Annotated in this window: 50 protein-coding genes (1 of these 50 cut by a window edge); 23 read left to right on the forward strand and 27 right to left on the reverse strand. The window is 60.1% G+C overall.

The annotated features are described in order from the left end of the window. The 3 genes in view from P3T20_RS33240 to P3T20_RS33250 are tightly spaced (at most 54 nt apart) and all read left to right on the forward strand, a layout consistent with a single transcriptional unit that may run on beyond the window. A protein-coding gene (locus P3T20_RS33240) for a carboxymuconolactone decarboxylase family protein (RefSeq protein WP_429289073.1) crosses the window boundary here: on the forward strand, window positions 1-307 show its 3' portion. It extends 236 nt beyond the left edge of the window; only the last 307 of its 543 coding nucleotides appear in the window; its start codon lies off the left edge, out of view; its stop codon occupies window positions 305-307. A gap of 54 nt (window positions 308-361) precedes the next feature. Continuing rightward, window positions 362-1,186, forward strand: a complete 825-nt coding sequence (locus tag P3T20_RS33245; RefSeq protein ID WP_429289074.1) for an isocitrate lyase/PEP mutase family protein — start codon at window positions 362-364, stop codon at window positions 1,184-1,186. A 39-nt stretch (window positions 1,187-1,225) separates the two neighbouring features. Further along, window positions 1,226-1,618 (forward strand): RidA family protein, encoded by a 393-nt coding sequence (locus tag P3T20_RS33250; protein WP_429289075.1) that lies wholly within the window; start codon window positions 1,226-1,228, stop codon window positions 1,616-1,618. A gap of 69 nt (window positions 1,619-1,687) precedes the next feature. Here the strand turns inward: P3T20_RS33250 and P3T20_RS33255 are convergent, their stop codons facing one another. Then, complete coding sequence (locus tag P3T20_RS33255) at window positions 1,688-2,617, reverse strand: intradiol ring-cleavage dioxygenase (protein ID WP_429289076.1); 930 nt, start codon at window positions 2,615-2,617, stop codon at window positions 1,688-1,690. A 314-nt stretch (window positions 2,618-2,931) separates the two neighbouring features. Then, window positions 2,932-3,861 carry a LysR family transcriptional regulator gene (locus P3T20_RS33260; RefSeq protein ID WP_429289077.1) on the reverse strand — a complete coding sequence of 310 codons (930 nt, stop codon included), beginning with the start codon at window positions 3,859-3,861 and terminating at the stop codon, window positions 2,932-2,934. A gap of 134 nt (window positions 3,862-3,995) precedes the next feature. On the opposite strand from P3T20_RS33260, the gene P3T20_RS33265 reads away from it, so the two are divergent. Both P3T20_RS33265 and P3T20_RS33270 read left to right on the forward strand, forming a co-directional pair. Beyond that, entirely contained in the window at window positions 3,996-4,736 is a 741-nt protein-coding gene (locus P3T20_RS33265; RefSeq protein ID WP_429289078.1) for an SDR family oxidoreductase, read from the forward strand. A 228-nt stretch (window positions 4,737-4,964) separates the two neighbouring features. Beyond that, the gene (locus tag P3T20_RS33270) at window positions 4,965-5,177 is read left to right on the forward strand and encodes a tautomerase family protein (RefSeq protein WP_074268588.1); all 213 of its coding nucleotides are present in this window, start codon (window positions 4,965-4,967) and stop codon (window positions 5,175-5,177) included. A 196-nt stretch (window positions 5,178-5,373) separates the two neighbouring features. On the opposite strand, the gene P3T20_RS33275 is transcribed toward P3T20_RS33270, so the two are convergent. Continuing rightward, a complete protein-coding gene (locus P3T20_RS33275) occupies window positions 5,374-5,820 on the reverse strand; it encodes a lipocalin-like domain-containing protein (RefSeq protein ID WP_429289079.1) in 447 nt (148 codons plus the stop codon). Between the two features lie 619 nt (window positions 5,821-6,439). Between P3T20_RS33275 and P3T20_RS33280 the strand changes: the two genes are divergently transcribed. Together P3T20_RS33280 and P3T20_RS33285 are read left to right on the forward strand one after the other, a co-directional pair. Further along, a complete protein-coding gene (locus P3T20_RS33280) occupies window positions 6,440-7,192 on the forward strand; it encodes an SDR family NAD(P)-dependent oxidoreductase (RefSeq protein ID WP_074268590.1) in 753 nt (250 codons plus the stop codon). Window positions 7,193-7,359: 167 nt separating this feature from the next. After that, window positions 7,360-7,992, forward strand: a complete 633-nt coding sequence (locus tag P3T20_RS33285) for a class I SAM-dependent methyltransferase (protein ID WP_429289080.1) — start codon at window positions 7,360-7,362, stop codon at window positions 7,990-7,992. Window positions 7,993-8,089: 97 nt separating this feature from the next. Here the strand turns inward: P3T20_RS33285 and P3T20_RS33290 are convergent, their stop codons facing one another. Both P3T20_RS33290 and P3T20_RS33295 read right to left on the reverse strand, forming a co-directional pair. Beyond that, window positions 8,090-9,001, reverse strand: a complete 912-nt coding sequence (locus tag P3T20_RS33290) for a LysR family transcriptional regulator (RefSeq protein WP_429289081.1) — start codon at window positions 8,999-9,001, stop codon at window positions 8,090-8,092. Between the two features lie 552 nt (window positions 9,002-9,553). Beyond that, window positions 9,554-11,023, reverse strand: coding sequence for an MFS transporter (locus P3T20_RS33295; RefSeq protein ID WP_429289082.1), 1,470 nt, complete (start codon window positions 11,021-11,023; stop codon window positions 9,554-9,556). A gap of 141 nt (window positions 11,024-11,164) precedes the next feature. On the opposite strand from P3T20_RS33295, the gene P3T20_RS33300 reads away from it, so the two are divergent. The 6 genes from P3T20_RS33300 to P3T20_RS33325 all read left to right on the forward strand — a co-directional run bounded on the left by P3T20_RS33300 (window position 11,165) and on the right by P3T20_RS33325 (window position 16,843). Then, complete coding sequence (locus P3T20_RS33300; RefSeq protein WP_429289083.1) at window positions 11,165-12,022, forward strand: LysR family transcriptional regulator; 858 nt, start codon at window positions 11,165-11,167, stop codon at window positions 12,020-12,022. A 291-nt stretch (window positions 12,023-12,313) separates the two neighbouring features. Continuing rightward, window positions 12,314-12,877, forward strand: coding sequence for a GNAT family N-acetyltransferase (locus tag P3T20_RS33305; protein WP_429289084.1), 564 nt, complete (start codon window positions 12,314-12,316; stop codon window positions 12,875-12,877). Between the two features lie 603 nt (window positions 12,878-13,480). Next, a complete protein-coding gene (gene pyrE, locus P3T20_RS33310) occupies window positions 13,481-14,128 on the forward strand; it encodes an orotate phosphoribosyltransferase (RefSeq protein WP_429289085.1) in 648 nt (215 codons plus the stop codon). 452 nt (window positions 14,129-14,580) lie between these two features. Beyond that, a complete protein-coding gene (locus P3T20_RS33315) occupies window positions 14,581-15,090 on the forward strand; it encodes a lipocalin-like domain-containing protein (RefSeq protein ID WP_429289086.1) in 510 nt (169 codons plus the stop codon). 122 nt (window positions 15,091-15,212) lie between these two features. Beyond that, a complete protein-coding gene (locus P3T20_RS33320) occupies window positions 15,213-15,683 on the forward strand; it encodes an ASCH domain-containing protein (protein WP_429289087.1) in 471 nt (156 codons plus the stop codon). Window positions 15,684-16,189: 506 nt separating this feature from the next. Further along, window positions 16,190-16,843 (forward strand): hypothetical protein, encoded by a 654-nt coding sequence (locus P3T20_RS33325; protein ID WP_429289088.1) that lies wholly within the window; start codon window positions 16,190-16,192, stop codon window positions 16,841-16,843. 263 nt (window positions 16,844-17,106) lie between these two features. Here the strand turns inward: P3T20_RS33325 and P3T20_RS33330 are convergent, their stop codons facing one another. The 3 genes from P3T20_RS33330 to glmS all read right to left on the reverse strand — a co-directional run bounded on the left by P3T20_RS33330 (window position 17,107) and on the right by glmS (window position 21,009). Beyond that, window positions 17,107-17,934, reverse strand: a complete 828-nt coding sequence (locus tag P3T20_RS33330; RefSeq protein ID WP_429289089.1) for an alpha/beta fold hydrolase — start codon at window positions 17,932-17,934, stop codon at window positions 17,107-17,109. A gap of 91 nt (window positions 17,935-18,025) precedes the next feature. After that, entirely contained in the window at window positions 18,026-18,898 is an 873-nt protein-coding gene (gene accD, locus P3T20_RS33335) for an acetyl-CoA carboxylase, carboxyltransferase subunit beta (protein WP_429289090.1), read from the reverse strand. Window positions 18,899-19,179: 281 nt separating this feature from the next. Next, the gene (gene glmS, locus P3T20_RS33340) at window positions 19,180-21,009 is read right to left on the reverse strand and encodes a glutamine--fructose-6-phosphate transaminase (isomerizing) (RefSeq protein ID WP_429289091.1); all 1,830 of its coding nucleotides are present in this window, start codon (window positions 21,007-21,009) and stop codon (window positions 19,180-19,182) included. Between the two features lie 160 nt (window positions 21,010-21,169). Here glmS and P3T20_RS33345 point away from each other — a divergent pair, with 160 nt between their 5' ends. Further along, the gene (locus P3T20_RS33345) at window positions 21,170-21,661 is read left to right on the forward strand and encodes an Lrp/AsnC family transcriptional regulator (protein ID WP_429289092.1); all 492 of its coding nucleotides are present in this window, start codon (window positions 21,170-21,172) and stop codon (window positions 21,659-21,661) included. A 216-nt stretch (window positions 21,662-21,877) separates the two neighbouring features. Here P3T20_RS33345 and P3T20_RS33350 read toward each other — a convergent pair whose 3' ends face one another. Beyond that, window positions 21,878-23,428: a hypothetical protein gene (locus P3T20_RS33350; protein ID WP_429289093.1), complete on the reverse strand. Its 1,551-nt coding sequence runs from the start codon at window positions 23,426-23,428 to the stop codon at window positions 21,878-21,880. 1,439 nt (window positions 23,429-24,867) lie between these two features. On the opposite strand from P3T20_RS33350, the gene P3T20_RS33355 reads away from it, so the two are divergent. Then, on the forward strand, window positions 24,868-25,158 hold the full coding sequence (locus tag P3T20_RS33355; RefSeq protein ID WP_429289094.1) for a hypothetical protein: 291 nt from the start codon (window positions 24,868-24,870) through the stop codon (window positions 25,156-25,158). Continuing rightward, window positions 25,155-25,916, forward strand: coding sequence for a hypothetical protein (locus P3T20_RS33360; protein ID WP_429289095.1), 762 nt, complete (start codon window positions 25,155-25,157; stop codon window positions 25,914-25,916). The genes P3T20_RS33355 and P3T20_RS33360 overlap by 4 nt, the downstream gene beginning before the upstream one ends. 79 nt (window positions 25,917-25,995) lie before the next feature. Here the strand turns inward: P3T20_RS33360 and P3T20_RS33365 are convergent, their stop codons facing one another. From P3T20_RS33365 to glnT, 9 genes are all read right to left on the reverse strand, one after another. After that, on the reverse strand, window positions 25,996-27,264 hold the full coding sequence (locus tag P3T20_RS33365; RefSeq protein ID WP_429289096.1) for an RNA polymerase sigma factor: 1,269 nt from the start codon (window positions 27,262-27,264) through the stop codon (window positions 25,996-25,998). Further along, window positions 27,261-27,632, reverse strand: a complete 372-nt coding sequence (locus tag P3T20_RS33370; RefSeq protein WP_429289097.1) for a YciI family protein — start codon at window positions 27,630-27,632, stop codon at window positions 27,261-27,263. Before P3T20_RS33370 ends, P3T20_RS33365 begins: the two co-directional genes overlap by 4 nt. 121 nt (window positions 27,633-27,753) lie before the next feature. Then, on the reverse strand, window positions 27,754-28,119 hold the full coding sequence (locus tag P3T20_RS33375; RefSeq protein ID WP_074268608.1) for a VOC family protein: 366 nt from the start codon (window positions 28,117-28,119) through the stop codon (window positions 27,754-27,756). Between the two features lie 156 nt (window positions 28,120-28,275). Beyond that, complete coding sequence (locus P3T20_RS33380; protein ID WP_429289098.1) at window positions 28,276-30,093, reverse strand: bifunctional protein-serine/threonine kinase/phosphatase; 1,818 nt, start codon at window positions 30,091-30,093, stop codon at window positions 28,276-28,278. After that, window positions 30,094-31,530, reverse strand: a complete 1,437-nt coding sequence (locus P3T20_RS33385) for an APC family permease (RefSeq protein ID WP_074268609.1) — start codon at window positions 31,528-31,530, stop codon at window positions 30,094-30,096. Window positions 31,531-31,611: 81 nt separating this feature from the next. Next, on the reverse strand, window positions 31,612-32,973 hold the full coding sequence (locus tag P3T20_RS33390; protein WP_429289099.1) for an FMN-binding glutamate synthase family protein: 1,362 nt from the start codon (window positions 32,971-32,973) through the stop codon (window positions 31,612-31,614). A gap of 25 nt (window positions 32,974-32,998) precedes the next feature. Continuing rightward, window positions 32,999-33,688, reverse strand: a complete 690-nt coding sequence (locus P3T20_RS33395; protein WP_429289100.1) for a protein glxC — start codon at window positions 33,686-33,688, stop codon at window positions 32,999-33,001. Further along, complete coding sequence (locus P3T20_RS33400) at window positions 33,676-34,584, reverse strand: class II glutamine amidotransferase (protein WP_429289101.1); 909 nt, start codon at window positions 34,582-34,584, stop codon at window positions 33,676-33,678. The genes P3T20_RS33395 and P3T20_RS33400 overlap by 13 nt, the downstream gene beginning before the upstream one ends. Before the next feature lie 11 nt (window positions 34,585-34,595). Further along, entirely contained in the window at window positions 34,596-35,984 is a 1,389-nt protein-coding gene (gene glnT / locus P3T20_RS33405; RefSeq protein ID WP_429289102.1) for a type III glutamate--ammonia ligase, read from the reverse strand. 224 nt (window positions 35,985-36,208) lie between these two features. Here glnT and P3T20_RS33410 point away from each other — a divergent pair, with 224 nt between their 5' ends. Continuing rightward, entirely contained in the window at window positions 36,209-36,811 is a 603-nt protein-coding gene (locus P3T20_RS33410) for a helix-turn-helix domain-containing protein (protein WP_074268613.1), read from the forward strand. A 276-nt stretch (window positions 36,812-37,087) separates the two neighbouring features. Here P3T20_RS33410 and P3T20_RS33415 read toward each other — a convergent pair whose 3' ends face one another. Next, complete coding sequence (locus P3T20_RS33415; RefSeq protein ID WP_429289103.1) at window positions 37,088-38,053, reverse strand: LysR family transcriptional regulator; 966 nt, start codon at window positions 38,051-38,053, stop codon at window positions 37,088-37,090. Window positions 38,054-38,242: 189 nt separating this feature from the next. Here P3T20_RS33415 and P3T20_RS33420 point away from each other — a divergent pair, with 189 nt between their 5' ends. The 3 genes from P3T20_RS33420 to P3T20_RS33430 all read left to right on the forward strand — a co-directional run bounded on the left by P3T20_RS33420 (window position 38,243) and on the right by P3T20_RS33430 (window position 42,490). After that, on the forward strand, window positions 38,243-39,430 hold the full coding sequence (locus tag P3T20_RS33420; protein WP_074268615.1) for an NAD(P)/FAD-dependent oxidoreductase: 1,188 nt from the start codon (window positions 38,243-38,245) through the stop codon (window positions 39,428-39,430). Window positions 39,431-39,679: 249 nt separating this feature from the next. Continuing rightward, window positions 39,680-41,281, forward strand: coding sequence for a class I adenylate-forming enzyme family protein (locus tag P3T20_RS33425; RefSeq protein ID WP_429289104.1), 1,602 nt, complete (start codon window positions 39,680-39,682; stop codon window positions 41,279-41,281). An 18-nt stretch (window positions 41,282-41,299) separates the two neighbouring features. Continuing rightward, window positions 41,300-42,490, forward strand: coding sequence for an FUSC family protein (locus P3T20_RS33430; RefSeq protein ID WP_429289105.1), 1,191 nt, complete (start codon window positions 41,300-41,302; stop codon window positions 42,488-42,490). Here P3T20_RS33430 and P3T20_RS33435 read toward each other — a convergent pair. From P3T20_RS33435 to P3T20_RS33445, 3 genes are all read right to left on the reverse strand, one after another. After that, window positions 42,453-42,779, reverse strand: a complete 327-nt coding sequence (locus tag P3T20_RS33435) for an HdeA/HdeB family chaperone (protein WP_074268618.1) — start codon at window positions 42,777-42,779, stop codon at window positions 42,453-42,455. The two genes, P3T20_RS33430 and P3T20_RS33435, sit on opposite strands and share 38 nt — an antisense overlap. 132 nt (window positions 42,780-42,911) lie before the next feature. Next, entirely contained in the window at window positions 42,912-43,568 is a 657-nt protein-coding gene (locus P3T20_RS33440) for a response regulator transcription factor (RefSeq protein WP_074268619.1), read from the reverse strand. Between the two features lie 318 nt (window positions 43,569-43,886). Continuing rightward, window positions 43,887-45,155, reverse strand: coding sequence for a phthiocerol/phthiodiolone dimycocerosyl transferase family protein (locus tag P3T20_RS33445; RefSeq protein ID WP_429289106.1), 1,269 nt, complete (start codon window positions 45,153-45,155; stop codon window positions 43,887-43,889). 308 nt (window positions 45,156-45,463) lie between these two features. On the opposite strand from P3T20_RS33445, the gene P3T20_RS33450 reads away from it, so the two are divergent. Further along, window positions 45,464-45,961, forward strand: coding sequence for a DUF2165 family protein (locus P3T20_RS33450; protein WP_429289107.1), 498 nt, complete (start codon window positions 45,464-45,466; stop codon window positions 45,959-45,961). Between the two features lie 25 nt (window positions 45,962-45,986). Here P3T20_RS33450 and P3T20_RS33455 read toward each other — a convergent pair whose 3' ends face one another. Together P3T20_RS33455 and P3T20_RS33460 are read right to left on the reverse strand one after the other, a co-directional pair. Next, window positions 45,987-47,525 (reverse strand): DUF4387 family protein, encoded by a 1,539-nt coding sequence (locus P3T20_RS33455; protein ID WP_429289108.1) that lies wholly within the window; start codon window positions 47,523-47,525, stop codon window positions 45,987-45,989. 137 nt (window positions 47,526-47,662) lie between these two features. After that, complete coding sequence (locus P3T20_RS33460; RefSeq protein ID WP_429289109.1) at window positions 47,663-48,583, reverse strand: LysR substrate-binding domain-containing protein; 921 nt, start codon at window positions 48,581-48,583, stop codon at window positions 47,663-47,665. A gap of 209 nt (window positions 48,584-48,792) precedes the next feature. On the opposite strand from P3T20_RS33460, the gene P3T20_RS33465 reads away from it, so the two are divergent. Both P3T20_RS33465 and P3T20_RS33470 read left to right on the forward strand, forming a co-directional pair. Further along, complete coding sequence (locus tag P3T20_RS33465) at window positions 48,793-49,857, forward strand: alpha/beta hydrolase family protein (protein ID WP_429289110.1); 1,065 nt, start codon at window positions 48,793-48,795, stop codon at window positions 49,855-49,857. A gap of 97 nt (window positions 49,858-49,954) precedes the next feature. Beyond that, complete coding sequence (locus P3T20_RS33470) at window positions 49,955-50,527, forward strand: hypothetical protein (protein ID WP_429289111.1); 573 nt, start codon at window positions 49,955-49,957, stop codon at window positions 50,525-50,527. A 5-nt stretch (window positions 50,528-50,532) separates the two neighbouring features. Here P3T20_RS33470 and P3T20_RS33475 read toward each other — a convergent pair whose 3' ends face one another. From P3T20_RS33475 to ptsP, 3 genes are all read right to left on the reverse strand, one after another. Beyond that, window positions 50,533-50,790 (reverse strand): Type 1 glutamine amidotransferase-like domain-containing protein, encoded by a 258-nt coding sequence (locus P3T20_RS33475; protein ID WP_429289112.1) that lies wholly within the window; start codon window positions 50,788-50,790, stop codon window positions 50,533-50,535. Window positions 50,791-50,882: 92 nt separating this feature from the next. Further along, a complete protein-coding gene (locus P3T20_RS33480) occupies window positions 50,883-51,311 on the reverse strand; it encodes a YybH family protein (protein ID WP_074268625.1) in 429 nt (142 codons plus the stop codon). Window positions 51,312-51,554: 243 nt separating this feature from the next. Continuing rightward, a partial coding sequence (gene ptsP, locus P3T20_RS33485) for a phosphoenolpyruvate--protein phosphotransferase (RefSeq protein ID WP_429289113.1) occupies window positions 51,555-53,293 on the reverse strand: 1,739 nt, incomplete at its 5' end.

A 53,293-nucleotide genomic window follows, 5' to 3' on the forward strand; every position in this document is an offset into this window, starting at 1 on the left:
TCTGTCGGCGCACTCCCACGTGGCGAGTACCCTGGCGAACATCGACGACGACGAAATCCGGCTCAATCGCGCCGGCCAATCAGGCACGCCGAAGACCGCGGCGGCCGTGACGTTCGCGAAGAAGCTGATGGAAACGCACGGCAAAGTCAGCGAAGATGATCTGCAGGCGGTACGCGCGGCGGGCTTCACCGATGCCAATATCGTCGAAATCATCGCACTCAGCGCACAGTTCCTGTTGACGAACTTCGTCAACAACGCGTTCGACACCGAAATCGATTTTCCGGTCGTCGAAACGGAAATTGGCTAAAGCCGAGAGCGTTCGGGAGCCCACACGGGTTCCCTTCCTTGTCAGGAGTCCGTTATGTCACGCACCATCACCGAAAAGCGCGCCGCGTTCCGCACGCTGCATGAATCAGGCTGCTTCATGCTGCCGAATCCCTGGGATGTAGGGAGTGCCCGCTACCTCGCAAGCCTGGGTTTCCAGGCCATCGCGACCACCAGCTCCGGCTTCGCGTGGTCAACCGGTCGCGCGGACAATCACGTAACACGCGAGATCATCCTCGCGCATCTGCGCGAGATGGTCGCAGCAACCGACCTGCCCGTGAATGCCGACTTCGAAAACGGCTTCGGTGCAGATCCAGCCGACGTCGCTGAAAGTGTCAAGCTGGCGGTTGAAACAGGGGTCGCGGGTCTGTCGATCGAAGACTCCACCGGCGATGCCGCAAGCCCGCTGTTTCCGGTCGATATCGCAGTTGCGCGGCTCAAAGCGGCACGCCAGGCAATCGACGAGAACGGCGGCGACACGTTGCTGATCGGCCGCGCGGAAAATTTCTTCGTCGGTGTGCCGGATATGGACGATACGCTGACACGGCTCAAGGCCTACGCGGCAGCCGGCGCTGATTGTCTGTACGCGCCCGGCATCCAGACGCGCGAACAGATCGAAGCTGTCGTTGCCGCGGTGGCGCCCAAGCCCGTGAATGTGCTGATCGGCTCGCAATCCGCATTTACGCTGCAGGAGCTGGGCGCGCTTGGCGTGCGGCGTGTCAGTGTCGGCGGCGCGCTGGCGCGGGCTGCGTGGGGCGGCTTCATGCGCGCCGCGCAGTCGCTCGCGAACGGACGCTTCGACGGATTCGCCGATGCCGCGTCAGGCGCGCAGCTCAACGCGCAGTTTCGCGACGGTGCTTGAGATTCGCTCAACATCAATCCATTTTTCAAGGAGAACATCATGGCCCGCGAAATCATCCGCGTGGAACCGCTGTCCAGTTGGCTCGAACGCTGGAAGGCGCCGACCTCCGCCGTTACGCGGCACGGTGACACGATCTACGTGTCCGGTTTCCCGCCGTTCGATCCGCAGACCGGCGAAGTACTGGATGCTCCGATCGAGCAGCAGACCCGGCGCGTGCTGGAGCAACTGAAGCTGTGCGTAGAGACGTCGGGATCGTCGCTCGATCAGGTGCTGAAGTGCAACGTCTACTGCACTTCCGTGGCGATGTTTCCGGTCGTCAACGAAATCTATGCGCAGTTCTTCGGCGCGCAGCCGCCGGCACGGATTTTCGTTAACGTGCCGGCGTGGCCCGGACATTTCGACATCGAAATTGATTGCGTTGCGGCGCTGTGAATATGGCGGCGTGCTAGCGGGCACGGAAAAGCGTGCGCCTCAACTCGGCATCGTTTGGTCCACGTTCGATCACTCGCGGATCGACCCGGCAGGCACCGTCTTGAAGTCGACTTTGTTGTCGACGGGCACGGGCGTGGCATCAGGATCGACCGCTGCGACGATCCGTGCGCGCAGTCCCTTCGCGGGGTCATTGCCATATAGCGGCGCGACGCGCGCAATCGACGTCAGGCCCTGCTGCCTCGAGAACACGGGATCGTCGTTCTGCGTCGTGCGGAGAGTACGGTGATCGCGGTACGGTGCAAGATCCATTAGTTGTACCATCAACTTCTCGGGAAAGAAGATTTGCCCAACGTGCGACACGTGGCTGGCCGCATGTGTCGAGCCCGTGCCGCGAACCTTGAAATGAATGTGGTTCGTGCGCCCTTCGTATACACCGGGCACGATCGTCTGGAACGTCACAAGGCCATCGCGACTGGTGCGCTGGATGCCGCGCAGGAAGGTCAGATGGTCGCTCGGCTCCATTTTCGGCGGCGGCCCCGGCGGATGGCCCCGTCCTCTGGGCGGCTGGTCCGGCGGTTGGCCGCCCGGCGGCGGTCCGTCGGGCCTCTGCCCACCGGGACCGCCGGGCCCTCCCGGGCCGCCCTGCCATGTGCCCGGCGGCGGTTCCGGCGGAGGGGCGCTCTTCGTGAAACCCGAATAGACGCCCAACGCGTCGCATTGCCAAACGTCGATGATCGCGTCCACCAGCGGCACGCAGCGGCGCGCGTCCATCACCTCGATATCAAGAATCAGCGGGACACCGGGCCGGCCTTCCGTGATGTCGCTACGCAGGAGCTCGTCGTCGAGATAGTACGGACCGACCTCCTGTTCGGGACTCAGCTTGCATAGCGCGGGATCGGTTTGCGCGCCCCATGCTGCCTTCTGCAACGGCAACGCGGTGCCGACGACGAGCGTCGCCGACAGGAACCGGCGACGCGTAAATGGTGCTTCGAAAGCCATGAAGGACTCTGGAAATAGACGGTCGTCCAATGTATGGCAAAACCATGGATTCACGTTTACTCGGCCCTTTCACCGCCTTAACGCAGGTATGTCTTGACTGCATGTGGAGTGTTCTGGGATTCGTGAAATTTCCACCGGATTTGCCACTCAGTTGCTAAGTCGAAAGTGGAATCTCTAGCAGCGTTTCTTACGCTGTCCGCAGTAGCATTAGATTCCGTAAGGGGTTTGCGGGGACGCTTGGCCGCAAGTTTCGCGGCAGTCATGCCGGTCGATGGCTCCTCGGCCTTCCGCCATTCACACACTTTCGTGAAGGTCTATAGCACTCTTGCATCCAACCCGCTCTCACCGCCGAATTTCGCCGCGTACACCTGACTCGCCCAATCCACGAAAGCACGGACCCTCGGAGCGAGCTGCCGGTGCTGGGGATAGAGAATATTGATGGGTAGGCCCGGACTCTCCCACTCCGTCAGGACCTCGACGAGGCGGCCATCGGCAAGCTCGTCCTCCACGTGGAAGCGGGGCAACTGAATCAGACCCGCTCCGCGCAACGCACAGACAACATAATTCTCAGCGTCGCACACCGAGATCCAATTACGCAGCTTGAATTCAGTGATCTTCCGCTCGATGCGCAGTTCGATCGCATAGGAGGACTCACTCGTCGGGGAAAAGAAGCCAACAGCTTCGTGCGAGGCCAGGTCGGCCGGCGTCGAGGGCACGCCCAATCGCGCCAGATAGGCGGGGTTCGCGCAAATGATCTGCGGTACGACGGCCACAGGCCGCGCGATCAGCGACGAGTCGCGCGGGCGCCCCCCACGGACCACGCAATCGACACCTTCGCGCACGAGATCGACGAGGCGATCGCCGCTACTCACCACCAGTTCGATACCCGGATAGCGCGCACGAAACTCGTCGATGCGCGGCAACACGATGCGTGTGGCGTGCGTGCCATGCAGGTCCAGCCTCAACACGCCACGCGGGTTGCTGGTCTGATGCGAGAACGACGACTCCGCATCGTCGACCTCGCTCAGGATGCGCACGCAGCGCTCGTAAAAAGCCTGGCCGTCGAGTGTCGGCCGCACGTGCCGCGTCGTTCGTTCGAGTAACCGCGTCCCGAGTCGCGCCTCGAGTGCCTTGATGGCATACGTCGCGGTCGCGCGCGGGATGTCCACCATGCTCGCGCCTTTAGTGAAACTGCCCTGCTCGACAATCCGGACGAACAACTGCAGCGTGTCAAAGCGATCCATATCCGCCGATCTCGATTAGTTATTCCCATTGAATAGTCATGGCAATTTACCACCATTTATCCAGGCACTCTGTGCGGGAATAATCGCTCTCAAGGCAGTCGACCACCTGAGAGTCACTCTGCAAAGGAGCAAAAATGGAAACTGGTTCTTCACGCGTGGCCATCGTGACCGGCGGGTCACGCGGTATCGGGCGCGCGATCGCCTTGCGCCTTGCACAGGATGGCCTGGCCGTCGTCGTCAATTACGCCGGCAATGAAGCCGCCGCACTGGACGCGGTGGAGACCATCCGCGCTGCCGGCGGCACGGCCATCGCGTCGCGCGGGGACGTCGGCACCCCGCAGGACGTCGAGCGAATCTTTGCCGACGCCCGACACGCGTTCGGGCGCATCGACGTGGTGGTTAACAGTGCCGGTGTGATGTCGCTCGGCACGATCGCGGATGGCAACCTGCTCGCCTTCGACGCCATGATCGCCGTGAATCTGCGCGGCACGTTCCTGATGATGTCCCAGGCCGCGCAAGTGCTTCCCGATGGCGCCCGCTTCGTCGCGCTGTCGTCGAGTGTCATTGCGAAGAATTTTCCCGGCTACGGCCCGTATATCGCCAGCAAGGCCGCCGTCGAGGGCCTCGTGCGCGTCTTCGCCAACGAGTTGCGCGGACGCGGCATCACCGTGAATGCTGTCGCGCCCGGCCCGGTTGCCACCGAGCTCTTCCTTGCCGGCAAGTCGGAAGCGTTGATCGCCCAGATCGCCAATCAGGCGCCGCTCGAACGCCTCGGACAGCCCGAAGACATCGCATACGCCGTGTCGTATCTCGTCGGCTCCGAGGGCGGCTGGATCAACGGTCAGGTCCTGCGCGCCAATGGCGGATTCGCCTGAGCCCCGCGCGAAGGCCGTCCCACCACCTTTTCCTGATGTAGCGTCGCATGTCGTCAGTTATCCTCATCACCGGCGCCTCAAGCGGATTCGGCGCGGCGACGAGCCGCTGCTCTAGAGCCGGGCGCCCCTGCGTCGCGCCCGGTAACACCAGTTTTGCGAATCGCCTTCGCAATGTCCAGGTGCCGAAAGCCGGCACCTCGTTTTCAGTCCTCAATAAAGGAGTCTTTCATGCCATTTGCCAATTACAAGTTTCCCGAGGGCACGCTCGATGCCGCGAAAAAAGAAGAAATCATCCACCGCACGACGGCCATGTTCGTCGAATACTTCGGTGAGGGCGTCCGTCCTTACTCGATGGTTCTCGTGGACGAGGTCGCCGACGGTGGTTGGGGACGCGCCGACGAAACCCTGACGATGGAGAAGATGGGTATTCCGCACAACTGATGTCCATACGGGCGCGAGGATTTCCGCCTTGCGCCCGTCCAATCGCAAGTCCGATACACCGGCGTCTGCTATTCGTGTACGCCTGCTCATCCTCCTGATGGGTATCGAACATTTCGGCAGGCGAACAGTGAAGCAGATTCGGAGTTGCCCTCGTCTGTGTTGAGTGTGCGTTTAGAACGCACGCCGCAGATCAACTCTAGTCGACCTTGACCCATACCAACACGGAAATGCTTCCCTTGCCAGTTACTGGATTCCTGGCGGGCAGCGTTTTGATGTACAAGTACTTGCCTTCGATGCTGAACTGACGCACCTGGGTCGTCCCTGTCCAGAACTGATTCCATGATGCATCAACATGATGACTAATCCTGTCGCCCTCTATGCTGTAGGTCCCCGCGTATGAGCTAAACCCGCCGTAGAGATCGACGCGCTCGGCGTCGGTCGGAACCAAATCGGCTGGCGCCTTTCGCCCTTCCTTGACCAGAATTGCGTACATCCGGCCGTCGGGACCATAGCTGAGATAACCGCTTGGGTGAGCGCCGAACAAATCGGTCTTCTCGCCTGTGTCCAGGTCTTCAGTCGTGAAGGATTGTAGCTTCCACGTTCCTAGCTGCGGACCGGTGCAGTTCTGTCGCTCTTGTGTCATAGCGCCCACCCTTCCAACACAAATACGCCGCGTGGCCTGAAACTGAGTCGAGCGCCTAGATGACGCTCATTCCCGCATTCCGGCTCTGGCTTTGCGTTCTCCGATTCTATCGACACTACTCGCAATCTTTAACCAGATCAATCGATCTCATATGAATGGAATCGCCCGCTTATAAGCCATTTCCGAGGCCGTTGCAAAGTTCCGTCTCTGGCCGGCTACTGCCTGACTGCGATCGGCAGCCCGCGGACCAAACCGGTCAATTGGACGTCCTTGAAGCAGACGGCCATGGGACTATTCCCAACAAACTATCCTTGCCGTCGACAACGCGAGAGAGATCACTTGCAGTTCGTTGCGGTCTCGTCCGCAGAGCCGCCGTCACAGTCAGCGCATGAAGTTTATCGGGCCCGTAAGTGACGTCCATCTACGGAAGAGATGGATTGCATCTCGATTTGTCGTCTTCTCAGGAGGCCGGTGCGCTCCTACCATTCGTGTTCGACCAGCGGGCCGATCTGCAAGCTCTCGCGCTTCTAGCGGGGAGCTTGGGTCGTCGTCCCGTTGCTGGACTTCGGCTGCGCCAATCGCGGCGCCCCGCTTTTCAATTACGAAAGGATGAAAGATCATGAAAAACCTGGAAGGCAAGATTGCAGTCGTCACGGGCGGAAGCAGTGGGATTGGCTTGGCCACAGCCAAGCGCTTCGTGGATGAAGGTGCGCATGTCGTAATCACTGGGCGTCGAGAGAAAGAGCTGAAAGAGGCCGCCACGCTCATTAAGAAAAACGTTACGACGGTCGTGGGCGATGTGTCGCGCCTGGAAGATCTGGATCGCCTCTTTGCTGTCGTGAAAGAGAAGCATGGTCACATCGACATTCTCTTTGCGAACGCGGGCGCGGGGACAATCGCACCGCTCGCGGTAGCGAGTGAGGCCCATTTTGACCAGACCTTCGACGTGAACGTGAAGGGAATGTTCTTTACGGTGCAGAAGGCCCTTCCCCTCTTCAAAGACGGCGGTTCGATTATCCTGAACTCTTCGGTCTCGAACGTACTCGGGCTTCCAGGATTTACTGCTTACGCCGCGAGTAAGGCGGCTGTGCGCAACTTCGCGCGCGGCTGGGCCCTGGAATTGAAAGACCGCAAGATCCGCGTGAATTGTATGAGCCCCGGAGCAATCGACACCCCGGCCCTGGCGACTACGACGGGCCTTACCGCTGAACAGGCCGAGCAAGCAGTCGCACAGTTCACCACGCAGATCCCAATGGGCCGCAGGGGCATGCCCGAGGAAATCGCTGCAGCAGTCACGTTCCTCGCCTCTGATGAAAGTTCTTACATCACCGGTATCGATCTTCCCGTCGATGGGGGCATGGCGCAGGGATGACCCGACGCGGTCCTGTGGCTGGACTGCGCCGGGAAGAACCTCCCGGAGTACATTGACGCGCAGGCGCCGGCCTTAGCGGCATTCTTCGCGGTCTATGGCGAATGAGCCGTGGACCGATGCCTTGCACGTCATACGCTCGTCGAATTCTCTACCGTGAAGGAGATCCCATGTACGACCAATCCAAGCTGGCGGAGTTGATCCGTTTCTCACGCGTCGATGCGGGCGCCACCGTCATCGACGTTTACCCGGGCGACGGCGACTGGACCCGTCTCTTTTCAGACGTCGTGGGACCCGAAGGACGGGTCTACAGCTTCGTGCCGGCCGAAGTTGCCCACTTCAAGAACGATCCGGTCGGCCTCATGCGGACGCTTGCGAAAGAGCCGGACCGAGAGAACGTCGAGGTCGTTTCGACGGACCTCGTGGCGATGCCGCAGGCCACTCGACCGGCTGATGTCCTGTGGCTGCACCTGTTCTACCACGACCTCCACACTGCACTTATGCAGGCCAAAGGCGCGACGGCGGCGGAGTTCAACCGAGCCGTCTACGAGCGACTGAAGTCCGGTGGGTACTATGTCATCGTCGATCACGCCACCGCCGCCGGGGCGGGCACGAGCAACGCCCAGTCGCTGCATCGGATCGACCCTGCGTCCGTGCGCGAGGAGGTGGAAGCGGCAGGCTTCGTACTGGACGCGGAAAGCACCGTTCTCGCCAACAAGGACGATCCGCACTCGAGCAAGGCGTTCGACCCCGCGATCAAGGGTGAGACCGATCGCTTCGCCTATCGGTTTGTGAAGCCCTAACGAGTCCCCGCAGGACGGGCTTTGTGGTCTACCGTCTGGCTCGCCAGGTCGAATGACTTTCGGTTAAGGCCGCTGCCTGGCGCTAGAGTTTTGCGGGTTAAGGCGACTCTTTTCCGCTCGACCAGTCTTTCAGATGCTCAACGAGCCAGCGCCCGGCGGGACCAGGAGGCGCTGCGGCTGGGTAGACGGCAGAAATGGTCAGCATGGCTCCAGCGCGCGGGACACCATCGACGTCAAGGGCGACCAGGTCACCGGAGGCAATGTCTTTCTCCACCATGTGAAGAGGCATCCCTCCCCAGCCGACACAGTCCTTGAGCAATGCATATTTCGTGGACAGATCGGCCAGGCGCCAGGTCGTAGACGATAGGACCCCGTAGTCGCGGCCAGCGAGCAGCTGTGAACGATCGGTCAAGACCAGTTGCACGTGCCTGGAGAGTTCCTTCCTGGGGATATGGCCCTCGAAGTTTGCAAGCGGGTGGCCACGCGCAGCAACCATCACCAACGGGACGGTGCCGAGGCGGTCGACAACCAGCGACGGGAAGTCCATTGGGAGTGAGGCGAGGATTCCCAACGTGCAGCGCCCCTCCAGTACCGGCTGATACCCAGCACCCAAACCCTCCACGAAGATCCGTAACGGCGTCAACGGGAAGCGCCTGGCGAACGCTCTGGCTGCCTCGCTGATGACGGCAGTGGGAAAGAAGACATCGAACACCACGGAGAGCTCGGCCTCGACCCCCGAGGCCATGAGCTTTGCCCGAGCTTTGAGGGTGTCAACACCCGACACGATGGCCCGCGCATCCGCAAGAAGGAGCACGCCTTCAGGCGTTAGTTTTGGGAAACGCCCTGACCTGTCGAACAGCGTGATGCCGATCTGCTCCTCCAAAGCACTCACCCAGCCGCTGACTGCGGACTGCACGCGGTTCAGGCGTCGAGCCGCCGCGGAGAAGCTTCCTTCGTCCACCGCGGCGATGAATGTTCTGAGCTGGTCGAGGGATACGCCGTCGAGCATATAAGCCTTTATCTATCTCTGAGAGGGATGTCTCGCATCGCAATATACCGGCTTCTCAGAGTGGGTGGCGGTCCCCATCTTCTCCACAAACACATTCACGGCTTCGTGCGTCATCGTGGCTGCGCTACTTCTGGGCCGAGCGGCGACGCCTGTAATCGACCCTCAGGAAACCTTAGCATTGTACGAAAGGAGACATTCGCCACATGCGTCAAATGAGAAGATACGGACGAGAACTCATCTATGCGCCACAGATTTTGCCTGATGAGGTCACCTTCATTCCCAAGGTGAGACAACATGTTGAACAACCGATACAAACTGGCATCGCGTTGTCAACCGTAATGGCCGTTCACGGTGTTTTTAGGGGTTCCCGATCATGGTATTCAGAAGCGTGAATTGGCGGTTCGCCAGCACATGACCCTGAGCGGCCGTTTAATCGAGCTCGGCAACAAGACCTCTTTCAAAATACAGCGGTCGTTCATCTTTGTTCGGAATTGGTAGGTATGTGGAAAACGTGGTGAGGGTTCGTAGCCGATAAAACCAAAACGGCCGAACTTAGCCGCGGCTTGCTCCGGTAGAAGTCGTTTTTGCGAGCGCGTGCCGCTGATCGGGCAGGAATAACGAAAGCAATCCGCCGACTGCCAGCAACACCACGTTGCAGCCGAGCGCGACGGCAAATGCGTGACCGAACGCAGCTGCTCCGCGGCCAGCACCCAGTTGGGCATAAAACACGCCGCCCATGACCGCGACACCAAGCGCCGAGGCGATCTGAAATGTCGAGATGACAATTCCAGAAGCAAGGCCTGCATGCGTCGGCGCGACTCCGCCGATCACCGCCTTGATGACCGACGGCATGACGGTGCCAAACCCCAGCCCGGCAATCGCGAGACCGATATCAAGGCCGCCCGCCAGTGTTCCCGCCACCGCAAGGAGCGCGACACTGAAGCCGATCACCTGCAGGGCGAAACCGACCGTCAGTGCGAACTTGCCGAGCCGCGCCATGACCTGAGCGGAGGCCAGGGACGCGAGGAAATAGGCAACGGCGTACGGCAACGTCGCCAACCCTGCTTGCAGCGGCGAGAGATGCAGCCCTCCTTGCAGGTACACGGAGAAGGTCAGGTAGAACGACGAGAGCGTATACAACGCAAATGCCATGGCGACGCCGACCGCGAAGCCCGCTTCGCGGAAGAGCGCGAATTCGACAAGGGGCGAACCGCCCTTCGCAGCCAGGCGCGTTTCGAAGCGTACGAAAAACGCGAAAGCAAACGGCGCTGCGACGAGCATTGCGATGATCCACATCGGCCAGCCGGTTTCCCGTCCTTCTACGAGCGGGTAGACCAGCAGACCCAGGGCAACCGAGAGCAGCACTACGCCGCCAATGTCGAGACGTTGCGCGTGCTCCGCCCGCGAGTCACGCAGAAATGCCAGACCGCCTACAAACGCCACGAGACCGATAGGCACGTTGATCAGGAAGATCGCCTGCCAGGTGAATCCCAAGGGGTGCAACGATACGAGCGCGCCGCCCAGCACCTGGCCGCAGATGTTCCCGAGGCCGAACGTGGCGCCATAGAGTGCGAGCGCGCGCCCCTGTTCCGCGGGGGGAAACAATACGCGGATGGAGGCGAGCACCTGAGGCGCCATGACGGTCGCGGTCAGGCCCTGCAGGATGCGCGCCGCAACGAGTGCGGCAGCGGACGGCGCGAGTCCGCACAATGCCGACGCGAGTGTGAAGCCGGCAACGCCAGTCACGAACATGCGCTTGCGGCCAAACAGATCTCCGAGCCGCCCGCCGGTGATGAGGAAAACTGCGTAGGTTGCCGCATACGCCGAGATGATGAATTCGATCTCGCCAGACGTGGCGCCGAGACTCTGCCTGATTGAAGGAAGTGCCAGGTTGACAACGTTGAAGTCAAGGATCGGCAGGAACGCCCCCGTTAACAGAACAGGCAGCGCGAGCCAGCGCCGTGGGTCAACTGTGTTCATGTCGTGCGACGAATGCGCGCGCGCTTTGTCGAGTGTGCTCATGGGTGTCACCGTTCGTCGAATGGAGATCGGGCGCGAGGATTGACCTGGTCCGCGGTCGGTGAAGAGCACTATGCGACACCACTGGACATAACTCAACGAGATGAGTGAATATATCAGTGATAACTTTTAGAGATGATAAACATGACAACACTCGATGTCGACGCGGTGCGTGCCTTCACGCTCGTCGCGGACTTCCAGAGCTTCACGCGCGCAGCAGAGGCAATGGACACGACACAGGCCGCGATCAGCATGAAGCTGAAGCGGCTGGAGGACCGGCTCGGGCACAAGCTCATCGAACGTACGCCGCGGCTGGTGCGGCTGTCGGCGCGCGGAGCCTCGTTTCTGGATGCTGCGCGCGAGTTCGTCGCGGCCCATGAGCGCGCACTCGCGGAACTATCCGGTACCACGCGGCGCCTTGCGCTCGGTATTAGCGACCATATTGCGGGTCCTGACCTGCCGGTCCTGCTCACGCGGCTACACGCCTACGATCCCGCCTTGCTGATCGAAGTACGGATCGAATCGTCCCGCGAACTGCTCGACGCGTTCGAACTCGGCAAGCTCGACGCTGCGATCCTGCGTCGCGAGGACGACCGCCGCAACGGGGAAATGCTCGCGCTGGAGCCGCTGGGCTGGTTTGCATCGCCCGGCTTCGTGCATCGCGAAGGGGGGCCGCTGCGGCTCGCGTCGCTCTCAGCAACATGTGGAATACGTAACGTGGCGACGCGCAGGTTGGACGCAGCGGGGATTGCCTGGGCCGATGTGTTCATCGGTGGGGGTACAACAGCGGTTACTGCTGCCGTATCGGCCGGCCTGGCCGTTGGAGCGTTCGCGCATCGGGTCGCGCCGCTCGGTCTCATCGAAATCGGCGCGCTACTGGGCCTGCCTGCGCTTCCTCCGTCGGAAATTGTGCTGCATTCCAGTCTCTCGGATACGAAGTCGCGCGAGGCCTTGCGTACGCTTGCAGCCGCATTTCGGGAGCATCGACCGGCGATCCGATAAACGGCTCGCCCGAGAGTCGAATGATGTGCTTTATGAAGCTATGGAGCGGCGGGGCGCCGCATCGGTTGTCAAAATAAGCGTGCTGCTTCCAGGCAAGAAGAGGCGTCAGAATGACGAAGCCGTTGGTCAGCGCGATGACCGTTGTTGGCCGAACCCGGGCCGACAGCGACCGCACCATATCGACCCACGAGGGACGGTCGCTTTTCTCTAAAGCGGACTCTCGCAGTCAGGTCGAGGCACACTCGACATTTGGATCGATAAAATAGCAAAGTCGCAAACACGCTCCCAAACATGATTTCGATTCTCGATCACAACACGGCCTATATCTCTGCATCGCTGGAAACCGACCGCTTATTTCTGGCCGTGCCAACCCTTGATGACTTCGAGGAAATGCATGCGATGTGGTCGGATGTGAATGTGGTTGGCCCAATCATCGGCCGTCCACTTACGGAAGAGGAAGTTTGGGCCCGCTTACACCGAATAGTCGGACACTGGGCACTCATGGGGTTCGGACATTGGATCGTTCGAGAAAAGCACGGCGGGAAATTTTCGGGCGAGCTCGGGTTTTTCAAATTCAAACGCAAACTCGGCCCCGAGTTTGACGATGCACAAGAGATTGGCTGGATGTTTACCCCGGACTCGCAGGGAAAAGGGTATGCAACCGAAGCCGCGAAAGCTGGCTTGGCTTGGCTGGAACGGGACGGCCAATGTAGAGAAACCGTGTGCCTCATCCCGCCTGAGAACGTTGCATCACTCGCTCTGGCAAACAAGCTCTCGTACGTCATCACCGACGAAATTACTTACCGAGACAAGGCAATGCTCCTCCTGCGTCGAGGAGCTAGACAAAGTACATAGCAACTTCCGCAGCCGACCCTGAGCGGATCCATTGATCCGCTCGATAGCGGCCGTTACGGCCGCTCAGAATTTCCCCCTATTAACGTCCTTGTCGCAGCGACCGGCGGCGCATCATGCAAAACCCCATGTAGCCAAGACAAATCACAGCGACTCCTGCTATCAGTGCGTATTCGATCAGCGTCCGGGTGTGACTGAATGCGAAGTGCTGCGGGTCGGTAGCGCGGTATATCCGGGTCACCTTCCCCCACTGCGATACACCCGTTGCCGCCTCGTTAATCCACATCCAGTACAGGTAGCCCGCCAGCGCTGCAAAAATCACCGCCGCTTTCGCGGATACTCGAATTGGTTGGTCATAATCGCTTGCCCTTTTCCCCAAACTCGCCCCCTCTTCTGTTTGTCGACGTTGGAGTCGGAATCGGAATCGTAGCAGGACTCGATCTGAACGGCGCTGTTGTTGACGATTCACGCGCAGTTGTCAAAGGTCCGCAACTGGCCGGGCACTGCCTCATGCAAATCGCATAACCGCTTTGGGCTTGGACGGCGGTGGTCGACAGCACGCGACCCGGAACGGACCTACAAAATCGCCGCGAGCGGCCGTTCGACATGGTCAAGTCCATGCAGGCGACCGCTTCCCTAAGGGATCTGAATTCAGTAACTATGGCGTTCAACAACCTTCAGTGTTGTATTCTTGCCGACACCTATTCTTGTCATTTGAAAACCGGATCTTGCCTTATGACTGTCCCCGCCCGTATTCGCGCCGTCTCCAAACTGAGTGGCGACTTTCTGCTGCGTTCGGGTAAGCGCAGCAACACCTATTTCGACAAATATCGCTTCGAGTCGGATCCAGCGTTGCTCAAAGCGATTGCCGACGCTATGGCACCGCTGCTTCCGCCTGACACGGAGGTGTTGGGTGGACTTGAAATGGGTGGCATTCCCATCGCAACCATGCTCAGCCAGGTAACTGGTTTGCCAGCTGCTTTCATCCGCAAGGAGCCGAAAGAATATGGCACCTGTCAGTATGCGGAGGGTCCTGAATTGATTGGGCGAAAACTCGTGCTAATCGAAGACGTCGTATCCAGCGGCGGAGCCATTTCAGATGCCGCGGCGAAGCTTCGCGCCGACGGTATTCCGGTCGCGGTGGCGCTGTGCGTGATCGATCGCGAAACCGGCGGCAAAGAAGCGCTTGCTATGATTGGAATTGAACTGAGAGGTCTTTACAGCTTCTCCCAGATTGAGCAAGCCATGATCTGACACCCTCCTGCAACTAGGCGGCCTTTGTTCTTTGGAGGCGTTATCGGTAACACTCGGCATCAGTAATCCGGCGACGCCATTGAATAGTCCCGAAATCCTATCCTTCATCGACCTGCACGTCCCCAGCGGTGGCGGTTGCCCCGGATCTGAGCGACGTTGTCGAACGGCTGTAACTGGCCGTTCGTCGCCTCCGACGCGACGACTGATATCCCGGTTCCATTCACATCATGTGATTCCTGCTTCTGCAGGCCGGTCGTGCATATGCCGAACGGTATATTGCGTGGAGTACCGTCGCGTCTAGACTCAAAGTGCTCCCACAACGTGGTCCCGACCTTTCCCTTTCCGCATTTTCACGTGTCGGGATTCCGCGGGCATAGTTGCTCGACTTGACGAATCAATAGCCCCATCGTTTGTGATTCCGCTGATCGGTGCTGTCCGTGATGGAGGTTCTCATGCAACGTCATCTAACTACTTTGCTCTCTGCCGCTGCGTTTTGGGCTGTGACACTGCTCTCGTTTCAGAGCGCCTTCGCACAAACAGCGGCGAGCCTGGTTGACACCTGGAAGTTGATCTCTCTGACCGTCTTGAAAAGCGGTAGCCCAGTGGAGATCCTGGGCCTTCATCCAGAAGGTCAGCTCGTTTTTGGCGACGATGGGCGCTATACGCTGATCGCGGTCCGCTCCAACTTGCCGAAGCTCGCATCAGGCGATCGTCTTTCAGCGACGGCGGACGAAAACAAACAGATTGTGCAGGGAAGCGTCGCACATTTCGGAACATACGTAGTGGACCCGACTACGCACACGATCGAATTGCACATTCGGAAGGGAACGTTCCCGAACTGGGATGGCGAAATACAGGCGAGACCATTCGTCATTGAAGGGGACCGCCTCACGTATATCACGCCGGGCAGCTTTGGATACGGCGCATCGACCGCTGTCTGGCAGCGGGATAAAGGCAGGTGAGCCCGGCTCTTAAGGTCCCGGTACCGCACGTCGCCTTACAATTCGATGCCGGACGTCCAGTGCACACCTCGTCATGCAATAGAATTCGATTCCTGACCCCGTACCGTGGCTCGCCCTAGTCTATGTCCAATACCCCGACGCTGCCCGACTTGATTACAGCGCTAAGCAAACGAGGAATCGATCTCGCCGGGGCCAATGTTCGATTTGGCAGCTATGGCGACTCGGAGCAATCTTCTGCAATGCTCATTTCCTTGATAGCGGCCAACATAAAGCGCGCCACATGTAGCTTGCTGTGGTCATGGAAATTTGACGACGAACGCCTGCCGCAGGAAGGGGACATCGAAATTGTTCTGGATTTTTTCGATAACCCCGTTCTGCTGCTTCGGACGACGAGAGTCGAGATAGTTTCTTTTGAGAATATTTCTAGCGAGTTTGCGGCCGCCGAAGGAGAAGGTGACCTTTCACTCGAATTCTGGCGCGCGGAGCACTGGAAGTTCTTTGACAGAGAGTGCCAGCGGATAGGGCGACAGCCCGTAGCGTCAATGCCGCTCGTTTGCGAGACGTTCGATTTGATAGCTGATTTGGGTTGGTAATCTCAATTCGACTGCTGTCTGGCTGCAAGCAATCGTTCCTTGAGCGACTCCCGAAGACCGCTCATGGCCGGACGTGAACCTTCGCGTTCTCATGTCCGGCAGCCCGCTGGAACCGCCGGTCGGCGGCCGCATATCGCCGAAAACCCGTGGCATCGGATGCCGCACTGACCAGTTACGGCAACCATCGATCGCGGCGATCACGGCTTGCGTCCCTAGCGATATCGGGCTAAGACCGGTGTCGTTGTGCCGGTACCACCGTATGCGTGATACCGCACATCGCGCGAGCGCTTTCAGGTTAAATATTTCTGGAGGAATTCCACATCGCAACTGGCCAGAAAGATTTCGGTAGTTTCTCTATCGCTTACGATGGCCAGCGCGAGCCAGAGGCTCTCCAGTTCTCGCAAAGAGCGACCAACACGATGAAAGGATCTCTTTTCGACAAATGCTGCGTGATTCGTGGCCACCGAAAGGCAGCGAGAATTGCACTATTTGTGGTCCTGTCACCCTTGTTTGGGACTATCGCGGCTGGCGAGCAATCGACGATTCAGCCGGTTTCGCAGGCCGATACGCCTGTCTTTCGGGTGGGCGATACATGGGCCATCGGGCCAACCCGGGGGGACCCGAGCTCGCAGCATCCGCCGCGTCAGACAGTAATCGAGGTGACGCCTGAGCAGACCCGGATAGCGGTGCAAACGACCAGCGGAAACCCATACGAAATCGACCTGAATAGCGCGGGCGCCGTGACTGTATCCGGTCCGACGCAGTATCGCCCTGGGCGCGGCTATGTGCACTTCCCGCTCTCAGTAGGGGCAAGCTGGGACGAGAACTATACCGCCACGGCAACCGGGCGGGAGACAAGCTGGGTTGCGCATCACGTTACAGTGGATGGGGCGGAGATTGTGCACGTGGTTGCCGGCGACTTTTTTGCTTTCAGACTCGTGGCACGCGGCGAGGTTGATCGCGTCGTAAAAGGTGCATACCACCGCGGGAGCACATTCACGGAAACCTACTGGTATGCGCCATCCGTAAAACGCGTCATCAAGCACGAGAGCACGAATTATTACTACGGCGCGAGCGCGGATGACCTTAACTGGGAACTCTACAACTACAGTCTTGTGGATCCGCTTAAACCCGCGGCGACGTCGGCAACGGCTCCATAACTGCGCCAACGCTGATCGCCGGGACTTTTGGACCGCTGTAGCAGGTGAGACGCGCGTGGCGTGTGTTCCCGCTGTTTGTCGACGCTTTGCGCACCTGTCCCGACCGACCGCATATGGCCGACCCCGGTCCGACGCGGACCGCCGCAATGCCCCGTCGTCGATCAGGCCGCATTCGGCCCAAGTCGACCCATTGGGGTCCCCACAAGCACCGAAAACGGACGTTCAAGAAGGGCGTCCCGAGCAAATGCGCCAGGAATATCGGCTCAACTAGTTGCGAGAAATTGGGCAATTTCGGCGGCTAATGCAGCGGGCTCCTCCAGCATCATCATATGGCTGCTTTCCCGTACAGATAGCGTGAGCCGACCCGATTGCACTAACTCTTCGGTTTGGTGCTGAACACCGAGAAAGTATGCCTGAAGCATCTCCTTGTGCCACTCGGGCAGTCCGGGCGGGAGGGTTAGCCGATTTGCACGAAAAATCAGGCTTGGCGCGTCAATCGTGCGGACCAAATCGAAGAAGCTGTGGTCACTGAGGAAAGCTGCGTACAGGGCTCGAATTCCTAATGTCGTTGCCGCGTCCGCACGAAACGAATATCGATCGTCGTTCAGCGGATTCAGCCGGCGCCTCACAATCTCCGAGCTATCGGCCGGGCAAAGGCCATAGATCTCGGCAACACGTCGTTCGAGGTTAGCTACCGCTTTGCCGGTCAGGGTTGGCTGCGGTCGCACCCACTCGGCTCGCGCTCGCTCTTGAGATGCAACTGCTTCTGCGGGCGAAAGGCCGACATACTCACTGGCGCGCAGGGCAAATCCGTCGAGGTCGATGACATGGCTAACGCCGCCATACCTCGATGCGTAAAGGAATGCCAGGACTCCCCCGAGCGAATGGCCAACCAGCGAAATGTCGGATGTCGAATAGCTCTCGAGAACGGTCTGGATGTCTCTTAAAACAAGATCGACATTCCATTCCCCCGACTCAGACAGTCCGTGGCCGCGCAGGTCCAATGCGATTACACGCCGATGCGATACCAACAGACGCGCCATTGGCAACCAATCGGCCGCGGATCTCCCGGCTCCATGCAGCAAGAGCATAACCGGTCCTGTTCCACCGTGATTCTGCAAAGCAAGTCTTATGGAACCGGACTGAATCAGTCCTTCAGGCTTGCTTGCATTCATCTTGTGGCTAAACAACTGCTTCGGCCGACTGCAGCGTAAGCAGCGCCAACAGCCTGGCAACTTCCTCCCGCATCTGCCGCCGATCCACAATCATATCGATTGCACCTCGCGTTATCAAAAACTCTGGGCGTTGATAGCCCTCAGGTAACTTCTCATGTACCAACTGTTCGATTACGCGGGCACCGGTGAACGCAATCAATGCCTTTGGTTCTGCGATCACCACGTCGCCCAGGAACGCAAAGCTTGCCGACACGCCGCCGGTTGTCGGATCGGTGAGTATGGATACGAAAGGAAGCCCGGCCTCGGCCAATCGCGTCAAGATGGCCGTCGTCTTGGCCATCTGCATCAACGAATACACGCTTTCCTGCATCCGTGCGCCGCCAGAGGCGGCAATGCAAATAAAAGGCGTGCGCTGCTCAAGCGCATTTCTTACGCCGCGAACAAAACGCTCGCCGACGGCCGAGCCCATTGAACCGGCCATAAATGCGAAATCGAAGCATGCCACCACGACGGGAACGGAGTGGACGGTGCCGCCCATAACCACCAGGGCATCTGTCTCGCCGGTTTCTTCCATTGCATTGCTCAAGCGATCGGGGTACGTGCGGCTGTCCCTGAACTTCAGCGGGTCGATCGGCAGTATTTCTCGGCCAATCTCATAGCGCCCTTCCACGTCGAGAAAGTGGTCAAGGCGTTTGCGAGCGCCGATGGGCATGTGATGAGCGCATTTCGGACAGACATGAAGATTTGCTTCGAAATCACTGCGATAGAGCACTGCTTCGCATGCCGGGCACTTAAGCCACAGGCCTTCCGGAATAGCCTTGCGGCGCTTCGGGACGGACTGTTTGATCTGTGGTGGCAATAGCTTGTCGAGCCAGTTCATACTTTCTCCGGTAATCGCATGTCCGTTGCGTAAGTGATCGGGAAAATGAGGCTGTATTTGCTCTCGTCAGGGCGCTTACGCGCCAATTGAGCTATCCAAACCAGCATACTACGGCGTGTGATTTCATAGCTCATCAGCGATTGGGATCGCCGGATTGTTGTCGATTTGGGAGGGCATGGCGAACGTCAGATATTGGCCGGTCGCTGCCTTATGGTTATCGGCGGCCCGCATTCCCTAAACGCCACTCATCGTACTGTCAAGGGGTCTCGGAGTAAACATCGCTATTCGACAGTTACCGACTTGGCGAGATTCCGCGGCTTGTCGATGTCGGTCCCTCGCGCTAGCGCTGCGTGGAATGCGAGCAGTTGCATTGGAATCGTGTGCAGGATTGGCGAGAGCAAACCGTAGTATTCGGTGAGACGAACGACTTCGATATCCGGCGCAGGCGTTATTCTGCAGTCGATGTCGGCAAAAACATAGAGTTTCCCGTTGCGTGCGCTTACCTCATGCATATTCGACTTGAGCTTCTCGAGCAGACGATCATTGGGCGCAACGGCGACCACCGGCAATTCGTCGCTAACCAGCGCAAGCGGACCGTGTTTCAATTCGCCCGCGGCATACGCTTCAGCGTGGATGTATGAGATTTCCTTCATCTTCAAGGCGCCCTCCATCGCAACGGGATAGTGCATGCCACGTCCGAGGAACAGAATGTCTTGTCTACGTGTCAGTTGTTCCGCCCAGGCAATGATCTGTGGCTCCATCGCGAGCACCTTGGTCATGGCGTCGGGCAGGTGCCGGAGTGCGCGCAGATGGTGCTGCTCGTCTTGTTCAGACAGACGATTTCGGCTTTGCGCAAGCGTCAGCGCGAGCAAAAACAATGCGACGAGCTGGGTTGTAAATGCCTTCGTGGAAGCCACACCAATTTCGATGCCGGCGCGGGTAAAGAAAGTCAACACACATTCGCGCGCAAGTGAACTGGTGGGGACGTTGCATATTGCGAGCGTGTGATGCATGCCCTGCCGTTTCGCAAGTTGCACCGCGCCCAGCACGTCTGCAGTTTCACCGCTCTGCGAAACGGCGACCACCAACGTGTTCGCGTTCGGCACGCTATCGCGATAGCGGTATTCACTGGCAATCTCGACGCTCACAGGCAGTTGTGCCAGACTTTCAATCCAGTATTTGGCCGTTAGCGCTGCGTGGAAACTGCCGCCGCATGCGAGGAGCAGCACTGAATCCACTGCGTTCAGCACGCGCCATGCGTTATCGCCGAACAACTCGGGCATGATCGACGTGACGTCTTGAAGCGTATCGGCAACGGCACGTGGCTGCTCGAAAATCTCCTTCTGCATGTAATAGCGGTAGAGACCAAGGTCGGCCGCACCACTATGCGCTGCCACCGTATGCACGTTGCGCTCTACGCGACGTTTTTCCGTATCGACGATCCAGTAGCGATGGAGCTGGACATCAACTACATCGCCGTCTTCCAGGTAAGCAATTCGATCGGTGACGTTCGATAGTGCGATTGCGTCGGAGGCGAGGAAATTCTCGCCTTCGCCGACACCGATGACAAGCGGCATCCCATCGCGCGCACCGACCAGGCGATGCGGTTCGTCGCGGCAAATGACGGCAATTGCGTAGCTCCCCCTCAATTGCCCGACCGCCTCTTTCACGGCATCGAAGAGATCTCCGTTGTACAGATGATCGATCAGATGCGCGATGACCTCGCTGTCAGTCTGGCTGGCGAATACGTATCCGCGTGCCTCGAGCGTGGCGCGCAACTCCTCATGGTTTTCAATAATGCCGTTGTGCGAGAGCGCAATTCGCGGCGCGGTTGCGCCTGGCGAGAAGTGCGGATGAGCGTTTTCGGTAACGGGCTTGCCATGCGTCGCCCAACGGGTATGGGCAATGCCGGTGTAGCCAGACATGCCCAGCCGGGTTATTTCATCCTGCAGGTTCGCAACGCGCTCAACGCTGCGAGAGCGCACAAGTTGCCGATCATGGTAAAGCGCGACGCCACACGAGTCATACCCGCGATATTCCAGGCGTTTGAGTCCATCGACCAGGTTGGGCAGGATGTTCCTTTGCGCGACGGCACCGACAATTCCACACATGATGCTTCTCCGTAGGGTTGTTCTTCATGCGAACGAGTGAAGCGATGGTAGAGTGGCATATGTGAAATTTAATTGCATAATTAATAAACAGATGAAATTTGACAGTATCGAATTGTCCGTGTGAAATTTAATTTCAGCCGAAACGAGGTGTGGAGATCAGATGGCGGGTATTTATCTGGATGAGTTGGATCTGCGGATTCTGGGCGTCCTACAAGAGGATGCGTCGCTTTCAAACCTCGAGCTGGCTGCGCGCGTGCATGCGTCGCCGCCTACTTGTCTACGCAGAGTGCGCGGACTCAAAGAGGCCGGAGTCATCCAGCGTCAGATTGCAATCCTCGATCACACAAAGCTGGGCTCGACGTTGATCGCGATCGTCGAGGTAAGCCTTGATCGGCAAACTACAGAGGATCTCGAAGCATTTGAGTCGTACATTTGCGCCGAAGACGCGGTGACTCAATGCTATCGCGTGTCACCTGGTCCAGACTTCGTGATCGTAGCCGAAGTGGTGGACATGCCCGAATATGACGAACTGGCGCGACAGCTATTCAGGAGTTCGGCAAACATCCGCAACGTGCGCACATTTTTTTCTACTCGCCGCGCCAAGTTCGAGGCGAATGCACGCGTTCGCCTGGCTGCAGGCAAGCTGGCGTAGCGGTGAGACCGGCAGCAGGTTTCGGGCTCCCCGCTTCGACTCTGAACTTCCGTGCTCGACCCAGAGCCGTCAGTCCAGATTTTCGCTAACAGCCATCCGAGTTACCCCGCTGTTCGAGCGGACCGTTCGCCATACCCTTGAAAAACAAATGAACCATTGATATACAAATTTCTGCCGTCATTAATAACTTTGATTATAGGCGGAGAGACTGGTCACTTATTTTTCTTGAGCCAACCTTTTCTCTGCAACATGTATCGGAAACAGAGAGTCCACCAAACGATCGATGAAATAAAAGAACTTATTTGAGGCGTACCCAGCAACGAACGCTATGGCCAAAGGGGAAAAACTCTTCCCCCCCTCGATTAAATCGCTCAATAATCCGATTGCAATTCCTACGATTATCGCGCACGTAACATGAGCTCTATTCGAAACGGTTGAATTTTCCGGATGAAAGGTATTCGAAGAGCATTCATTGTTTATTCTTCTTAGTATGGATGCACAGGCCCCTAGCCAAGAATATAAGACCGGCAGCACAAATCCAGTAACAATTCCAACAAGAGAAAGGATGATGTCGCGACCGTACACCGCCATTGCGCGAATGTCTTGATAGGCAGCTATTTTCTGAAAACCCTCGTCAACGTCGTCTTCCGGATTAAGTAACATGTTCTTCTTTCCATCCTTTTCACCGAACACATGATCTGCCTCTAACATCGGAACCGTTATCTCAAGATTTTGTCTGATTCTTTCATTATCACAAAGCCAGTTCGTCTGAGACATTGCACCGGCACCCGAAACTTTGGTCACGGGATCCAGCCCTGAATTCTTTTTATCACATTCCGCTTGATTGTAATATGGGTTATTAACCGGAATATGTAAACGTGAACCAATCCCATCGGTTCGCCGAACGTCACTAAAAAGCTCACGATTATTGATGGCGAACTGCTGAAGAGTATCTTTTATTTGCAACGCAGTGGGAGAATTACTAATCATTCGCAATTCATTATCATTCCTTTGCTTAACATCTAGCGCAGCCACACTGTCGATTGGTGTCGGTGAGTCAACTAATTCTCGAAGATCGCGCTCACCCTTTTGCTTTGCTTCAATAATGCTGGTGGCGTGGCTCTCAAGTTCGTTATGTAAGCGCATGGCTTCAATATCGTTCGCGGCTACAAGTCTTGTGACGTCTTGAGAAAGCTGATTTGCGATGTACAGCAAACAGGACAGCGCAATGACTACAAGAGTTAGCGGAATGGTGAAGTAGGAATACATTCTTATTGCTTTTCGGGCACCCCGATGCGCATTAGGCCCAGCCGTCGCCGCCTCAACTGGGAACACGGAATAAGCTATTCGACTGAGTGCAGCATAAAACAAGGCCTCCACGTTCGCGGTCCAATTTTTTTTACTTTGAGCCAGCCGTGCTTGAGATACCGCTTCGACGTCACTCTCTGCCAGATTAACACCGGCCAACGACGCGTGCGAAATCAACTCGTCACTATGCTTGAGATCTCGGCGCACGCGCGCGGTGGGATAGAAAACAGCCCTGCGAATGGAATCTCGCGCGGTATAGAATGCCACCTCTATTTCGCTGGTCCATTTTCGTTGCGTAAGCAAAGCGCTCGCTTTTCTAATAGTCGCGAGAGCTTCTGCATCGAGTTCGACATGGTCCTCTAGGGCTTCTGCAATCAATATATCGCAACTCTCAAGGTCCCGGCGCACACGAGCGTGGCGGAAGAGACTGCAATTCTCCGACTTCTGGTGGCTGCTCATATCGACTCCCGGTTATGGGACGAGCATTCAAAGTTAGCTATCTCGTGGCAAAGCTTCGTCGTATCCCCAAACTCAATCGCAAGACTGATGAATTCCCCTGCTCGACGCCAATGAAAGTTGTGCCGCGGCGTACCACTACGCCTGTGGTTTCAGCCGCGTCGAGCAGCGTGCGTTGCATGAGAGGATGACGGAAATTGAGAGAGCTACTGCAAGCCGCTGTTGTTTCGACGAGGTCACGGCAATCTCGCGGTACCGGCCCGAAGTAACGATTCCAATCGCGAACGTTATGTGCCCCACTGTCGCACAACAGGCCGTCAGCACTCAATCTACGTGCTTCCGCAACGCCCGGTAGGTACATTCCCACGCCGTGTACACGACTCTCGAAGATCGCCTCAAGTTCCACGATGAGAGGGCGAGCTCCCTGAATCGCCAACGAGCGACCGGGTGCCGCGCCGCCAAGGCCGCCGCGTGCGACAACGATATAGAGGTGTCCGTCCGCCATTTTCGTCGACCCTCACCGGAATTCGAGTCGTATGTTTACGGGTTTATACACTCAATAGACGAACGTGGCGCTACGAAATTGCAAGGGCCGGTTCTGAATTGATATTTGGCCGCGGTGACGAACGTGCACGAAATCCGGCAAAGCAGCGAAACGCTGAAGAGATCTCAATATGAGTCTGATGGAGGCCGCTCTGTCAGAATTCAAAAAGACACTCGTGCGGGGGTGCTCGTCCGCGCCCTTGCACGAGCACGAACGCGTTTGGGCGGTGGGGATCGTTTTGGCAAATTCATGTATGCCAAAAGTAGGCCTCCGGGTGGAAATTCCGACGCTCGCACGTCGATTGTCGACAATCTTCGCAATAGTATCGAAGGACCGAAACTGGTCGAACCAAGTCCAATGACGACCAGCCCAGTTCGGCCCTTACGGCCCATCGATATTGTCCCAGAGTGAACGCGTTCTTTCAGTCTGCTGGGTATCCCATCCAGAGAGTCCATATGCGCAAGACGGCATCAAACTACCTGGCCCGCAATCCGAACGTGAGCATCGGTGATGTGGAACCCATGCTTCTCGATGTCGTCCAGACACTCTCCCGGGCCAACACCCAAGTTCCGTTTGTCCAGGTTCAGTTCCACGGAATTACATGAAGCCCAAGGCGCGACCCTTGCTGGCAGATTCACCCCCGTGGCGTCTGCCGTAACGTCGAACACCGACCGGGTCCACGAAAATATAGACAAGCATTTCGTGCACTCCTGCGATGGATGAATCCCTTGGGCGCATCGTCAAAAATTCGCGACACGGAGTCAATTGTCCCTCCTTCGCCGCGACCCGCCGGCATCACGCGCGTTCGACCTCGCTCAAATGCATCCGCTCAAATCAGGGAATAACCGACGCATCCTCACGGTCTTGCAGGTAAGACAGACTCACAACGGGTGATCAAATGAACGTCGTCGACATGGCCCATGCATCGGGATTTACCGTCATCCTCGACGGCAGAATCGGCCGCGAGGAATACCAGAGCGTATGCGGTTCGGTATCCGCATTACAGCGATTCGCCGAAGCAGTACGTCAGGACGCAGCGAGCCAGTGCGAATCTGCGCCGCTGCAGTCCCCAGCGGCCGATCTGTCTGGACGGTTACGCCGCAACTTTATTGGAGGTGCGCGAAAATCTGGCGGCCGGGCGGCGCTTGCTCGTCGCGCGTCGCACAACGTTCGCCGGATGCTGCCATGACGGTGCAGATGCAAACCGTCCTGCGTCGGTTGCAACTTGGGTCTGGCGTGGTGTTGCTGATCTATCTCTTTCTCCATCTGATCAATCACGCGCTCGGGATCTGGTCACTCGAACTTGCTGGACGCGGCCTTGTTTTAGCGCTACGGCTCTGGCGCAGCACACCTGGAACGATCGCGTTGTATGGTGCGGCTACGCTCCATTTTGCGCTTGCCGTGCGCACGATATACGGGCGCCGTCACTGGACGCTACCGATCGCTGAGTGGGTCCGCCTGTGGGCCGGACTCAGCCTGCCGTTGCTGCTTATCCGCCATGCAGTGACGACCCGGCTCGCGTCCTCCCTCTATGGCTTCGAGCCTGACTATGAGCGCGTGGTGATCGTCCTGCTAACGAGTGGTACGCAGGGTTTGCAGCTTGCGCTGCTCGCGCCTGGATGGATACACGGATGTCTCGGACTATGGTTTCGATTGCGTCACCTCCCGTGGGCGCGCCGCATGAAGCCTGCACTGTTGGCTTTGGTCGCCCTATTGCCGTTGCTATCCGCGGCAGGCTTTATCCGGATGATGCGGGCTGTCGAGGCGAAGAGCGTCGTACTCGCGGCCCCCGATCCGATACTGATTGCGCATCGGCTCACCCTGGATGTCTGGCGTCACGATCTCGTGGCCTTCTATTTGTCTCTGATCGTCAGCGCGTTCGCCGCAGGCCAATTGCGCAACGGCCTTGAACGCCGAAGGTTGCGGAAGATCTCGCTGAATTCGTGACACGGCTGCGACTCGGTCCCGCTGGTAGCTGCCGCCCAAGGGGATAGTAGAGCTCGCGTGGCAAACGCAACCCGCCAATCTAACTTCTCGCCAACGACAGCTCGATGCGCCTGCGCTGCAGGAACCGGCGCACGGCCGGATCGCGTTCGAGTCCGATCGCGAGATCGTACGCATTGAGCGCTTCAGCCCTCGCGCCGGCACGCGCAAGCAGATCGGCACGCGCGGCCCAGTACGGCTGGTAGGCTGACAGCCGCGGATCGTCCGCATACGGCTCGAGCGCGTCGAGCGCCGCCTGCGGGCCGTCCCGTTCCGCCAGCGCGATCGCGCGGTTCACCGCGACCACCGGCGAGCCTGCAATCGCGAGCAGCGCATCATAGAGTTGCACGATCTCATCCCAGTTCGGGAGATTCGTGCGGCAGCGGTACACGTGCGCCGACTGCAATGCGGCCTCCAGCTGAAAGCGTCCGATTGCGTTGAGAGCACTCGCGCGCCGTAGCAGTGCGTTTGCTGCATCGATCATCGGCTCGTTCCATGTCGCCGGATCCTGAGCCGACAGCGGCACATACTCGCCGGCTGCATCGCGTCGTGCGTCACAACGCGCCTGCGCATACAGCATCAGCGCGAGCAACCCCATCGTCTCTGGCTCCTCGGGGAGCAGTTCGACGAGCAGTTGCGCAAGAAACAGCGCCTCGCCGGTGAGATCGCGCCTCCCTATATCGCCGCCGGCCGGGTCGGTCCACCCTTCCGCATACACCGCATAGACCGCCTCCAGCACCGCAGCGAGCCGCTCGGGCAACTCCTCGCGCTCGGGCACGCTGAACGGAATGCCCGCTTCGCGGATCTTGTTCTTCGCCCGCACGAGGCGCTTGCTCATTGCGGCGGGCGACATCAGGAACGCCGACGCGATGGTTTTCGCTTCGAGTCCCAGCACCACCTGCAGCATCAGCGGCGTGTGAATCGCGGCCTCGAGCGCAGGGTGCGTGCACGCGAACAGCAGCGCCAGTCGGCGGTCGGGCAACGCGCCTGACTCACGCTCGTCGATCTCGTCGGCGAGGATGGTGAGCTGGTTTGTCACTTCGTCGCCGACGCGGCGATGACGCGCGCCGTCGATCGCCCGGCGGCGCGCGACCGTCATCAGCCACGCTTCGGGATTCGCAGGGCAGCCGCGTTCCGGCCACTCGGCCAGCGCGGCGGCAAACGCGTCGGCCAGCGCGTCCTCGGCTGCGGCGACGTCGCGCGTGCGCATCGCCAGCAGCGCGACAAGTTTGCCGTAACTGCGGCGGGCGACCGCCTCGGCAATCGAACGCGCGGCGCCGCCAGCGTCACGGCCGCAGCCGGACGGACTCATGCAGCCGATCGCGCGTCGTAGGGTGCAGTCCAGACCGGGCGCACTTCCATGACGCCGTACGCCGCGGCTGGGCAGCGTGACGCCCACGTGATCGCCGCATCCAAGTTGGGCACGTCGATCAGGTAGTAGCCGCCGAGCTGCTCCTTCGAATCGGAATACGGACCGTCGAGCACCTGCGGCTTGCCGTCGACGAGCCGCACCGTGGTCGCCACGTTCGTGTGTTGCAGCCGGTTGGCGCCCACCAGCGCCCCCGCCTTTTTCAACGATTCGGTGTAGGCCTGATACGCGGCGACGCCTTGCTGCCGCTCGCTGTCGGTCATCTGGTTCCAACCGATTTCTTCTGCGTAAATCATCAACAGGTATTGCATATGAGCCTCCGTCATGGGGTTGAGGCGGCTGAATTACATCGGGCCGCCACTACAATGACGCGCGGGCCGCATGCTGACGGACACGTGGCATCGAAAAAATCGCTGACGGGCGTCTGTTCGATCAGCGATGACAAACCACTTCGACATTGTGCCCGTCCGGAGCAATGACAAAAGCTGCATAGTAGTTCGCGTGGTAGCGCGGGCGCAGGCCGGGCGCACCATTGTCTTTGCCGCCCGCCTCCAGAGCCGCGCGATAAAAGGCGTCGACTTGCTGGCGATTTTCGGCCGTAAACGCAAGGTGAAGATGCGCCGGCTTCTCCGTGGTCTGGTACAGGCACAATGAAGCTTTACCCGGCGGGCTAAGCTCGACACCGTACGTCGGCTCTCCCTCTGAGATAACCGCTACGCCGAGCGGTTCGAGCGCCTTGAGGAAGAACGATTTGCTCGCTGCATAATCGCTGACTCCGAATTTGACGTGATCGAACATGAGTTCTCCTGGCGTGTGTGGGCCCGCGCGAGGCCTGACGTGATTGAGAGATCACCGTGATGTTGCCACACAGCTACAGGTTCACGAAACCCTGCTCTGATACGTCACCGTCGCACGAGGTACGTGCCGACGCAACGCCCCTACCGTGCCCGCCCCTCAATGCCGCATCAACGACCACAACAATAGCGCCATCAACACCACCACGATCACCTGCCAGAACAGCACCGGATCGCTCTCGAGCAAAGGCTTGCGCCGAACCGGCGCCAAGGCGTCCCGACCGCTCGAAAAACGTTCGAGATCGGCGCAGACTTCGAGCACGTCCTGATACCTTCGGGCCGGATCGGGCTGTAGCGCTTTCTCGAGCACCAGGTCGAGCCACTGCGGCGCGTCGACCCGGTACTGATAGAGCGGCACCCGGCCATTGAACCCATACGGCAGCTTGCCGCCGCTGAATAGCCGGTACAGCGTCACGCCATACGCGAACACTTCGGAGCGTGCATCGCCCTGCGCGCCCTTCATCAACTCGGGCGCCATATAGGCAGGCGAGCCCGGAGCGGTGTCGGGGCCCGGCAGTTGCATGCCCGGCATATAACCGAAGCCAAGATCGAGCAGGCGCGTGCTATCGCCCCGCATCACCAGCACGTTCTCGGGCTTGATATCGCGATGGAAAATATTGCGGCGGTTCAGCGCGTCGATTGAATGGCCCAGCTTCTGCGCGATCCCAAGCGCACGCGTCAGCGCCATGGGCTGAGGCGCCGCCAGCATTTTTTCGAGCGTGATGCCTGCGCCAAGCGGCATCACTACATAGAGCCGGGTTTGCCGGTCGGCGTCCACCGGCATCGGCGCGAGCACACCGTCGTCGTCAATCTTGCCCGCCAGCCAGCGCTCGCGCACGATCGACTGGCGCACGTTCTCGTCCTCCCCAACGCGCGGCTTGGGAAACTTCAGCGCCAGCGGCGTGTTCGGATCGGCCAGATCGTAGCCGGCGAAAATCCTCGAGTAGAAGCCATCGTTCAACACGCTCGTGAGCAGATATCCATCGACCACCTCGCCGGCATCCGGCACGGCCGGAATCGGCAAAGCGCCAAGCACGCGCTCAAGGTAACCGACATCGAGCGTAGGCAGGCCACCCACATCGAGCACCGCGCTCGTCACGTCGTCATGCGAGCCTCGCGTCACCGCCAAAGCGCCAAGCCGGCGTGCAGTATCGAGTGCACCGCCGCGCGCCGCCAGCACCGTCTGCAACTCGCGCATCGGCACGCGGCGATAGAGCCCGTCGGAGCACATCAGCAGGCGGTCGCCTTCGCGCAACTCCAGAGTTTCGACGCGCGTGACCAGCGCCGGCAGCATGCCGACCGCATGCATCACATAGGAACCGAAGGCGACCGGCACCACATCATCGTCGCCAAGCTGGGTCAGTTGACCATCGCGCAGCAGATAAAGCCGCACGTCGCCGGCCGCCACCAGATACGCGGTAGCGCGACGCACGATCAGCGCGGCAAAGGAAGCGGACATCTGCTTCAGTTCGGGATCGACGCGGCCGATCTGATGCAGCCAGCCGTGGATTGCCTCGAGCGCGCGCGCAGCGGCTACGCCCGGCTGCAATGTGTCGGGGAGCCCGTAGTAGGCGTCGATAAAGGTCCGCACCGAGAGTTCGGCCGCCACCCGGCCACCCTTGCTGCCGCTCACGCCGTCGGCCAGGGCGATCACACTGCCACGCGCCACGCGCGCCGCCAGATCGCCAAGCATCACGCCGACGTAGTCCTCGTTGATGTGATCCTGCCCGCGTCCGCGGGCAGGGCAAGAAACACAGCCGATTTCGATGGCGGCGCACTCGCCGCGCTCCGGCCGCAACTGAATGTCGATTTCCTGGCCGTCCATGCCGCGACGGCTGGCAGGCCTTCCCTCCGGATCGTCTGTCAACCGGCCCGTGCTCGGCGCGGGCAAACTATCCGTGGAGAAGGGTGCATTCATTTACTTTTTGCCATGGGTCATCACGTCGCTTACTTCCAGATCGTGCTCGATCTTCGCGAGCACTTGCGGCGAGCGCTTCTTGAGCATCATCAACCAGACTGCGCCAACCAGCATATACGCAACGAACAGATAAGGAAGGATGTTATACGGATAATCGGGCACCGGATACACGCTGCCGATCACCGCGCCGATCATCGCCAGTGCGCCGAGCACGCCCCACAGCACGTTGATAGACTTGAGCTCACCCTGCTTCTTCAGATAAACCGGTGCCGAGATTGCGACAAGGAAATACACGACCAGGAAGCCGAAGGTCGCAAACGTGCTCGTATAGCCGAACGTGTTGAGCGGACCCGTGCCGAGCATCGCGATGCATACCACCAGGGTCACGATCGAAGAAAATGCAACGGCCAGGTACGGGGTCTGGTGCGTGCGGTGCACCATGCCCATCGAGCGGTGCACGAACTGATAACGGCCCATCGAATACAGCAGGCGGCTCGACGAGTTGATGCACGCAAGCACGCATGAGAACGCGCTGATCGAGGCAATCAGATAGAACACCGGGCCGAGCGGCGAAGCGCCGACGCTCGTGAGCAAGGTGCTGAGCACGGCCGAATCGCCGCCGAGCTTGGCCACGTCGTCGTGATAGGCGATCGTCATCGAATAGGCCACGAACATGAAGAACAGGCCCGACAGGATCACGCACCAGATCACCGCACGCGGAATGACGCGCAGTGGGTTCCTCGTTTCCTGGCCGAGCGAAGCGGCGCTCTCGAAACCCACGTACGAGAAGATGCCGAGCACCATACCCTGTGCCATACCCTTACCGCTTACACCCTGCAGCCCGAGTTGCGCATGGTCGACGATATGGTCCGGGTGCAGTGCGAGCACATAGATCAGCACACCGCCCACAATCACTACCGAAGCGCCTTCGATCGCCAGCGACAGGCGCGACGAAAGCTTCACGTCACGCGCCGAGAAGAACCAGGCCAGCCCGATAAAGATCGTGTAGATCGCCCACGACGGGACGGCGATGTTCCAGGCCGAAAAAGCGTTCTGCACGAACACCACGCCTGCCGCGCCCACCCCCATCGCAGTACCCACGTAAGCCGCGATCAACCCCCAGCCGGCAATGCCACCCGCCATCGGCCCAAGCGCACGCGAAATATAGATAAAGAACGAACCAGCCGACGCGATCCGGCTCGAAAGCGCGATGATGCTCATGCTCACCAGCAGCAGCCCGATCGTCGACAGACCGTAAATCAGCCACGTTCCCGCGCCGGCCAGCGCCGCGATTGCGGTCACATTGATCGACGGCGTGAAAGTTGGAGAAAGATTTGCGATGGATTGGCCGATGACCTCGGGAAAACCCAACGTGCCCGCGCGGAGACCTCCGGAAGGTGCTGGTGCTGCTTGCGTAGTGCTTTGCGGAGTGCTCATGTAGTGCTCCTGATGGATGGGTAAATCAAAGCTGAATGCGCTACAACTTTTGCACAGTCAAAAATCTCGAAACAACTCAATTCATTTGTTCCAGCCGGGAATCCACGACGTCCCCGCGAGCGGAATGCGCGCCATCGCCGCAGCTTCGACGGTCAGCGCGACGAGATCCTCGGGTTCCAGGTGATGCACGTTCTGCTTGCCGCATGCACGCGCGATCGTCGTCAGTTCCATGTTCAGCGTCTTCAGATAGTTACGCACCCGGCGCGAGCCTTCCTCCGGCTGCACACGCTGTTCGAGCACCGCATCCTGAGTGGTCACGCCGACCGGACACTTGCCCGTGTGGCAGTGATGGCAGAACCCCGGCGACGTGTTCAACGCCCCGTAGTCCGCCGCTGCCGAATGCAGCGCGCCGTTCTGAAAGTACGTGTCGCTGTTGCAACCGAGCGCCATCAGCATGCCCTGCCCGATCGCCACCGCGTCCGCGCCGAGCGCGAGCGCCTTTGCCACATCGGCGCCGGTGCGGATGCCGCCCGAGACGATCAGTTGTACCTGGCCTTTCATATTCAGATCTTCGAGCGCATCCACCGCCTGGCGAACCGCCGCCAGCGTCGGAATGCCGACGTTCTCGATGAAACACGTCTGCGTCGCCGCCGTACCGCCCTGCATCCCGTCGATCACGACCACGTCCGCGCCCGCATGCACCGCGAGCTTGACGTCGTTGAACGTGCGGGTTGCGCCGACCTTCACGTAGATCGGCTTTTCCCAATCGGTGATTTCGCGCAGTTCCTGAATCTTGATCGTCAGATCGTCTGGGCCGGTCCAGTCCGGATGACGGCTCGCCGAACGCTGGTCGACGCCGGCCGGCAACGTACGCATCGAAGCGACGCGCGGGTTCACCTTCTGCCCGAGCAGCATGCCGCCGCCGCCCGGTTTAGCGCCCTGACCGATGACGATTTCGATCGCGTCGGCACGGCGCACGTCGTCCGGGTTGAAGCCATAACGCGACGGCAGGCATTGATAGACAAGCGTCTTCGACGAGCGGCGCTCTTCCTGCGTCATGCCGCCGTCGCCGGTGGTGGTCGAAGTGCCCATCGCGGTCGCGGCCTGGCCGAGCGCTTCTTTCACGTTCGCGGAAAGCGCGCCAAAGCTCATGCCGGCAATCGTGATCGGAATATCGAGCACAACCGGCTTTTTGGCGAAGCGCGTACCGAGCACGGTCTGCGTCGCACACTTCTCGCGATACCCTTCGAGCGGATAGCGCGACAGGGACGCACCGAGAAACAGCAGATCGTCGAAATGCGGCACGTGGCGTTTCGCGCCTAGACCGCGAATTTCATAGAGACCGCGCTGCGCCGCGGAGTGGATATAGTCGATAGTCTTGCGGTCGTAGCCTTGCGACTCTTCCTGCTGCAAGCGGGCAAAGTGAACAGGTTTGGCTTCCATGGGGACCTTCGTCGAGAACGTGTGTTCAATATTCCTGGTTCGCGTCGGCGTTCCAGTGATAGAGCGTGCGAGCGGAGGCGATCCGTTTGAACGAGGCCGGGTCGTGGTCCATGCCGGCGGCGGCGAGCAATGCGCGTACGGTGTCGAGATCGGCTTGCGTCATCGGTTCGTATTGCGCGTCCGCGCCGAGCGATTTCACTTCGCCGCGCACATACAGCACCGCTTCGTAAAGTGAGTCGCCGAGCGCGTCGCCCGCATCGCCGCAGATCACCATGCGTCCGGCCTGAGCCATGAATGCAGAAAAGCTGCCGACCGATCCACCCACCACGATGTCGCCGCCCTTGAGCGAAATGCCGCAGCGCAGGCCCGCATCGCCGTCGATCACCAGCAGCCCGCCATGCGCCGAAGCCCCTGCGCCGTTCGACGCGAAACCCTTCACGTGCACCTTGCCGCTCATCATGTTTTCGGCGACGCCGGTGCCTGCGCTGCCGTCGATCTCGATCGTCGCGTGTTTGTTCATGCCGCCCGCGTAATAGCCGGCGTGACCGGCGATCGTCACGCGCACCGGCGCATCCACCCCGACCGCGAGGTTATGCGCGCCGTTCGGCGCGACGACGGTCACCGCCTGGCCTTCCAGTTCGCTCGCCGGTTTGTGCAGGAACTGGTTCAACTCACGAACCGTCGTGCGCTCCAGATCGAAAGTCAGGCTTTCCATACGTACATCTCCTCGGGTGCAGGTTCGAAGACCCTCGCGTTCTTGATATCCGGCAGATGCGCGAGCGAACGGAACTCGGAGGCGATCGCGACGTAGTCGTCGTTTTCCGCGACCACCGCCGGCTTGCACGCAAACGGATCGCGAATCAGCGCGAGTTCGGTGGAGGTGCCCATCAGGAATGTGTAGAAGCCATCGAGTTCTTCGAAGCCCTTCTGCAGCGCGGCCGGCAACGTGTCGCCTTCGCGCAGCCGCCACTCGAGAAAGCGGCAGGCGGCTTCGGTGTCGTTGTCGGTATCGAAGTGAATGCCTTGCGGTTCGAGCTTGCGGCGCACGCCATGCGCGTTCGACAGCGAGCCGTTGTGAACCAGACAGAAGTCGTCGCCAGCCGTGAACGGATGGGCGCGGTCGGGCGTTACGGCGGATTCGGTCGCCATGCGTGTGTGGCCGACCAGATGCGTGCCCGTCAGGTTCGCAAAGTCATAACGCCCTGCCACTTGCGATGGAGAGCCGATATCCTTGTACAGATCGATTGAACGGCCGCTCGAGAGCAGATAAAGCTTCGGATACTGTTCGCGCAGCCACGTCTTCACGCCCTCGATATCGCCTTGCACCGTCAGCACGGCGTGATTGCCTTTCACATCGACGCGCGCGGTGACGTCCATCGCCACGTTCAGCGCTTCCACCAGCGGCTGCCACGCGAAGTCCGAGCCCTCTTTCGTAAAGCCCGCGTAGAGGCTCAGCTTGCGCTGGCTCGCGTCGACCGGCTTGCCGAACACTGCAAGGCCCGCCGAGTCCGGTCCGCGCTCGGTCATACCGATCAGCATCGGCACCATCAGTTCGCCCAGCCGCTCGCGCAGTGCAGGCGTCTTCACCAGCAAGCCTACAATTCCGCACATCCTGGTTCTCCTTAAAAGAATTCGAGGTAGGTCTTCAGTTCCCAGTCCGACACGTGGCGCATGTATTCGAGCCACTCCATTCTTTTGAGCTTGAGAAATTCGTCGGCGACGGGGCCGAGCGCATCGCAGATCACGCGGTCGGACTCCAGTGCGTCGAGCGCCTGCTCGAGGTTTTGCGGCAGTACGCCGATGCCGTGTTCCGAGAGCTGCGCGGGCGACCACCCGTAGAGGTTCTCGTTAGCCGGCTCTCCCGCCGACATGCCGCGGTCGATGCCGTCGAGCCCTGCCGCGATGACCGCCGTGGTCGCGAGATAGGGATTGCACGAGCCGTCGGGCAGCCGCAGTTCGATACGCTCGCCAGGCATGCGCACCATCGTCGAGCGGTTGTTGTTTCCGTAGCTGATATAGGCCGGCGCCCACGTGGCGCCCGTCAACGAGCGGCCCACCACGAGGCGCTTGTACGAGTTCACCGTTGGATTACACAGCGCGGTCAGCGCCGGTGCGTGCGCGAGCAGGCCCGCGGTGAACTGGTAGCCGAGCGACGAAAGTCCCATGCCGAGCTTGTCCGCCGGATCGGCGAACAGGTTGCGCTCGCCGTCGCCGATCGACATATGCATATGCATGCCGTTGCCCGGAAGGTTCGCGAACGGCTTCGGCATGAACGAGCAGATCATGCCGAGTTCATTGGCGATCTCGGAGGCCGCCATCTTGAAGAACACGTAGTGATCGCAGGACGTCAGGCAATCGGTGTACGTGTAGTTGATTTCGAACTGCCCGTTGGCGTCTTCGTGATCGATCTGATAGACGTCGATGCCTACTGCGCGCATCGATTCGGTGAGCTGTTCCAGGAAGACCCGCGTGCGCGAGAGACCCTTATAGTCGTAGCACGGCTTGGCGAGCGTATCGCTCGGATCGCACGGCTCCAGCGTGCCGGATGCCGAACGGCGCAGCAGCGAAAATTCCGGCTCCAGACCGGTGAAGAGAGTCCAGTTGCGCTCGGTCATCCGCGCAACCGCCTTCTTCAGCGTCACGCGCGAATCGTATTGCCACGCTTCGCCATTTACGTGACCGTCGCAGACGATCCGTGCCAGACCCGGCTGCCACGGCACCGGCGTGAGCGTCGCGAGGTCGCCGACGGCCATATAGTCCGGACCGTTCGGCTCGATGCCGACGCCCCAGATCGCAAACCCCGCGAACCCGGCGCCCGCGGTCAACACGCTCTTCAGATGACTGACCGGCACCGACTTCGCCTTGGCCACGCCGTGAATATCGACAAACTGCGCCAGCACGTACTTCACGCCCCGCTGCGTCAAATAAGCTTGCGCCTCGTCCGCCGAGCCGAACCGGGGCACGCACCCGAGTTCGTTGACCGGCAGCGTGGTCGCATCGTTCAGGTTCATCGCCACTCCTTGCAACAACATTGTTCGTCGATTGGAAAAGCCACACGCCACGCATGTGACCAGGCTATGCGACGCGCTTTCGAACGCCGGTTGCGACGCGCTTCAAACCTGTCTTCAGGCAAACAGCAACTTTATTGGTGAGCAACTATGATTCCCGCAGTGAAACTCTCCGGGCACGGCCAGGCGCTGCAATCTGCTACCCTTTCCCTTTTCATGAGGCCCACATGCAAACCGGTGAAGAGAACAAAACGCCGCTTGAGCGCTACCTGGGTATCACCATTCGCGAGCTACGCCAGCGCCACGGCCTGACGATCGCCCAGGTCTCCGCGCAGGCCGGTATCAGCCGCGGCATGCTCTCGAAGATCGAGAACGCACAGACCTCTGCCGGTCTCGAGGTGCTCAACCGCATCGCCCAGGCACTCGGTGTTTCGCTCTCCATGTTGTTCCGCAATTTCGACGTGCCGCAAGGCGGTGCGCAGCTCGTCAAAAAAGGCGCCGGCATGGAGGTGGTCCGCAAAGGCACCAAACGCGGTCACACCTATCACCTGCTCGCTTACGACCAGGGGCCGCGCAAACTCTTCGAACCTTTCCTGATCACGATGGAGGATGAAGCCGAGCGCTTTCCGGTCTTCGAACATCCGGGCACCGAATTCATCCACATGCTCAAGGGCGTGATCGAATACCGCCACGGCCAGCAAACCTACATCCTTCATCCCGGTGACACCCTGACTTTTCAGGGCGAAATACCCCACGGTCCTGAGCGTCTGATCAAGACGCCTATCCAATTCCTGTCGATCTTCGTGTACCCGCAATCGAGCGCCGACTGATCTCGCGCCGCGTTCGGCCATGACCGATGCGCAAACCAATGCAACGTTTGTGCCATGTTTATCTGGGTGAATCAAAAGTTCCCTTGAATAAACGCCTCGGGCGCAATTGGACCTTGTCGGCGTTCAGGCCGAAACGCTCGCTGGCTCGTCTGCGGTGCACGTCTTTATTGCGGCTGGTGCGACTTTGCACAAGAACGAGGTATGCGGTTAAGCTGCAGCAAAAGCAATGCTTATACAAAGCGGGCTTTTGCCTCCGCCTTCGCATTGCCCCCGGCCTCAGCGCAACGCGTCCTCGGGAAGATCGGGCAGCGCACGCGCCAATGAAGGCTGGATCGCGTTATCCAGCACGCCGCGGGTCAGCATCACGATCTCGCCCGCGAACTGATCCCACTCGCCCTGGCGGTGCAGCAAAAAGAAATCGCGCCGACCGAGGCGGCCAGGCGGCAACGGCATCACCGCGATATCGTCCAGGTAGTGACGGGCCTGCCACAAACACAAGGGCGTCGAAATCGCGAAACCCACGCGTGCCGCCACCAGACTCAGCAGCGGATCGGTGGCGTCGAACTCGTAACGTCGTGGACTGTTGATACCTAGATGCCGGGCGAAACGCTCGATCTGCTGGCCGATCACCGAGCGCGCCGTGTAGCGGATCAACGGCATTTCCTGCGCCAGCGTGCGCCAGTCGATGTTGCGGTGTGCACTCAGATAGCTGCGCGCCACCACCACCACGAACGCCTCGGAAAACAGTGGCACTTCGACGATCCGTGCATCGCTCAGCATGGTCTGCGTGCAGATCGTGATATCCAGTTCGCGGTCGTGCAGCTGCTTGCTGAGGCCCGGTGTCAGGCCGGACCACATCGAAATCTGCCGCTCCGAATTCGACACTGCGCGGATCAACTCCGGGCCGACGGTCGCCGCGAACGAATCGACACATCCGAGCCGCACCGGCATCTTTCCCGTGTGCGACGCATCGCCGATGCGGGCGGCGACCATCTTCGCATGTTCGAGCAAGGGATCCGCCAGTTCGAGCAGCGCGCGCCCCGCCACGTTCGGCCGCGGCGGCCGGCTCTCGCGGTCGAACAGCGTCAGGCCCTGGTCGCGCTCCAACGCGGCAATCGCCTGGCTGACGGCGCTCTGGCTCACACCGAGCTGCTTCGCGGCGCCCGTCATGGAGCCGCTCTCGCACACGGCGACAAAGGCCTGCAGCGCGCGCAGATCGATCGGGGGCGGGGTTCGTGTCATGGCCTGTTCCGCTCGCATGGGTGACTGACGATGGCCCTGCACGGCACGAGAACATGGTGCCGATCTTCGCAGGCCGCTGTTCAGGACAGGATGAGCAATTGCATTAGCTCATCATAAGTTTGCCTGATACAAAATTGGCGCGGCCAGCGTTTTCCTAGAATTCGCCTTATTGCCCATTCAGATATCCACATGAGCCACTACGATTTCATCGTGATCGGCGCTGGCGTCATTGGCGCGTCGGTTGCCCATCATCTTGCGGCACTCGGGGCGCAGAGCGTGCTCGTCATCGAGCGGGGCACGATCGGCGCGGGCACCACCTCCCAGTCGTCCGGGCTGCTGCGCACGCACTATTCGGTACGCCAGAACGTGGAACTTGCGCGTTCGTCGTGGTGGGCATTCAACAATTTCGCCGAATACGTCGGCGACGACGAGGCGTCCTGCGGCCTCGTCAAATGCGGCTATCTGATCTGCGCGCCCGAGGGCGACAAGCTCGACCCGTTGCGCGCCTCGCTCGCCGCGCAGCAGGACATGGACATCGAAGTGCAGCTACTCGACAAGGGCGAGGCGCACGAGCGCCTGCCGATTGCGAGCTTCGACGACGCCGCGCTGATCGGCTTCGAACCGGAAGCGGGCTTTGCCGACGCCTATCTGGTCGCCACCGGCTTTGCCCGTTCGGCGCGCCGGCGCGGCGTCAAGATCATGGAAGGCGTCATGGTGACAGGGCTCGTCCGCGAAGGACGCCGGATCACCGGTGTCGAGACAAGTGCAGGCAGTTTCAGTTGCGGCACGCTCATCAGCACGCAGAACATCTGGACACCGGAGCTTGCCGCCTGGATCGGCATGCCGTTACCGGTCAAGCCGGAGCGCCACACGGTGCTCGCCCTCGAATGCGAGGGTGCCGCATACTCGTTCACGATGCCGGCGTTCAAGGACCTGGGCTCGACCGGCATGCTCTATTACCGCAGCTATGGCGGCAGCCAGATGCTCGTGTCCGAAGGGGTGGTCGGCGAAACACTAAACTCGCCGGAGACGGAACAAGGGCAGATCTCGCTCGACTATGTCGCTGAAGTCGGCGCTCAGGTCGCCGAGCGCTTTCCCGCTTATGAAGCGGCGGGGCTCGCTTCGTCGTGGACTGGCGTCTACGACGTGACGCCCGACTGGAATCCGGTGTTGGGCAAGGTCGCCGATATCGAGGGGCTGGTGGTCGGCTTCGGCTTCTCCGGGCACGGCTTCAAGCTCTCGCCAGGCATCGGCAAAATTCTCGCCCAGCATGCGCTCGGTCAGCCCACCGACGTCTCTCTCGCACCCTACGCTCTCGACCGCTTCGCCAGCGGCGCGCTACTGGTGGGCAAGTACGGCTCCGGCGCGGTCTCCTGATCAGAAAATATAACGGACGCGGGCCAACGGCGAATCAGTTGTTGCCCGCGGGCCGAAACGAGCGCTTCATCACGCTAACGCGTCTGCTCGAAACGCTGGTCGCAAAACGGCGGTCTGCGACAGCTCGAGCTGCGCTGCAACCGATCCCGCCGCCCATGAGCTAATTCCCCTCTCATTTTCCGAACCCACAATGCGTCACTCCACAGACTGATTCGCGTATCGAATCACACCTCACCCAGCGGAGCGATCATGGAAAGCGGCCGGAATTTATCCTTTCTCTCCTATGTTGACGTCTTGCTCGATCAACTGGAAAAACAATCTGATCGAGCGGTGTTGCGCTATCTCGATCACGACGTCACGGGCGGAACGCTGCGAAGCGCCATCTTTCGCTATGCGCGGGCGCTCGCGGCGCTGGGCGTCGACCGCGGCGCCCTGATTGCAATGCTCGCACCCAATTGCCCGGACGCGCTGGCGATTCGCTACGCAGCAAACCTCCTGGGCGCGGCTACGATGTTCCTGCCGGCGTCGGTGAATGCCGGCAAGCGCACAGCGATGCTAGCCCGCGTACGACCCACGCTCCTCGTTCTCTTCCCGGAAACCGCTCACCTCATTCCCGATGCGGTCGATGGCCACGTGGTCTTCGTCGGCGTGGGCTTTGCGTCTTCATCGCTGGACCGACTCGCGCGAGTGCAATCAGATCTGCCGCTGCGCAGACAACCGAGGCCGGATGACCTCGCGGTAGTCGTCTCTTCGGGCGGCACGACGGGGGTCCCCAAATGCAGCCGGCGGTCCTTCGCCACGTATTCGAAGATGGTCGGCACGGCCAACGACAAAGACCGGCGACAACTGGTCAATGGCCCGCTCGCCTACCTGTCGCAAGTGCTCGTCGATACCACGCTCATCGGCGGCGGTACGGTCGTGCTGAAGCCTCGCTACGATCCCGCAGAGACGCTCGCGACGATCGAATCGGAGCGCATCACCGACGTGCTGCTGGTCGAGCCTCAACTGTTCGAAACAATGGACCACCCGGACGTCTCCCGGCGCGATCTGTCGTCGCTACGCTCGATTGCGCACATCGGCGGATCGGCGCCTGCGGCATTGCGGCAACGTGCGATTGCGCGGCTCGGTCCGGTGCTCACCCATATGTACGGGGCGAGCGAAACCGGGCTCGTCAGCATTCTGCCCCCCTCCGCATACGAAAAGAATCCGGACCTGCTGGATTGTGCGGGGCGTATCCGGCCCGGCGTCGAGGTGCGTTTGCGTCGCGGCGATGGAACGTTAGCGCGTGCGGGACAGTGCGGCACCATGGAAGTCAGGTCGGCCGGTATGGCGGATGGTTACTACCATCAACCCGTCGAGGAAGCACAAAAGTTTCAGGGTGGCTGGTGCCTGACCGGCGACGTCGGATTTATCGACGAGGCTGGTAATCTGCACGTCCTCGGCCGCGCGGCCGACGTCGCGAAAATCGATGGACTGACGATTGCCCCAACCCACATCGAGGATGTCCTATGCCGCTGCCCTGACATTCGCTATGCCGTAGCGCTGACGGCAAGCAACGCTGGCGGCAAATACGTCTGGAACGCGCTGGTCGTACCGTGGGCTGCCGGGCAGCTCGACGTCGCGCGATGCCTGCATCGGCTCAAAACCGAGTTCGGTGCTTTGGTCGCAAACCGGATTCGCATCGTCGTAACCGATCGCGTGCCGCTGACTGAACAGGGCAAAGCAGACCGCACCGCAATCGGGATGATCCTGCAGGAAGACCTGCGATCGGGCCGCGTCCCGTTCCGGGTAGCTCCGCTTCATACCGTGCAAGAACCGGTGGAGGATAATGAGGCGTTTCGCCTGACGTGACCCCTTGTTCATTGGAAGATGATGAGGCTCATCGGCACCCTTGCCCAACTCTGCCGCACGGCTGCCTTCGCGCTCGGGCGTGAACTGGCGGCCTGGAAGCCTTCCAGAGCGCGCGCGACGTTCGCGGCCGAAGCCGTGCTGTCCGTCGCGCTCTCTGTCGCGCTGGCCAACGCGTTGGGTCTGTCCGACACGTGGTGGGCCGCAATCAGCGGCTTCGCGGTCATGCAAACGAGTTTTGCCGGTTCCGTGCAACGTGCCGCCCATCGCATCATGGGCACGGTGATCGGCGCTGCGCTTGGAACCCTCATGGGACCGTGGATTGGGGACCGTCCGTGGCTGTTTGTGCCCGCGTTAGGACTGATGGGCGGTGTCGCGGTGTATGGGGCCAACGGGTCCAAAGCGGCCTACGCATGGATTCTGGGCGGAGTGACTGCCCTGATGGTGACGTACGAAGCACACAAATTCGAGTCCTTCCAGGCGACCGCGTTGTTTGCGGCATTGCGCGTCGCCGAGGTCGCGGTTGGGACGCTGGCTTGCCTGCTGATAGCAAGCGTGTTCCATTTCGGGCCGAGATGGTACCGGAAGAACAGGAAACCAGAGGAGACGTCAAGCGCGCGTGACGCGGCCGGGTCCACCTCCGGCGAACCTTCCGCTTCAGCTTCAACACCCCCTTTAGCATCGACGCACCCGGCCCGCATGCTGCTGAGCGTGCAGGCCGCAGTGTCCATCACCATCCTTGCGTCCCTGACTTATGTTCTGCACCTCCCGGGTTTCGCGCAAGCCATGGTCACGGCGATCGCGGTCCTGATCGTGCCGCCGGGTCTGGCGGCAGACAGAACACAGCAGCCGGTCATGGAAAAGATGGTGCAACGTGTAGCCGGCTGCCTGCTGGCCGGTGTGCTGGGTGTGGCGCTGCTCCCTCTGATGCACGGGCAAGCGGTGTTGTGCATGCTCGCGCTGTCCATCGGCGTGTGGGCCGGATGCCACGTGCAGACGGGACGCGAAGGAGCAAGCTATGTAGGCCGTCAATTCACCATTGCGTTCATCATGGTGTTTGTCCAGGATCACCACTGGTCGTCCGATCCGATACCCGCGCTCATGCGGCTATCGGGAATTGTCATCGGGATTGTGGTGTTGGCCGCGGTGATGCTCGGGATCAAAGGCACTCGACTTACCGATGCGCGAACAGCGAAATCTTTTTGGCCTTGATCATGGACCTGACTTTCGACATAAACGGAGCCTGCGGGTCCTTCGTGCACTCCTCGAGTACCGCCTCTCCCACTGGATGCGCCGTATCGATCACCATGGTGTCGGTTTCCCTGACACCGAGCTTGTCGACGCCGGCGACCCAGTAGATCAATGCGGGCCGGTATGCCTCGTCGACGGCGGTAAAGTCCGCACAGGTCATTTTCGCCGGGCTCACTTTGGACTCTTGCGCACTGGCTGCGAGAGGGATGGCTAAACAGATCACGACTGAGAGGATTTTTGCGGATTTCATTGGACACTCCATATATGGGTTGAATTGGCATTTCTCGTGGCGTTGCCGGATAAGGCTGATTGCCCGATACAAACTTTAAAGCCGCTGAATTAGCCCGGAATTAACGCGCTATGAGTCGCAGTCCGAAGAATCTCAATGGACTACTGTCCAACCCATTCCACGCACGTTGCGGATCAGGGACTGGCCGAACTTCTTGCGCATCGCGTGGATCAGCACGTCGATGGCATTGCTTTCCACCTCTTTGCCCCATCCGTATAGCCGGTCTTCGAGCTGGCCGCGCGACAGGACCATGCCGGGCCGCTCCAGAAATGCGTGCATCAATGCGAATTCGCGCGCAGAGAGCGACGACGCTACGCCGTTGCAGCACAACAGGCGTTTGTTGAGATCGAGGTTGAGCGACTCGCCGCCGATCCGCGAGGTCGCATAGCCGGCCTTGCGACGCAATACCGCCCGGATTCGCGCAAGAAGCTCGCGGACTTCGATCAGCTTCAGTACACAATCGTCGGCACCGACATCAAGACTGCGCACACGCGTCTCCAGATCGTCTAGTGCGGTGAGAATCACCACAGGGACGTCGTTGCCCGCCGCACGCAACGAACGTAGCAGATCGAGACTGCCTGCGCCCGACAGGTCGAGATCGAGCAATACGACGGCGTAATAGGCCGTATTGATGGCCACGCTGCCGGCCTTGCCGTCGCGAACCCAGTCGACACTGCAATCCGCATCCTTCAATGCGCGAAGCAGGCTTTCGCCAATCTGAATATCCTCTTCAACCAGTAAAACTCGCATGATGTCCCACCGTTCTGAATAGCGTTCGCTCCATGTGGGTCGCGCGCTATTGAAACTGGAAATCCCCCTGTTGATTCGCATAACGTATTGTGTTGGGCTTAAATCACCTTGAATTCACGTTTGTGAAGAGTCTTGCGCATCCCCGCGCCTGGTTTTGCCCTGGATCGAATCACGACAAGTGGTCGTCTTGATACTACGGGGCGCAGTGTGCAGGATTTTGGGGAATGGCGAAAATACCGACTGCTGATGCCAATATAAGCAGCGCATATAGCTCGCACTCCCCCTGGCGATTTCCAGCCCGCGGAGCGCGGGCTGCCTTTACTGGCAGGCGGATTCCAGTCGCCTCACGACATTTTCCGAGATCGCCCGCATGACCGCGGGGTCGATGAACTCGTCCGAGTACACGGTGCTTGCGACCAGCAATCCGTCGAAAATCGCCACCGAGACATTGGGGAAATTCTTCAGGCCACACGCATAATCAAAGCCAGTCACTTTCAGCTGCTGTGTCGGCCAACGAAATCGGATCGCCTGCATGTCGGAGACATTGAGCGCAACCGGCGGTTGTTGCATTCCGCAAAACAATTTCGGGTAATTCAGGTAAGTATGAAACACTGAACCGTTGGCCGCACCCTCGTGGATATCGTTAAATACGAGTTTCGCGATGTCGAAAAATGGGCGATCCAGATCAGGGATCCGTGTGATGAGTCCAGTAATAGCCGTAAACACGAGCTCCGGTGAAGCGTGCGGTTCAAGCCTGCGGCGCATATCCACGCTCGATCGCAGCAGCATCTGCCGTGGCTGCTCCCCCGCCACGTCACGAATCGCGAGAGCAAACGCCGCGAGCAGAAGCGAGTGCACCGAGGAGCCGTGTGCATGGGCTGCGGCGTGAATTCTTTGCATGGCGTCGAACTGGATCACCGTCCGCTCGAGGCGTCGCCTCGGAGGCTCTCCATCTTGCCGCACCCGTGCCCGCGGCGGGATCTTCGCAAATCGCCCCGAATACGCAATGGGGTCGCACATACGGTCTGCAGGAAGCGCAGCCAGGCTTTGACTCACGGCCGCGTCGAGTGGGCTCGGAAAGGGCTGTGTCTCAAACGCCGGAGCTATGCCGCGCACAATGCAATCGCACATGTAAGCAAGACAGGCATGCAGTTCGACCAGCGAAGTCGCGTCTGTCACCGCATGGGTGCTCAGCATGAAGACGTCGAGCGTATCGTCGCCGGCAATGACGTGGATAGAGTAGACTTTTTTTCGCGTATCCAACTCGGCATTCAGTAACTTCTCATACAGGACGTCGGCGGAACACCTGTCGGCGGACAACCACGATTCGACTGCCTGCCAGTTGTCCGTCCGCTCCATGAATTGCCCATCCTCGACGACCGCACGGAGAATGCCGTAGCGAGCTTCCAGACACGCTACGGCAGCGTCAAATTGCTCCCGGTTGATCGCGCCGGTGATCGTGCTCCGGCTCACCACATTAGTGTGCGTCTGCATGTAGACCATCTCCGTCGGCGAAGCGCGGCGATATATTTTTCTCGCGGCTCGTGACCGGCTTTGGTAGGTAAGTTCGCAGTTAAGGCTCTGCATGGTGAGCTCCTGGCAAAAAAATCAAATGAAAATTGGGGGTGGCCGCTCCGACGACGGCGGCATTTTCCTGGCCACGTCTACGCGTTCTGGACCAAGCCGTCGCTCGACGGTCTGATCACGCAGACAATCTAGGCCGCGAATATGAGGTGGGAATTAGAACGACTGGGGCCAGGTGCCGATAATTCGCCGCTAAGTGTCGACGCGGAAAATGCAGCATGCCGCCGCGTGGCTTGCGGCAGGTCTACGAGCGTTCATCAGCCGTTATAAGCTATGGCTCAACAGGACGTTTTCGCCAAAGCGAGGTCATCGTGACTACCCGTGTTTCCAAACTGCTGCTCGTGATGTCCATGGCGCTGCTCGCGTCGCTTGTGAGCTTCGGCAATCTCACCGATTACGGCAGCAACCTCGCGTTCGTGCAGCACGTCTTCCGCATGGACACAATCTTTCCTGGCAGTGCGATCGGTTATCGCGCGATAACGTCGCCCATCATCCAGAATGCTGGTTATGTGCTGATCATTGCGCTCGAGACCGTGACTGCTGTGTGCTGCTGGATCGGCACGTTCACCATGTGGCGCGCGCGCCGCGCGGACCACAGCACATTCAACCGCTCGAAGCGATGGGCGATTGCCGGACTCACGCTCGGGTTCCTGACGTGGCAGGTCGCGTTCATGTCGGTGGGAGGCGAATGGTTCGGAATGTGGATGTCCACTACGTGGAATGGAGAAGAAAGCGCGTTCCGGTTCTTCGCGACATTTGCGCTCGTGCTGATTTTCTTGAGTCTGCGCAACGACGATATTGCCGAATAGTCTTGCGCTGTTGTGAAGCGATCTGCTAGCTGTCTGCAAAGGTTGGAATGATCAGCCGCTCCAGCATGGATTGCTGTCGAGTGCCGAATTCGTCGCGTTCACCGGGCCCGAGCGAGACCGAAATAATCGGCCGCTCCACGGTAATCTTGATCGCGTTGCAGTTGTCGACGAAATAAGTGCCCACGATTGAGGTCAGCTCGACGCCGAGTTCGTCCGCCACCTTGCGCGCGCAGAAGAAATTCGAGCGCAACGCCGCCTCGTACGCGTCCTTCGATACGAACAGCAAGTCGAATGTCATCCGGTTGATCCCTGCGTTCCTGCTCCGGATCACGCGGGCGATGTCCAGCAGACGCCGGCTTCCGGACGGCATCGCTAATGGCGGCACGTCCTCGATCGCGCAGAGCGTCCTGTCGTCGAGATTTTGCGTGCCGGCCGGCTCGCCCACGTCGAAGTACGCTGCTCTAGCCTCCCCTGTCCGGCTCCATTCGCGGCCGTTTGCGCTGTAGTAGTGAACAGGAAACATGCGGTTGCGAATGACGTCCTCGTTTTGAAGAAGGTGATAAAGCGTCCATTCATATGCATCGGGCGGATCGGTCGCATCGCGCTCGCCCAGCGCCCCCTTTCTCGAACCCACGCGACGCGCGCCCTCGAGCTTGATGCTCAACGGCCACGGCTTGCCGGTGCGATAAAAGCGGCTCTTGCGAATGCCGGCGCTACGCGCACCGACAGCGAAGAACTCCGTCCTGGCCATCGCGAGCACGCCTTCAGGATAGAACTGCAACTGCGGATGAGCCTGCCCATGGAGCGAATGCGCGGCGAGCGAATACGGCGTACAGGAACGGTTCTCGTCGGGCGCGATAAAGACCGCGCTGCCGTCGTCGAAAATCTCCGCTACAAGACAGTCCGATGACGAGCCGGGATCGCAAGCGAGCGCGCCGGACTGGAGCACGTGCCCGACGTGATACGCAAGCCCCGGCGCAATGCCGTGGCGGAGCATATCGGCTGCGAAGAGCGCCGCGCCACACGAACGGCCCGCGAAAACATATTTCGCGCCGCCATGCAGCGCTGCAAGTAGCGGATGGATACCCATCTGGCCAACAATCGTACTTTCGCGCAGCGACGCTTCATCGGGCGCGGGACCCGCGCCGAGCGGGCGCAATGCCCCGGCGCGCGCTTCGTCGATCACGATGGCCGGATCCAGTTCAGACCGGATGACAGCCACTTTCGCACCACGCACGTCGAGTTCTTCGAATACCTCTTTGGCGATCCCGAGCATCCAGTCGAGATTGCGATCGCCACCAGCCATCCCGCAGCTACCGAGAATCACCGGGGCCGCGATACGTTCTGCGGCTTCGACCATCTTGCGAAAGTCGTTTTTGACCGCATCACGCTCGAAGTATTGGCCACCGCCGGCAAGGTAGTACGGGCTCGCATCCATCGAACCGGCATCGGCGATCACAGCGTTGATACGCCCACCAGCCAGCGCCTTTTGCAGCGATTCCTGTGGGAATCCGGCGCCCAATGCGCCGCATGTGGCTACCACCCGATAGATTAATTTCGCCACACCAAACCTCACGCCATGCATCGGACGACCTCATGTCGTCTCCAGGATGCCAGGGCTCGAGTCTGAGCGATTTTTCAAAGCGGGAAAAATACTGTCTTGCGATGCGGGTATAAGCGGCCACGATAGCTCGCGACGGATCATTCCCCCGCCGGTTCGACGCCCGGCACCGGGTGCTCGGACAGGTGCTGTTTCACAAAGCCAGCAATGAAATCGCGCACCGCTTCCCCAGCAGCTGCGAGCGGCGTCTCCGCAGAAGAGACGATGCTGGCCGTCAGCGAAACTGAGGGTTCGATGGCTTGCGCGGAAATATTGGCGGGCAGTTCGTCCGTGCCACCAAGCGGCAAGATGGTATCGCCGACACCGGCTTGTACGGCGGCGAGCATATCGGCACTCACGTCGGCTTCAGCCGCGACATGCGGTTCGATTCCTGCCTCTGCGAACAGCCGATCGAGTACAAGCCGCACGATGTTCGGCTGATGCGGCAATACGAGTGGAAGATCCGCGAGTTCGCGAAATGTGATCGATCCAGGCCTGACCGAACCGTTTGCCCGGCGCAGAAGAAAGAGCCGCCGATCGAATAGCGGCACACGGACACAACCCGCATACGGCTCACCTTCGAAGAGCACAGCGAGGTCGATGGCGTGTTCGCGAATGCTCGTAGCCAACTGAATGCTGCCGGCGGACGAAAGCTTCAGTCGCACTTTGGGTAACGCGATGCGGCATGCCGCCATGATCGGCCCCGCCAACTGCGCGGCGAGAGGAAAAGCCATGCCGATGGAAACGCACCCCTCCACTTCTTCGCCGTGTCCACGTACGACCTCAGGCAAGCGCTCGACGCGCCGCAGGATCGCACTCGCCTCCACGTAAAGCCGCTCGCCTGCGGCCGTCGCGTTCACGCCGCGAGCGCTGCGCTGCAGCAGCGATACGCCGAGCTGATCTTCGAGGTCGGCGATCTGCTGGCTCAAGGCAGGCTGGGCGACATGGGCGACCTGTGCCGCGCGCGAGAAACTGCCGGCATCGACGATTGTCACGAAATAACGCAACTGCCGGAGTTTCATCTAGCAGCACCTCGCCGGAGTGGCCGCCATGAAGGCATACGCGCCTCGCGCGTGGTTGTTCCGCATGGCCCGGAACCGCGCCGGCTCGGGTCGGAGAGTTTGCTCGTCGGCTATGAGCAGCAGATTCCTGAAAAGCAGAGCGATCGGCGCTCAACGAGTCTACAGCGTTGCCGGTCGACGTACAATCCGCGCTGTTGGCGCTTTCCTGAATGCCGACGGTTGCTGGCGCTTTGGCCGGCGGCGGTCTTTTGCATGTCGGGGTGACGTCGACGCCAACAAAGGAGACCGCCGTGAGATTAATGGCCGTGATCACCGCTCTTTTTGCCCTGGCTGCCACGCCTGCCTTCGCCGCCGATGTCGGCTTCGAGGAGGTCAAGATAGCGAACGGCGCGGAGCCGCCGCTAACGGCCGGGATCTGGTATCCGACCGGCACCCCGGCGACACCGCACGCCTTGGGCAACGTCACCCAGATTGTGGCGCCGGGCGCTCCGATCGCGGGTCATCGCCTGCCGCTGGTGGCGATGTCGCACGGCGGAGGCGGATGGTACGACGGCCATTACGATACGGCACTTGCTCTCGCTCATGCGGGCTTCGTGGTGGCCTCGGTCAGTCACGCCGGCGACACGTTCAATGACCAGAGCCGGGTGTTGCAATTGTGGCGCCGTCCCGCCCAGCTTCACCTGCTGGTCGACTACATGCTTGACGAGTGGCATGGGCATGGACGGCTGAATGCGGCCCGTGTCGGCGCGTTCGGCTTTTCCAACGGCGGCTTCACCGTGCTCGTGGCCGCAGGCGGGACCCCGGACCTTACCCAGATCGCCCCGTATTGCGACGCCCACCCCGAGCATGACCTCTGCGCGACGCTGAAGCAGGCCGGCGTCGATCCCCGTCTCCAGGCAGATGTTCCGGCCGGCGCATGGGTTCACGATCCGCGCATCAAGGCCGCCGTCGTCGCCGCGCCCGCGTTCGGTTTTGCCTTCGGACGCGCCGGGTTAAGCAGCGTGCACATCCCCGTCCAGCTCTGGCGAGCCGCCAACGATCGTCATCAGCCGCATCCCTACTACGAGGAAGCCGTACGCGCCGACCTGCCCCGGCCGCCCGAATATCATGTGGTCGCCAACGCAGGCCACTACGACTTCCTGCCACCATGCGATGCGCGTCTGTCGCAGAAGAGGCCGGAAATCTGTGACAGCCTGCCGGGCTTCGACCGAGCGGCGTTCCATGAACAATTCAACGCCGACGTGGTGCAGTTTTTCCAGGCAACGCTGCGCTAGGCGATTTCCTGTCTTTGTGCACTCGCGGTGCGTCGATCCGCGAACTGTCGAGGCTCGCGCTTGTCGGAATTGCATAGACCCGTTACAGGATAAATGGATGGCGCTCTCTGTAAGGCAAATTAAAGCTCCTGCTGCGGTGGCACAGCTAGCCGTCGCGATGCTGCTCAGCGTGAGCAGCGCGTGTTTTGGCCAGGCTTCCGATACTGCCGATACCCCGGATACCGCGCCCGCAAGTGTCGACGTTGCCTCTCCCGAAGTTGCCTCTCCCGAAGTGTCCTCTCCGATTGCTGCCTCCGAAGTTCCCGCCGAGCCGGGATGCTCCTCGGTAGTACTCAGTTGCAATACGCCGTCGCGGCCCATCGCACCCGAACACCAGCTGCTCGATCCCGCTACGGCGCGCGATCAGGCGCAACGCGCGCAAGCGCAGGCCGATCAAATCGCAGCCGAGCAGGCCTTGCAGCGACGCATCGAGTTCGCGCGTCTGCATCCGAACGCGATCTTTGTGTACGGCGACAAGCCAACGCCACAGGAAAGCGTATCCGATGTCTTCAACCGGACGCTCGGCGTGCCGACGACGACCCTCACCACCTCGACCTTTGACGCAACGGGTCGGAGGACAGAATGCGTGAGTGCCTGTCGTGGGCCGCTTTGCTGTGTCACGACGCCTTAGACGAGCTAAAAATCCACCACTCCGAGCGTGCTATCGCCCCCGGACAGTGGAGTCCAGTGGACGAATTCCTCGCCGATGTTGGAGGCCATCACCATGCTCCCGGCGCTCAATCCGACGTAGACCAGATTGTGCAGCGACGGCAAGAGGTCCACTAGTCCGGACTGCTGCATCCAGTAAGACAGATACAGGGAATCGCCGCCTCCGACCAGCGCGTTGTGGATGCTCGGGTTTTTGATGCCAGCGGACGTGAGAAGAAATTTCATGATGCCTCTCCTGGCCGTTATGCATGAGTCAAGTCAGACGCTTGAGCAGGAAGCGCCCGCGCGACCTGGCGCCGCCCCTCGAACGTGCGCTGTCAGCGCTTGAAAATAGCCTTCGTCGTATCGAAGTCGATCGGAGAGGATGTGTGTTCGTGGATGATTTTCCACGCGTCGCCCTTCCGCCTGAGCGTCAAGCTCATCCGATTGTCCAGCGAGCGCAAATCTACGCCGTCGGCATTAACCGCTTGGTATGTCACGAAGGTGTGGACAACGCCGAGGTCCTGGACGACGGTCGTTTGTGTGTCGCTGAAATCCACGATAACGCGTTCCGTACCCAGCGAGTCGAACCAGGTCACCACCATTTCCCGCCAGGACGCAATGCCGGTGTACGACCATACGCCCCACATGTCGAAGACCGACACGTCCTGGTCGTACAGCGCAACGAGCGAATCGACGCTCTTCGCGAATACCGCAGCTTTGTAGTCGTCAAGAACCTGCAGGATCGGATTGTCGGCTTTGTCCACAGTATTTTCTCCCGGGTTACGTTGGTTTCAAGGCAACGACGATCGACCAACGGCAGGATCGACATCTACCGGAAAAAAATATTCGCTCGGTAATGGAAGCTGGAGGTGCATCAGGCAAATTGCGCCGCGCTCGCGGGGCTGCACGAACGGCACCTTACAGCAGGCCTGGACATTGACGGCTCTCGAAAGAGCGATTGGATTTTTACGCCGTCACATGCGATGGACTTTCCTTGCTCACGCGCCCTACAGTTCGCTCACGATCTTCTTTGCCCTCAACACCGACGACGGACTCATACTGAGCTCATTGACTCCCAGGCCGATCAGAACCGGAATCATCTCCGGACGCGCCGCCGCCTCACCGCACACGGCCACGCTGATGTTCGCCTTCTTCGCCGCCTCGCAGACCATGCCAATCGCACGCAGCACCGCCGGATGATCGGTCCGGTACAACGCCACCAGATTCGGATTGACGCGATCGACGGCCATCACATACTGCGTCAGGTCGTTCGTGCCGATTGAGAAGAAGTCCACCTCGGGCGCCAGCAGGTCGGCTGTAAGCGCAGCGGCCGGCGTCTCGACCATAATGCCCAGTTCTGGCTGCGCGTAGGTCGCACCTTCCTGGGACAGCTCCTGTGCGCAGGTTGCAAGCAGCGTCTTCACTGCGCGAATTTCATCGAGGTCGTCGATCATCGGCAACATCACGCGCACATTGCCCACCGCTGCTGCACGCAGCAACGCGCGCAATTGCGGTTTGAACACATCAGGACGATCGAGGCACATGCGCACGCCACGCCAACCGAGGAACGGATTGTCCTCCTGCGGAAAGACGATGCCGGGCACCGGCTTGTCGCCGCCGACATCGAGCGTACGGATCACCACCGGACGTGGATGAAAAGCCTGCGCAAGCCGGCTATAGACACCGTACTGCTCGTCCTCGTCGGGCAAGCTGCGGCGATCCATAAACAGCAGTTCCGTGCGGAACAGGCCCACGCCCATCGCGCCGGCTTCGAGTGCCGCGTCGATCTCCGTCAGTGAACCGAGGTTCGCGGCAATCTCGATGTGCCGGCCGTCACGCGTCACCGGAGCGACGTCGCGATACACGCTCAATGCGGCGCGCCGGTTACGGTCCTGCGAAATACGCTCGGCAAAGTCCGCCTGCAGCCCGGACGACGGATCGAACCATACGTGCCCCTGCGAGCCGTCGAGCGCGACGAATGCCGCTTCGCGCAGGCGCTCCTCCGACACCGGTAAACCCAACACTGCCGGGATGCCATGCGCACGCGCCATGATGGCAAGATGCGAAGTCGCGCTCCCCTTGATGCACACGAGACCTTTGATGTTAGCGACACAAGCGCGCGCGAAATCGAGGGCGCTCAGATCGGAGGCCAGCACGATACAGGGCTGGGTCAATGAAGCAAGGCTCACGTCATCGCGACCGAGCAGTCGCAACGCCACCTGACGCGCAATGCCGCGGATATCGTCGGCACGGCTGCGCACATATTCATCGTCCATCGCGAGGAAAGCGGCGGAGAGTTCTTCGCCCACCTGCAGCGTCGCCGCAGCCGCATCCCAGCCTGACGTGATGCGATCCTTGACGGCGCCGGAAAACTCGTCGCTTTGAGCGACGTCCGTCAATGCCTCGACGATATCGCCATGCTGGCTCATCGTTTCGAACTGCGTATCAAGTGCGGCGATCGCTTCGCGGAACGCTACGCCGAAGCGGGCCAGCTCCCCCTCCACTTCATCCGGCTCGATAAACTGCCGCGCCGCACGCAACTCTTCAGGCAAATAGACGAATGCTTCGCCGTATGCCAGACCTTCGCTCGCCGCCACGCCACGCACTGGCGGCTCGCTGACGATGGTCCCCTCCGCTACCAGCGCCTGCTTCTGCTCCTGCTCCTGCTCCTGCTCCTGCTCCTGCTCCTGCTCCTGCTCCTGCTCCTGCTCCTGCTCCTGCTCCTGCTCCTGCTCCTGCTCCTGCT

The sequence above is a fragment of the Paraburkholderia sp. GAS206C genome (assembly GCF_050435645.1).
Taxonomy (GTDB): Bacteria; Pseudomonadota; Gammaproteobacteria; order Burkholderiales; family Burkholderiaceae; genus Paraburkholderia; species Paraburkholderia phenazinium_B.

Coding starts and splice junctions, on each gene's coding strand:
- P3T20_RS33370 (WP_429289097.1), bottom strand. CDS start 27,632: ATGCAATACCTGTTGATGATTTACGCAGAAGAAATCGGTTGGAACCAG.
- P3T20_RS33285 (WP_429289080.1), top strand. CDS start 7,360: ATGTACGACCAATCCAAGCTGGCGGAGTTGATCCGTTTCTCACGCGTC.
- P3T20_RS33410 (WP_074268613.1), top strand. CDS start 36,209: ATGCAAACCGGTGAAGAGAACAAAACGCCGCTTGAGCGCTACCTGGGT.
- P3T20_RS33260 (WP_429289077.1), bottom strand. CDS start 3,861: ATGGATCGCTTTGACACGCTGCAGTTGTTCGTCCGGATTGTCGAGCAG.
- P3T20_RS33270 (WP_074268588.1), top strand. CDS start 4,965: ATGCCATTTGCCAATTACAAGTTTCCCGAGGGCACGCTCGATGCCGCG.
- P3T20_RS33280 (WP_074268590.1), top strand. CDS start 6,440: ATGAAAAACCTGGAAGGCAAGATTGCAGTCGTCACGGGCGGAAGCAGT.
- P3T20_RS33350 (WP_429289093.1), bottom strand. CDS start 23,428: ATGAGCAGCCACCAGAAGTCGGAGAATTGCAGTCTCTTCCGCCACGCT.
- P3T20_RS33470 (WP_429289111.1), top strand. CDS start 49,955: ATGGCGCTCTCTGTAAGGCAAATTAAAGCTCCTGCTGCGGTGGCACAG.
- P3T20_RS33440 (WP_074268619.1), bottom strand. CDS start 43,568: ATGCGAGTTTTACTGGTTGAAGAGGATATTCAGATTGGCGAAAGCCTG.
- P3T20_RS33385 (WP_074268609.1), bottom strand. CDS start 31,530: ATGAGCACTCCGCAAAGCACTACGCAAGCAGCACCAGCACCTTCCGGA.
- P3T20_RS33360 (WP_429289095.1), top strand. CDS start 25,155: ATGACGGTGCAGATGCAAACCGTCCTGCGTCGGTTGCAACTTGGGTCT.
- P3T20_RS33420 (WP_074268615.1), top strand. CDS start 38,243: ATGAGCCACTACGATTTCATCGTGATCGGCGCTGGCGTCATTGGCGCG.
- P3T20_RS33380 (WP_429289098.1), bottom strand. CDS start 30,093: ATGAATGCACCCTTCTCCACGGATAGTTTGCCCGCGCCGAGCACGGGC.
- P3T20_RS33445 (WP_429289106.1), bottom strand. CDS start 45,155: ATGCAGAGCCTTAACTGCGAACTTACCTACCAAAGCCGGTCACGAGCC.
- P3T20_RS33430 (WP_429289105.1), top strand. CDS start 41,300: ATGATGAGGCTCATCGGCACCCTTGCCCAACTCTGCCGCACGGCTGCC.
- P3T20_RS33275 (WP_429289079.1), bottom strand. CDS start 5,820: ATGACACAAGAGCGACAGAACTGCACCGGTCCGCAGCTAGGAACGTGG.
- P3T20_RS33465 (WP_429289110.1), top strand. CDS start 48,793: ATGCCGACGGTTGCTGGCGCTTTGGCCGGCGGCGGTCTTTTGCATGTC.
- P3T20_RS33290 (WP_429289081.1), bottom strand. CDS start 9,001: ATGCTCGACGGCGTATCCCTCGACCAGCTCAGAACATTCATCGCCGCG.
- P3T20_RS33330 (WP_429289089.1), bottom strand. CDS start 17,934: ATGCTCTTGCTGCATGGAGCCGGGAGATCCGCGGCCGATTGGTTGCCA.
- glmS (WP_429289091.1), bottom strand. CDS start 21,009: ATGTGTGGAATTGTCGGTGCCGTCGCGCAAAGGAACATCCTGCCCAAC.
- P3T20_RS33315 (WP_429289086.1), top strand. CDS start 14,581: ATGCAACGTCATCTAACTACTTTGCTCTCTGCCGCTGCGTTTTGGGCT.
- P3T20_RS33375 (WP_074268608.1), bottom strand. CDS start 28,119: ATGTTCGATCACGTCAAATTCGGAGTCAGCGATTATGCAGCGAGCAAA.
- P3T20_RS33400 (WP_429289101.1), bottom strand. CDS start 34,584: ATGTGCGGAATTGTAGGCTTGCTGGTGAAGACGCCTGCACTGCGCGAG.
- P3T20_RS33255 (WP_429289076.1), bottom strand. CDS start 2,617: ATGGCTTTCGAAGCACCATTTACGCGTCGCCGGTTCCTGTCGGCGACG.
- P3T20_RS33365 (WP_429289096.1), bottom strand. CDS start 27,264: ATGAGTCCGTCCGGCTGCGGCCGTGACGCTGGCGGCGCCGCGCGTTCG.
- P3T20_RS33435 (WP_074268618.1), bottom strand. CDS start 42,779: ATGAAATCCGCAAAAATCCTCTCAGTCGTGATCTGTTTAGCCATCCCT.
- P3T20_RS33395 (WP_429289100.1), bottom strand. CDS start 33,688: ATGGAAAGCCTGACTTTCGATCTGGAGCGCACGACGGTTCGTGAGTTG.
- glnT (WP_429289102.1), bottom strand. CDS start 35,984: ATGAACCTGAACGATGCGACCACGCTGCCGGTCAACGAACTCGGGTGC.
- pyrE (WP_429289085.1), top strand. CDS start 13,481: ATGGTCAAGTCCATGCAGGCGACCGCTTCCCTAAGGGATCTGAATTCA.
- P3T20_RS33320 (WP_429289087.1), top strand. CDS start 15,213: ATGTCCAATACCCCGACGCTGCCCGACTTGATTACAGCGCTAAGCAAA.
- P3T20_RS33305 (WP_429289084.1), top strand. CDS start 12,314: ATGATTTCGATTCTCGATCACAACACGGCCTATATCTCTGCATCGCTG.
- P3T20_RS33460 (WP_429289109.1), bottom strand. CDS start 48,583: ATGAAACTCCGGCAGTTGCGTTATTTCGTGACAATCGTCGATGCCGGC.
- P3T20_RS33415 (WP_429289103.1), bottom strand. CDS start 38,053: ATGACACGAACCCCGCCCCCGATCGATCTGCGCGCGCTGCAGGCCTTT.
- P3T20_RS33390 (WP_429289099.1), bottom strand. CDS start 32,973: ATGGAAGCCAAACCTGTTCACTTTGCCCGCTTGCAGCAGGAAGAGTCG.
- P3T20_RS33245 (WP_429289074.1), top strand. CDS start 362: ATGTCACGCACCATCACCGAAAAGCGCGCCGCGTTCCGCACGCTGCAT.
- P3T20_RS33300 (WP_429289083.1), top strand. CDS start 11,165: ATGACAACACTCGATGTCGACGCGGTGCGTGCCTTCACGCTCGTCGCG.
- P3T20_RS33355 (WP_429289094.1), top strand. CDS start 24,868: ATGAACGTCGTCGACATGGCCCATGCATCGGGATTTACCGTCATCCTC.
- P3T20_RS33250 (WP_429289075.1), top strand. CDS start 1,226: ATGGCCCGCGAAATCATCCGCGTGGAACCGCTGTCCAGTTGGCTCGAA.
- accD (WP_429289090.1), bottom strand. CDS start 18,898: ATGAACTGGCTCGACAAGCTATTGCCACCACAGATCAAACAGTCCGTC.
- P3T20_RS33345 (WP_429289092.1), top strand. CDS start 21,170: ATGGCGGGTATTTATCTGGATGAGTTGGATCTGCGGATTCTGGGCGTC.
- P3T20_RS33475 (WP_429289112.1), bottom strand. CDS start 50,790: ATGAAATTTCTTCTCACGTCCGCTGGCATCAAAAACCCGAGCATCCAC.
- P3T20_RS33425 (WP_429289104.1), top strand. CDS start 39,680: ATGGAAAGCGGCCGGAATTTATCCTTTCTCTCCTATGTTGACGTCTTG.
- P3T20_RS33265 (WP_429289078.1), top strand. CDS start 3,996: ATGGAAACTGGTTCTTCACGCGTGGCCATCGTGACCGGCGGGTCACGC.
- P3T20_RS33295 (WP_429289082.1), bottom strand. CDS start 11,023: ATGAGCACACTCGACAAAGCGCGCGCGCATTCGTCGCACGACATGAAC.